This window comes from bacterium (assembly GCA_016708315.1).
GTDB lineage: Bacteria > Zixibacteria > MSB-5A5 > CAIYYT01 > CAIYYT01 > JADJGC01.
In genome coordinates this window covers 230686-288356 of record JADJGC010000003.1, presented here as the reverse complement: position 1 = coordinate 288356, position 57671 = coordinate 230686, and the positions used below count along the sequence as shown (strand labels likewise).

Sequence of the window (57671 nt, the reverse complement as noted above, 5' to 3'; positions counted from 1 at the left end):
GCAGCCGCGGTGTCGCAAACTGGCGACAAGTCTAAGCCCGCTCGCGGTGGCCGCTCAATAGCCTACTACACCAAGATCATCTCCGACATCGCCCTGTCGATTCGCGAGAATTACATGGACGAAGTAAACCTCGATGACCTTTTCAATTCGAGCTACGAGGGTATGCTTGCAAATCTTGACCCTTACAGTGTTCTGCTTCGCACCGACGACTATGAAGCTCTTCGCGAAGCCGCGACGGGACGGTACGAAGGTATTGGCATCGACATTGACTACCGCGACGGTGAAGTTACCATCATCACACCGCTGGAGGGTGCGCCTGCCTCGAAACTCGGCCTCCTTCCCGGAGATAAGATCGTAAAAATTGAGGGACGCGAAGTCTCCCGACTAACCAATTCTGAATTCAATGACTTGGCGCGGGGCAAATCCGGTACCAGCGTCCGACTAACAATCGAACGGCCCGGCGTGGTCAACCCGATGGAATATGTTGTCGAACGAGCCGTAGTAGAGCTTCACCCTGTTAAGTACTCAGGTATGCTCGACCAAAACGTAGGCTACGTGCGAATCTCAAAATTCGCCGAAAAAGCCGGTGACGAATTTGAGTCCGCGCTTCGTGAACTAAAGAGTCGAGGCTGCCGATCCCTTATCCTCGACCTTCGGTCAAATGGAGGCGGCTTGATGGACCAGGCGATTTCTGTCGTTAGCCAATTCGTTCCAAAGGATAAGCTCGTCGTCTATACCAAGGGGCAGTCGCAGTCGACACAGCGCCGCTACCTCTCGACGGGAGATCCGATCTTCCCTGACGGTGATCTGGTCGTTTTGGTTGACAGCGGAACAGCTTCTGCCGCCGAGATTGTTTCTGGCGCGGTGCAAGATTTGGACCGAGGTGTGATTATGGGCACGGTTACCTACGGCAAGGGATTGGTGCAAAATGTCTTTGAGTGGGAAGGTTCTGAATACGCGCTGAAACTGACAACTTCCAAGTATTACATTCCTTCCGGCCGATCAATTCAAAAACCTGAACGTTCCTTCAAGAACGGCAATCTCGATAAAGAACTTTCCAAGCTGGCAAAGTCCGACCCGAAAGTATTCAAGACAAACAACGGGCGTAAAGTGTTCGGAGGCGGGGGCATAACGCCCGATGTGCCCATCGTCCGAAAGGGACTCCTGCCGCTTGAACACAATTTGTCGCGCGAGAATCTGTTCTTCCAGTACGCAGTTGCACATACGGCCAAGATAAAGGCGATAGCACGTGATTTTGTTGTGACGGATGAAATGATTCGCGATTTCCGTTCCTTTGTTCGCTCCAAAGGCTTTACCTACACCAGCAGCACCGAAGAATTGCTTGCTAGTCTTGAATCGGCCGCGACAAATGAAGGTAAGTCGAAAGCTCTGACCGCAGAGATTGAGGCGCTGCGCAAAGCAATCACGCGAGAGAAAGAACTAGACTTCGACCGGGGACGCGAATTCATTCGGTCAGCGTTGCGTCGCGAGATTCTCTATATTAAGTTTGGTGATTCTGCTGTTTACGAAGAGGTTATTACCAAGGAAGATCCCGCCGTTCGCCAGGCGATGGATGTTCTCAAGGACCGCGGAAAATACAACTCAATCCTGAAGGGTTAGGACGAACCTGTACAAAAGCATCGCAAAATACTACGACCTCCTTGGCTGGAACGAATTCCATGACATTGCCCTGCCACGCCTCAAGCCGCTACTAACCCGACATCGCGTGAAAACGTATCTTGATCTTGCGTGCGGTACTGGCTCATTGGCGTTCACGGTAGCCCGTATGGGAATTGACGTAGTGGGTCTTGACCGCTCGCAGGAAATGCTCACGATGGCGGCTGAGCGCTTGCGTCACTTCAAGGGCAAGCAGACTCCCAAGTTCATTAAGCGCGATATGGCGCGCTATAACCTCCATCGTCAATTTGATGCGGTGGGGTGCTTCTTCGATGCCGCAAATCACATCGTCGATCCTGAAAAATTCGAGCAGTTTATCAAAATGGCATCTTCACATACCAAACCGGGCGGTTTCTTCATCTTCGACGTCAACACTGCCATCGGGCTCGGTCGATGGGATGCTGTCCTCTTCTCAAAACAGGATCAGCACGCGGTTTTGATGAAAGGCAAGTATGACCGCGCTGAACGGCTTGCAGAAATCACAATTCACGGCTACGTGCGTTCCGCTGGCGGTGCAGTTGACCGTTTCAAGGAAACCTTCTACGAGCGTGGTTATCCTCATAACGATATCGTTACTCTACTGCGTCGATATGGATTCTCGAAAATCACTGCAACGCCCCAAAAGGCCGATCAAACCCTGAAGACTGCGTTGCGTGTATTCTATCTGGCATACAAAGCGTAATCGGGAGGCATAGACAGATATGAAACTATTCACCGAACAGGAACTTGTCTTAAGTAGCCAAGCCGTCTTATCCCATTCTTACTCTCCCTATTCCAAGTTCAAGGTTGGTGCGGCACTCGAGACTTCACGTTTCATCTATGTTGGGACTAATATTGAGAATCGCTCTTACGGCTTGACTGTCTGCGCAGAACGTGTAGCCGTTTTCTCTGCTGTTGCCAATCGCGACCGGACCTTTCGCCGACTCGCGTTGTCGTCGAACACCAAAGACTTCATTACCCCCTGCGGAGCCTGCCTTCAAGTGTTGTCTGAATTCTGTGATGACCTGCCTATCCTCTTGGTGAACTGCGACGGCAAGGTCAAAAAGACTTCCCTCAAGAAGCTCTATCCATCTCCGTTTGTCCTAAAAAAGTGATACCATTCCGCCAATAAACGCATAGCTTTGCTCAAGGGTGGCTAATGAGGTATGCAATGTCTGAACGCGACAATAACCGTGACTTTCGCAATCGAATCCGCAATGATATTGATCTCGCCAGCTATATCGATGCCGCAGTCCTAAAGACAGAAACTTCAGCAAGTGACATCGAGAAACTCTGTGCTGAAGCAATTGAGTATCATTACAAGGCGATCTTCATCAATCCCACCTATACCGCCATGTGCGCCCAGTTACTCAGGGGTTCAGGTGTGCGACTCGGCTCTGTAGCTGGTTTCCCTCTGGGAGCAACTACGACCGAAGTGAAGATATTCGAGGGCCAGGAGAGCGAGAACCACGGTGCCGAAGAAATCGACATGGTTGCCAATGTCGGAGCCATCAAATCGGGAAATTGGGCTGTTTATGAGAAAGACATCGCCGGTGTCCGAAATGCCCTCTCTCGCCAAACCACCCTGAAAGTTATTCTGGAGTGCACACTGCTCAGTCGTGAAGAGAAGATCACAGCTGCCACGATCGCTGCCGATTGTGGCGTCGACTTCGTCAAGACGTCAACCGGCATGTTTGGCCAAGCAACTGTCGAGGATGTCGCGCTCTTATTTGAGACTGTCGGCAACCGCATTGCCGTCAAAGCATCTGGTGGCATTCGTAACCTGCCTCAAGCTTTGGCAATGATCGAAGCTGGTGCCTCTCGCATCGGTACATCTTCCGGCGTCGCAATAATCGCTGAACTTCGCAATCGTTCATGAAATCGATCTACGAGATAATCGCTACCAAGCGCGACGGTCGTGAACTTGATGCGTCAGAGATTCAATTTGTTGTCAAGCAGTACACCGCCGGCAAAATTCCTGATTATCAAATGTCATCGCTCTTAATGGCATCGTTCATCAATGGCTTGAGCACTACCGAAACATCGGCCCTTACGAAAGCCATGCTCGCATCCGGAACGACAGTCCAGGTGGAAGGTCTCGACCGCCCACTCATCGACAAACACTCTACCGGCGGAGTCGGCGATAAACTATCCTTGACGCTATCTCCCCTGCTAGCACAGTGTGGCATCGCCGTTGGGATGTTTTCGGGACGCGGCTTGGGTCATACTGGTGGCACTCTCGACAAGCTCGAGTCAATTCCCGGAATGCAGGTATTTCACTCGACAACGAACTTCGGTAAGTTGCTCAAGAAACACCATTGGGCTGTTACAGGACAGACTGCTCAAATTGCCCCAGCTGACAAGAAAATCTATGCCTTGCGCGATGCCAGCGGTACAGTTGAGTCTATTCCCCTAATCGTCGCCAGCATCATGTCCAAGAAATTGGCGCTCAAGTCAGATGGTATCGTATTCGATGTTAAATGCGGCTCCGGCGCTTTCATGAAATCGTCACGCGACGCCCAAAATCTCGCCAAATCACTGCTTGCGGTATCACTTTCCAACAGACTCCCTGCCCGGGCGCTAATCACGAACATGAATCAACCGACGGGTCGGATGATCGGCAATTTTCTTGAAATCGTCGAGACGGTGGAAGTCCTGAAAGGCGGCGGTTCGAGCGACACGATTGAACTCACTCTGGAGCTTGGCGCTTCAATGCTGTCTGTCGCCGGAGTTGAAACTAACAAGTCGGCAGGAATCCGTCAAATGAAGTCAGCACTCACCTCCGGTTCCGCTTACGAGTCATGGTGTCGTTACATAAGCTCATGTGGCGGCGACATTAAGGTCTTCGAGAGACCGGAACGAATGATGAAAACGGCGCATAAGGCAATTGTGAAATCTCCTCGTTCTGGCTATATTATCGCGATTGATACTGGAAGGCTCGGCTTCTTGGCAGTCCGAATGGGAGCTGGCCGGCAGGCAGTCGCCGACAAGATAGACTACCTTGCTGGAATCGAGTTGCTGTGCAAAATCGGCTCTAAAGTTACTGCTGGAGAACCCATGGCAATTGGCTACTCCCGGCAAAGTTCCCAATTGACCGAATTCACTTCCGGATTCCTTGACTGCATCACAATTGGTGATGATGATCCAGGTAAGGAGCGATTGATTCTAAAGCGGCTGTAATATGGAAAAGAAAGGCAACCCGCGTCCCTTCCTCGGTGTGATGTTTAAATGCTGCAAGGTATACAGCCGCATTTACATCAACAAACAGCAAACGGCATTTGTAGGTTGGTGCCCGAAATGCGCCCGCCAAATGCGCGTCAACATTTCACCCGATGGAAGTACTTCGCAGTTTTTTGAAATGACATGAAAAGATACAGAGCCAAAATTGTCATCGTCCCGCTTGGCGATGTCGACTATTTCCAGATAAACAAGCTATCGACGGCGCTTTCGAGCCGGTTCGGACACAGCGTCGATATTCTCCAGGGTATCAAGGTTCCGAACGAGGCGTACGACGTCATCAAGGGCCAATACTTCTCGACGATGATACTGCAGAAGCTGGAGCTACTCAAAGCCAGCGATAAAGAAAAGATACTTGGCATCGTCGAAGATGACATCTACAGCACACGCCATCATTCGTTGGTAAGTGATGCCGATTCTGTCGGCGGTACAGCAATAGTCTCGCTGTTTCAACTCAAACAGCAGTTTTACGGTCTTCCTGATGATGAGAAGATGATCTACCAGCGCCTTGTCAAGGAAGCGACTCGTGTCGTCGGAGCGCTTTTTTCAATCCCCTATTGTCGCAATCCCAAGTGCGTCATGTACAACTCCAGCGAGATGTTCGACATCGACCAAAAAACCGAGAAGTTCTGCGACATCTGCAAGCGCACCTACATGAAAGTAATGTAGCATGCTCAATGTAACACAGGTTCTTGACCAACTGCGAAACGACAGTTCGTTCATGGAGAACGTGACACGTTGGCATGTCCAGCCGCCTCGTGACGCACAATACGTAGACTTCCCCGATTCCGTCCCGCAAATTCTCAAGGACGCATTTGGTAAACGGCGAATTCACCGGCTATATACCCACCAAGCCGAGGTCTTCAATCATGTAGCTACCGGAAAAAATGTTACTGTCGTCACGCCAACTGCTTCCGGAAAGACGCTCTGCTATAATCTGCCGGTCCTTTCCCGCATGATTGCCGAGCCTGAAGCACGAGCTCTCTATCTCTTTCCGACCAAGGCGCTATCCCAAGACCAAATGGTCGAATTGCACGAAGTGATCAACGACCTTGGCTTAGAGATAAATACCTACACCTTCGATGGCGACACTCCGGCAGAAACACGCCGCAAGATACGCAAGGCCGGACACATCGTTGTCACCAATCCGGATATGTTGCACTCGGGAGTTCTTCCGCATCACACGAAGTGGATCAAACTTTTTGAGAATCTCAAATTCATCGTCATTGATGAAGTTCACACATACCGCGGTGTGTTCGGTTCCCATTTGGCTAATGTGCTGCGTCGATTGGAACGTATCTGCAAATTCTATGGATCGAATCCCCAGTTTATCTGCTGCTCTGCCACCATTCGCAACCCGAAAGAGCTTGCCGAGCAGTTAACGCAACAGCCGATGGAATTGGTCGACAAGAACGGTGCTCCATCTGGCGAAAAGCACTTCGTCTTTTACAATCCGCCAGTTATAAACGCGCAGTTGGGTATTCGCAAGTCTTCCCTGCTCGAAACAAGCCGCATTGCCAAGCGATTCATCAACAACAAAGTCCAGAGCATAGTTTTCGTCCCTTATCGATTAAACGTCGAATTGCTGTTAACCTATCTCAGGCGCGACAATACCGGCGCGCGTATTGAGGGCTATCGCGGCGGCTATCTTCCAAACGAACGCCGTGAAATCGAGCGCGATCTCAGATCCGGCGACATCACGGCAGTCGTTTCGACCAATGCCCTCGAACTTGGAATCGACATTGGCTCGCTCGATGTCTCAATAATCTGCGGCTATCCCGGCACTATTGCTTCAACCCGCCAACAAGCCGGCCGTGCAGGGCGCAAAAATACCGTTAGCATCTCAATCATGGTTGCATCGAGTTCAGCGATAAATCAATATGTCGTATCCCATCCTGAGTACTTTTTCGAATCGCCAGCTGAGATGGGAGTTATCGACCCGAACAATTTCGTGATCCTCACATCACACTTGAAATGCGCGGCATTCGAACTTCCCTTTCACAAGGACGAAGTCATGGGTGTTGATACGACCGCCGAAGTACTGGAGTACTTGCAGAGCCGCGGTGTCCTCCGCTTCTCCGCCGATCGCTGGCACTGGTCATCTGAAATCTATCCGGCATCGGAAGTCTCTCTTCGCTCCGCATCGCCAGACAACTTCGTCATTCTCAATACCTCAAATGGTAATCGCGTAATTGGCGAGGTTGACTATTTCTCTGCACCGATGCTGCTTCATCCCGAGGCAATCTACATCCATCTTGGGAATCAATATCAGGTGCAGGAGTTGGATTGGGAGGGCAAGAAGGCCTATGTCAAGGAAGATAAGGTCGATTACTATACTGATGCAGAAACCAAGGCGGATTTGAAAGTCCTCGAAATCAATCAGGACTCAGGGCCAATCTCTTGGGGCGAAATCTCGATTACCAACGTCACGGTTCTCTTTAAGAAGATCAAGTTCGAGACTCATGAAAATGTCGGTTCCGGCAAACTGGCAATGCCCGAAATCGAGATGCACACGACTTCCTTCTGGCAGGAGTTTCACGAAGAGATCGGCGAAGAACTCGGCTTTGGACGCGCCAACCTTGGCGCCGCACTTCGCGGAATGGCAAATGTGCTTCAGATCGTTTCGCCGATTTACCTGATGTGCGATCCACGCGATTTGCGTGCTGTTTCGCAGGTTAAGTCGGCCTTCACCGAAAAGCCGACTATTTACATTTACGAATCGGTACCAGGCGGCGTCGGCTATGCTCAGAAGCTTTTCCGAGTCGCACCGGAGATATTCGCCGCCGCCAAGCAACTCGTCCATGACTGCGACTGCGAATTCGGCTGTCCCTCTTGCGTCGGACCCGAAATCGAAGTCGGTAAATCGGGCAAGATGAATGTTCTGAGTCTCTTGGAATACTCGTTGCAGCAACTTAGGGTTGGCGTTGCTTAAGAATCATCATTAGAGGATATCTCAAGGGAGATGTCTGGCAATCAGAAGGTGGGAATTATGAAATTACGGAACATCGCACTTGCCGTCGTATTGGGGTTCGCATTGACTTTGGCATCGGCAAGCCCATTACATGCTCAGCGCTTCGAAAAGTCTGGAGTCAAGGACGTTTACTTGGGATTCGGCTTAGGCACGGGAAGCACTTCGCATGGATTTGTCAATGGAGACGATCACAAAGGTCGAGCCTCCGGATTGTTTGCTACAGTACGGCTTGGGTTTATCATCAAGCGCAATGTCTTGCTTGGAATTGAATCGAATGGTGTTCTTTTCGAAATTGACGAAACCGACTGGGAGTTTGGCACTTCCGCACTCGTCTTGACGTACTATCTCAATACCTCAATCTTCGTAAAAGGTGGACCGGCTGTTGCCCGCATGTCTTACGACTTCAAAACCGCTGCTGAGTCTTTCGAATACTACGAGGTATCGGACTATGCGATGGGGATGCAGTTCGCAATTGGCGCAGATATTCGATTGTCAAATCACTATTCGATACTCCCGACGTTCCACTACGTTTATGCCGACTTTGACCAGTTCTCGGTAAATTCTATCGGGCTGACCTTCGAATTTGCGCGCTTCTGGTAGCCCGTTCCAAAAGTCAGTTCATGGCGGACGCTCGGACGTAGCGACGTACATTCAACTTGCACATTCACATTTGAAGTCATGAAATAGCTTTGTCCAAATAGTCTTAGTGCAAAAGCCATGCTAAATTGTAAAATAGGTGGCTAACGCATTGGATGAAGCTTAGGATTTAACAGGAGGAATCAATGAAGTTGAAATTTCTTATTGCGGTACTGTTGCTAGCCTTCACAACGGCCGCTCACGCAGAACTCAAACCTGCTACCCACTCCGGTTTCTACATCGGCTTTGGCTTGGGCTGGGGCAGTCTGAAGGTCGAACTAGACGACGAGAACGATGATGTTGACTTTATCTCTGATGCCGAAAGCGGCGGCGCCGGAAATCTTCGACTCGGCGCGTCGCTCAGCAACAAGCTGCTGCTCGGTGTCGAGTCCAATGTCTGGGTCAAGGATTATGATATTGACACTGGTAGCGAAATGGCCGACGCCAAAGTCACTGTCAGCAATTTAGCACTGACACTCACCTACTACCCTGCCGAGCAATTCTTCATCAAGGGCGGCCCGGCGTTCGCAACTGCAGAACTCGAGTTCGACATTCCTGGAACGATTTTCGCCGGTTCGGTTGAAGACGAAGGCGGCGGCGTCATGCTCGGAGCCGGCGGCGAATTCCGTTTGACTCGTCGCTTTGCAATCGTCCCTTCCGCTCAGTGGATGTACCAGCAGTTTGACGACTACAAGATCAGCTTCTTCTCCGCGACTATCGGAGTAGGTTGGTTCTGGTAAAATCTGTCCTGAGAGACTGACCAAAAAGAAGCGCCTCGTCTCACGACGGGGCGCTTTCTTGTCTTCACTAAGCTGTGCTCAGTTAGTTTCCTGCTTCTTTTGAAACAGTCGGGTTACTTCAACATCATCATCTTCTTCGTCTGGCTGAATTCATTTGCATTCAGCTTGTAGAAGTAGACGCCTGATGCTACTGTGCGTCCGGTTACATCAGTACCGTCCCAAGAGACAGTCTGCTGTCCAGCGCGCATATAGTCGTCAACCAAAGTCTTCACATGCTGACCGAGTACATTGTAAATCGAGAGACTTACTTTGGAATCTTTCGGCAATGCGAACGAGATGTTGGTTGTCGGATTGAAGGGATTCGGGACGTTCTGCGACAAAGCAAAATCTGTCGGCAGAGCAGCACCCGGTGCACGGGAGCTCAGCGATACGCTGCCGCCCGAAAATTCCGGTACGAGGTCTCGTACGTGCGGAACACCGTCAACAACTTCGTTGTACACAAACATAAGTTCGTGCGTAGGAAATTCAGTCGTGAATGTGCCGATCTCCAAAACTTTGAGATTCGGATCATCCAGTCTGAAATGAAGCAACGCGATATTGTTGGCACCGGAAGCAGACGGCTTCAGGAAAGCGTCTTCCTTCGGAGCGTTAACCATATCGACGAGTCCAATAGACACGCGATTGTTCTGCTGATCGATGTTGGCGATCTGTACGTCAAAGCCAGCCACTGTGGTGTTCTCAAAAGTGACTGACACAAGTGTCACGCCATTTGAGTACGTCAGCGGAATGTCCATTGCCGCAAGATCTTCGTCATGCGAAATCAAAATCGGAACCGTAAATTCCGATTCTGAAATGAACGATGCCTCACCGACACGGAAGATGTCGCGATTGCCTAAGTCCTTGGCCAGCACCGCCGGCACAACGAGCATTAAAAGAGCGATTGCTAAAGCGATATAACGCTTCATTCAGAATCACCCCTCACAGGGATAGGGTTTAAGGGTTGCCTAAAAGTTACTTGCATATAAAAACACCTTGGCTTCAACTTATGTTAACCAGATAAAATTCCCGCTAAATCACGGTCAGACTTTGAAATGTTCTTAAGCTGCTATTTGCGAAGCGAATAGTCGGGTTGGAGAGGTAACCCTTACTATATAAATCTACGGGCGAACCCGTTTCTTGTCAAGTTGTTTTATCCGAAGCCCAATGCCTTCTTGGCGTCTTCAGACATCTTGTCCGGCGTCCAAAGAGGATCCCAGACTATGTTCACAACGGCGTCTGTGACTCCCTCGATAGCCAGAACCTTGGAATGGATGTCGTCTTTGATCGACATTGCCATTCCACAACCCGGCGCAGTCAATGTGAAATCAACTTCTACCTTATCACCGTCTATGATCCGAACCTGATAAACTAACCCGAGATCGACAATGTTAACCGGTATCTCCGGATCGTAACACTCGCGCAAAGCTTCAATGACGGTTTCTTCAGTAATCAGACAGTCTCCCAAATTGGTTAAGGTAGCAGAGTCAATGTACAAGAGCTAAACACAATACGTAGCATCACCCGATTCGATTGAAATCGAATTGATAGTTACTTGACTCTCTAAGCCTATTCCTCAATTTGAATTAAGTTGTTTCCACACTCTATACAAAGTCTGACCCGAACAAGTTCCCATCAACAAAAAAAATACAAACACGCACGGGCAAGGTGACCGTGTCTTCAATTCTTGAGAGGCCAACTTTTTTTTGGTCGCCTTATTGGCAACTCTCCCAAAAACCTTGCGACTTCATATTTGTTGCTTCCCCGCATGTCAAACCTCGTCAAAGTCAGCAATTCTACCCCGACCAGCGGAGGTTCGATAAATCCGAATTGGGTCGTAAATCCGACTTTGTAACCAGCCTCAAGTGCAAGTTGAGCAACTTTTTCATCGAAGGACCCCGCCGGATAGCAAATCGCCGACACTGTCACATCCAACCTTCTCTCCAACAACGACTTACTCTCAGATAATTCGACAGACACCTGATCGGCGGTCAGCCGTGCGAGTTTCCGATGCGAGGCGGAATGCGATTCAACTGAAATCCCCGCACTTCGAATTTGCTTAAGCTCAGGCCACGACATCGTTTTAATGCCCAACTCATACTCTCTGCCGGTAACCTTCTCCAGAGAGTCCACGAATTTCTCGATTTCTTCTTCGGCCATTCGATCCAGCGCAATATTGAATCGCCAACAAGCGGTCGCGAGATCCTCCCGTTTCTTGAAATCGAGGTTGTCGAGCCAATTCCGCTTGTCTTCGGGAAACTCCTGCGCCAAAGCTTGCACCCTCGGCCAAGTCGTCTCGTCGATTCGATGAAAGGCGTTTGAAACACGCAAATGCCAGAAGCGCTTCGTAGATTCGATAAAATCAGTCGGTGCAAAAACTACACCGCTGCAGCCGTGCTTCAGAAGCACCGGCAGTGCCTGGGTGATGAACTCCGAGTCGGCGTCGTCAAATGTTATTAGTGCCGAATTGCGTTTCAGCACTCGTTTTCCGGTTACTACTTCGGTGAACTCTTCTAACGTGATCGTCTCATAGAATCTTTGTATCTGCGCGATTTGAATATCAAAAAGCTGTTGAGGTATACCCTTGTCGTATGTGACGAGGTGGGCACCAATCGACTTATCATCCGTGATCCGATGAAACGTAAAGACTGTCAATAGCGGCCTTTTCCCCGAAAGCTTCCTAAGCGCATAAACAGCAGGCCAGATCCCCAAGTAATAGGCAACAATGGCGTAGATTCGCGACCAGAACCGCCGAAACGGTGGAGGCATATTTATGACGGGCGGCTTTAGAATCTTGAGCTCCTGCGAGACTCGCGAAATCCGTCGTGAGCCTGCATCAAGGCAGTTCCAAGGAGTGATCTTGCATGTCTCGATTATATGCCTCAAAGTAGGTGAAAGTCAATGCATTTGCGAAGCTCGAACAGATGTGAGTCCTCGCATCCCAATCGATAGGCAAATCGAACGAAGGGTGTCAGATTGAAAGTAGAATCGAAATGCAGGTGAAGAATGCAACAAAATCAACAGTCCGATGAAATGTGGCTGAAATCCTTTCTATACAAACCTTGACAAAAGCTCCATATCTCATTTCATATAGTTTCAGACCACACGAGGAGGACGCCGAATATGAAACACCAGACAACCCACACGCCGTACATCGCTCCGACGCAATCGGTGACGGAAATGACCGTCCGCGGAATTGTCCTCGGATCGATACTGGGGATATTATTTGCAGCCTCATCGGTCTATTTGGGTCTCAAGGTCGGACTAACCGTGTCGGCATCGATCCCGATCGCGGTATTGTCGGTAACGATTTTTAGGGCTTTCGGCAAAGCGACAGTACTCGAAAACAACATCGTGCAGACGGTGGGTTCTGCCGGCGAGTCGATTGCCGCCGGCGTGGCTTTCACTTTGCCGTCGTTGCTCCTCATGGGGCAGGATTTGGAGTTGTTCCGCATCTTGCTGGTTGCGCTCCTTGGCGGCACACTCGGCGTACTTATGATGATACCGCTGCGCCATGGATTGATCGTGGAAGAACACGGCAAGATCACCTATCCGGAAGGAACTGCGTGCGCGGAAGTCTTAATAGCGGGCGATAAAGGGGGACGTCGGCAAAGACTGTCTTCCTGGGAGGCGGCATCGGGTTCCTGTTCGGATTCTTAAACCTGATCGTGCGCTGGTGGAAAGAAACATCAGATTGGACAATTAGCTTCTTCAAAGGCGCATCTATTTCGGCAGAGGTCGCACCGACAATGCTCGGTGTTGGTTATATCATCGGCGCCAAAACTGCGTCCAATATGATGGCGGGCGGCTGTTTGGCATTCATTGTTATCATACCGTTGATCAAGGCCTTCGGCGAAGGGTTGACCGGCGCTGTGTTTCCGGAATCCACAACGCTAATCAAGGACATGAGTCCGGGCGCCATCAGAAACGCCTACGTGCTCTACATCGGAGCAGGAGCAGTGGCAACTGGAGGAATCATTAGCCTTGTCCGTTCAATTCCCTCGATTATCGGCGCGTTCAAGCGCGGTATGGGGGCGCTTGGGTCAAGGCAAAGGGCTGCACAATCAACAGTCATCCGCACAGAACGCGACATTCCGATGCCCTACGTCCTTGGCGGCTGCATTATTCTGGTCGCGGCGATATGGGCGGCTCCGATACTTAACATCAAGTTTGTTCCCTCAGTATTGATTGTCGTTTTTGGCTTCTTCTTTGTAACCGTCTCAAGCCGAATTACCGGTGAAATCGGTTCATCATCGAACCCGATCTCCGGCATGACTGTGGCAACCTTGCTCATAACATGTCTACTCTTCTTGGTTGTAGACTGGACAACAATCGACTACCGCGTCATGGCTTTGACCACTGCCGCCATAGTTTGCGTCGCTGCTTCTAACGGCGGAACCATTTCGCAAGACTTGAAAACCGGCTTTCTTCTCGGCGCCACGCCGTCGCGGCAGCAGATCGGCATTATCATCGGTGTCGTCACGAGTTCGTTGGCCATTGGCTGGACACTATTGTCGTTGAATCAGGCGATGACGACATACTCGGCTCGCAACTACCCTGATTTCACGGCATCAATCCCTGCGGATGCCAGACAGGTCGAGTATGATGGCAAGACTTTCAAACAAATCTCGATTTCCGAGCTGACCGGGAGTGTTCCGACTGGACGTTACTTGGTCAATGATGAAGCCAAGATCGTTTATTTGATCGATCCCGGAGTTTGCGGTTCAGATCTCTGGCGGGCAGAACGTGTAAATGATACTCCGTATCGCAGCTTCCAGAGTGGTGTCCTTCCCGACACCACTGCTACTTTCCTGACAGCGGATGGATCGCAGAAGATTCTGACCTTAGATGAAGAGCGAACAGGGGTTCCGGCGGGTACGTATCTGGTCGATTCCACTGGAGCTCTGTCGCATCGTCTTGTGCCGATTACAAAGTATGATGCTCCCAAAGCACGCTTGTTTAGTCTGATAATCGACGGAATCTTGACACACAAGTTACCTTGGGCACTGGTACTCATCGGAATTGCACTCGCCCTAATCATGGAGTTAGTCGGGGTCTCGGCGCTGCCTTTTGCAGTCGGGCTGTACTTGCCGATTTCGACGTCGACACCGATCTTTGTCGGCGGGATTGTACGTTGGTTAGCCGACCGTAAGACCAAGAGCGCTGGCGGCACCGAAGCTGAATTTTCACCGGGAGTGCTGTTGGCCAGCGGGTTGATCGCCGGTGGGGCAATTGCCGGATTAACGCAAGCGATCTTCTACATACTTGGTTGGAATACAATATTCGATAAATCGCATTGGCTCGGATCCTGGGCCGAAAGTGACCTGTGGGCGCTTGTACCGTTTGCGGCATTGGTTGTTTACCTCTTCTATGTCGCTGTTAAGAAACACAACGGCGGGACTGAAGCAAATGGAAGCGCGAGCTAAGCGCGCAAGGTTCTCGCGCCTGTACGCCTAATCGAAGCGCGAGGTAAGATTCCCAATGCCGGCTCAAATCAAGCCATCATCACGGCTCTACGAAAGCTGCAAATGGCCGGTGGGTATCTTTGCCGCAGCTCTCATAATTCGAATTGTCAATCTGACATTTTTGTCCGCTAACGATCCATCGTTCTACTACCCGCAGGTTGATTCGTTGTGGCATCACTCGTGGGCGCTCGACATCCTGAATAACAGTTTCTGGGGGAGCGAGGTATTCTTTCGAGCGCCACTCTACCCCTACTTTTTGGCGTTTATCTACGCGATTTCCGGCGGAAGCATCTTCTTCGCCAAAGTCGTTCAAGCCGTTGGCGGCGCCATTATCTGCGTTCTAATCTATCAACTTGGCAAGTCAGCTTTCACGGAAACTACCGCTCGCATTTCGGGGCTGATTGCGGTGTTTTACGGTCCGTTAATTTTCTATGAATCGGAACTGCTGCTGGAATGGTTGGCGATTCTCTTCGCACTGACAATGCTCTTGGTTCTATTGCGTTCTCGCGAGTCAGTATCTCTGCAAAGCGTGGCATTTGCCGGACTCCTTGGCGGACTTTCGGCAATCACCCGCCCGAATATTCTGATCGTGTTTCCTCTGATTGCTTTTTGGATAATCGCAACCAATGCTCGAGTTGCTCCACTGCGTCGACGACTACTCAGTGCCGCCGTATTTGCGCTTGGAGTCATCGCCTGTGTCTTGCCGGTCACAATCCGCAACTATGTCGTCGCCGGCGATTTCGTCCTAATCTCATCGCAGGGCGGCGTGAATCTCCATTTGGCCAACAATTCCGAAGCTGACGGCTTGACCATGGTGATGCCTGAGATCAACTTGAACCTTTCTATCCCCTGGTCGGAGTTTGTAGACACGACGACCGCCTATGCTGAATCAGGCGTGGGGCGTACTCTGAAACCCTCCGAGGTCTCGGAATTCTGGGGTGATCGCGCGTGGAGCTACATCCTCGAACATCCAGTCGATTTCCTTTCATTGACCGGTAAGCGCATCGTCTATCTGTTCTCGGGCTTCGAAAACCCGGATCAGGCCGACCTGTATCGCTTTAGCGAGAACTCCCCTATTCTTGCTGTTACCGTATTCGATAGATTCATCACGTTCCCTTTCGGAATAATTGCGCCGTTGGCATTGATTGGAATTGCTCTGGGATGGCGGGAGCGCCGAAGAATTTCCCTGCTTTACATTTTTCTTCTCGGCTACATTCCGACAATCGTGCTTTTCTTGGTGACTTCACGGCATCGCCTCGCCGTCGTCGTGATTCTGATTATCTTCGCTGGCTATACTTTGGAGCGGGCTTGGCAAATGTGGCAACGGAATAAGCGAGTTGCTTTGGCGATCCTCGCGATCAACTTCGTAGCCTTGGCTGCCTTACTAAATCACAATTGGTTTGATTTGGGCTATGACAATCCGGCGCAATTTCACTATCAGCGCGGACTCGTCTTTGAGAAACAAGGAGATCTGAATTCCGCAATCGCCGAGTACCGCGAAGCGACCAAATACCAGCAATTGCCAGAAGCGCTCAACAACCTCGGCTATGCTTTGTCGAAATCAGGTGACATGAACGGAGCCTATCAGACTCTGCATCAAGCTATTCAGTCACGCCCCAATTATACCGATGCGATAACCAACTTGGGGTTGTTGTTCTTGAATCGCAATGAGCTTGACAGTGCTGAATTCTACCTCAACTTCGCACGTCGAAGCGATCCTAATCTCCCACAGGTGTACCTGAATCTTGGCGATCTCCATCAACGTCGCGGAAATGCGGCCGAAGCAGAGTCAATCCTTCAAATCGGAATCGCAACAGCGCCGCGCTTCGTGCCACTCTACAATTCATTGGCAAATCTCTATCTCAAACAAGGCAGAGACAGCGAAGCCCGGCCTTTGCTCGAACAAGCAATTGCCATTGACCCTGCCTATGCGGCCGGTCATGTCAATCTTGCGAATATTCTCTTGAATGCTCAGGACTATGTCTCAGCGAAGCGCCACTATCAAGCGGCGATTGGAATCAACCCCGGGCTTAAGCCGGCGCACATGAATCTCGCACTGCTTTACTTGCGAATAAACCAGCCAGATTCCGCGAGATCGTGTTTTGAAGCTGTTGTGAAAATTGATCCGAACGATCGTCAGGCACGGGATGCTTTGCAGAAACTGCCTCGCTAAGGCAGCCTAATACTTCTTCCTACGTTCAATAACATAGTTTGAGCCGGTTAGAGATTTGATGTAGCTCTTGAGATCCGCCAGCATATGCGACATCTCACCCAAATGCGTGAAGCTGTCGTTTGCGATTAAGACTGCAATGGAGATGGTCATCAACCCGTAGATTTCTTTCTCGCCGCGGCGATTAGTTGAGATGATTTGCTTGCGGTTGCGATCGTCCTCTTCATATCGGGCGGGAATGATGCGGTCAAAGATCTTGATGATATTCGAGCACACCGGGTCGACCTGCTCTGTCGGCAGCAGAAACATGAAATCGTCTCCGCCGATATGCCCGACAAAACTACTTGGCGTCAAGTCAGAAACAACATCGCGAATGATGTGCGCGACCAGCCTGATGGTCCGATCACCGTAGACGTAACCGCGATAGTCGTTGTAAGCTTTGAAATTATCAATGTCGAGATAGCAAACCGCAAATTCTTCGCGGGCTGCCAATCGATTATTGATCTCTTGCTCAATCAAGATCGGTCCCGGAAGTTGCGAAGTCGGATTGACACCAATGTCCCTCTGCGTACGATCACGTATCATCTTCACGCGCAACTGAAACAACTCACCATCCCAATCTCCCCAAAGGTAGTCGTCGGCTGCCGATGACAACCCCAGCTTGATCTGCTCCCGAGTCGGGTTCTTGTGGTAGATGATTGTCGGTGCCGTTGCCAAGGCCATGTTCAGATCGATCTGACGGACCAACTTCATCGCCTGGTCAAGACTCTTATCAACGCTGATAAGCACGCAATCGATCTGATGGCGATGCGTGATCTTGAACAGGTCCGTCATTTCTTGAAATTTAAAGATAATCGTATCCTGCCAGCCGGGAACGCCGAGAATTAACGAAGCAGCGCTGCCAACCTCATCGTAAAGCGCGATGCAGTTCTGTGCGGGATGTCGGAGCCTTGGTTTTGGGGGATGGACAAATAAATTCTGTTTGTCAGCCGTCGTGGTCACGATTTTTCCTCTCGCGCGGATGGAATTCCAGGTGCACAGACTTTAAGTACGACCGATTTAGCTGAGTGTAAATCTGCGTAGTACTTATATCGGCATGCCCGAGCATTTCCTGTACAGCGCGCAGCGAGGCGCCGCCATCGACCAAATGGCTGGCAAAACTGTGGCGAAATGTATGTGGTGTAACGTGTTTCGTGATTCCGGCTTCGGTAACTCGCTTTTTGACAATGTTGAACATTCCCATCGCCGAAAACTTGCGACCGAACCGATTCAGAATCAGGATATCGAGCGATTTGTCGTTGGCAAGCGCCGGTCGCTCCTCCTCCATGTAGCGTCGAACGTAGTGTACGGCCTCTTCCCCAATTGGAACAATTCGCTCCTTCCCTCCTTTTCCAGATACTCTCAAATGACCAACTTCTAAGAAGAGATTTGCTGTTGTGAGTCCGATCAGCTCAGAGATCCGCAGTCCCGAACTGTACATAATCTCCATTGCCGCCCGGTCGCGTAACCCATTGCGTCCGTCAAGCTTGACAGAACTCAACACTCTCTCGACCTCGTCAACCGACATCACGACCGGCAAGTTTCTGTACAATCTGGGAGATTCAATATGAAGTGACGGATTGAGCGGGACAATTCGCTCCCGTACAAGGAATCGAAAGAAACCGCGCAAAGACGACATCCGTCTGGCGATTGACGAAGCCGATAAACCGATTCTTCCAGCATATCCGAGATAACTGATTATCGCACCCTTGTTAAACTCCCGCCATGACTTGATACCGAGCGTACTGGCAAATTCCGCAAGCTGACTGAGATCGTGCCGGTAAGAGATTACACTGTTCGGCTTAAGATTCTGTTCAAGTGCGATATGATTGAGAAACAAGTCGATTTCTTCGAGCATCTCAGAACTCTTCGCTCATGAGCGCATACAAGGCGCTCGGCTCAAGACCATCCTCCAGCGCCATCGCCAATGTCGCAGCGGCAACACTGGCTGCTCCAGAACTGAGCAGCGTTACAGACGCCGAATTGAGCGTCGCCCCTGATGTTGTTACATCATCTACAATCAAGACCCGCTTGGATTTCAGTCTGTCCAAGTGTTCGTGAGGTATCGAAAATATCCCACTGACATTTTGGTATCTGCCTTCCACAGTTAGACCGATTTGATCCTTGTTCGGCTTCGATTGTACTAACGCGCCAACCTCGAATGGAACACTTATCGCTGACGCAACCTCTCTGGCAATTATCGCAGTCTGGTCAAATCCCCGTCGGCGTTCTTTGCTCTTGTGAATCGGCACCGAGCACACCATGTCGATAGCACCGACGTGCGGAAACTGTGCCAATTGCTCTCCCAACATTCGACCCAGTAACTTTCCCAGGCCGATCTTGCCTTCATACTTGTAAGCCTTGATCAGATGTGAGAAGTGATCGTCATAAATCCCAAGCGAGTAGACCCACAACAGCGGAGTAACTCGACGGCAGTTTGTGCAGTGTACTTGCGGATCAGAAAGAAAACTGCGACAAAGCGCGCAGTGCGGCTGTGGCATTATGCTCAGGGTTACGCGGCAGGAAGGACACAGCCAGATATTGTTCTCTTCTCGCTCGAAGCTCTGACGGCACACTTGGCATACTGGTGGATAAACAAAATCAAGCAGATCGCGGAGGAGGTGCTTTGCCCGAAAATCGTGTGTGGTATTCAACGTCCTTACATAGACTGGAGTTGTTTCCGCAGTGTCTCGGCTTGCGGGCTGTTTGGCGCCAATTCCAAATACTTTCCCCACCACAATTTCGCGCCTACGGTGTCGGCAATCCCGAGCGCAACTACCCCCATGTTGAAAGTCGCGATCAAGTGGTTTGGCTCCATCGCCAATGCCCGCTTGAATTGGAGGACAGCCTCTTCGTCTTCTCCAATTCCGTGATAACACGCCCCGAGGTCGACCAAGATATCCGGGTGCAACGAGTCTAAGGCCAAGGCGCGCTCATACTGCTGAATCGCCATCGGATACTGGCCGTTGTCCATGAAACTGTGCCCGCTCTTAACTATCTCATCGAAAGTGTTTCCCACCGGTGTTGTTGTAGATTGTAGGGTCTGCGTGCCCGCGGGCGGCGTATTCACCGGTACTGTGTTCTTCTTTGCGGCTACCCAGACATTGTATACGACTGCCACGATGACAACGACGCCGATGATCGCGGCATATTCCCATCGCCTGCGCTGTATTGATTCTTTCTGCGGTCTCGCCTGTTTGACCCTCATCAGCGCATCATAATTCGCGCCACAACTCGGACAGAATTTGTGATCGCTGCTGCGTGGAGCAGAACACCGTGGACATTTGTCAGTTGGAATTTGATTCATTGGGCTCGCCTTGATCAGTTTCGCCGCCGAATACGCGATCAATCTTGATGACTCGCGAAATCTTCTTGCGAATCGCCGCGATCACGCGGTTCAAATGGCTGATGTTCTTGATTTCTATTACGAAATGCCCGGTAGCGATAGCCTCTTTCGAAGACAACTCCGCACCGCGCACTTCTGCGTCGCAATTCGCGACTACTTCCGTGATATCGTACAGTATATTCTTGCGATATTCAACAACAATCGCCAAACGCACCAGGAAACTTGCCTCGCCGCCGACATCCCAAGAAACTTCGACCTTACGTTCCGGTTCCTGGGCAGCAATGATAGCATTGACGCAGTCAGCGCGATGAATTGACAATCCTCGTCCGCGCGTGATGAATCCGACAATGCGTTCTCCCGGCACCGGCTGACAGCAATTCGCAAACCGGAACATCATATTCCCCATGCCTTCAACGCGAATCCCCTTGCCGCCTCTGGCCTTGTCGACGAACTTCTTTATGATCGAGGGCTTGCCTTGCGTCTCTTCCTCTTGCGGGAAGAGCTTGGACATCAGGCCTCCGAGCGCCAGGTCGCCCGAGCCGAGCTTCGCCAACATCTGCTCAGATGACGTATAGGACAACGCCATTGCGGCATCATCAAGTTGTTCTTCCGAAGGATACTTCAGCTTGCGCTTCTTGATCGCCCGTTCGAACATTTCTTTGCCAAGAGCATAGGACTCGTCAAAGCCCTTTTGCTTCATGTATTTTCTGATTTTTGCTCGCGCCGAAGTCGTTTTGCATACTTTTAGCCAATCGCGCGATGGCTCGGCATGAGGTGAAGTCATAACTTCAACTTCATCACCCGATTTCAGCACCGTCTCAAACGGCACCAATCGACCGTTCACCTTGGTCCCGACGCAATGCACTCCGACGTTGGTATGCACGGCAAACGCAAAATCAAGTGCCGTCGCTCCCAAAGGCAGATGCTTCAATTCGCCGTTCGGCGTGAAGACGAATACTTCGTCATGGAACAAGTCGATCTTCAGGAATTCCATGAACTCCTCGGGATTGGTCATGTCCTTTTGCCAGTCAAGCACTTCTCGCAGCCACGAAAGCTGACGATCTGATTCTTCGAGAACGTGCTTCCCTTCCTTGTAGAGCCAATGGGCTGCGATTCCGTACTCGGCGACATAATGCATGGAAGGGGTGCGAATCTGAATCTCCACCATTCGTCCGTTTGGACCGACGACTGTTGTGTGCAGAGACTGGTACATATTCTGCTTTGGTGTTGCGATGTAATCATGGAACCGATCGGCAACCGGCGTCCACATATTGTGAATCACCCCGAGAGCGTGGTAACAATCCTTCACCGTCGGCGTTACGACTCTGATGGCGATCAAATCATAAATCTCTTCAAACGGCTTCTGTCGCTTGACCATCTTGCGATAGATCGAGTCGAAGTGCTTTGCTCTTCCTGTAATCTCGACTGCAACGCCATCGTCAGTGAGTGCCTTGGTTAAAGTCTGAACAATATCCTGGATGTAGGTTTCACGCTCTGAGCGTGTCAGGTCGATGCGCTCCATCAAGTACCGATAGACATCCGCCTTAATATATTTCAGCGAAAGATCTTCAAGCTCCCACTTTATCTTCGCCATTCCGAATCGGTGCGCGAGCGGCGCATATACATCGCGCGTCTCAGTTGCTATTACTAACTGCTTCTCATGCGGCAAGTACTCAAGCGTTCGCATGTTGTGCAGACGATCAGCCAATTTTATCAGAATGACCCTAATATCATTTGCCATGGAGATGAGCATTTTGCGGAAATAGTCCGCCTGATTCTCGGCGCGGCTCTTCATCTGATAGGCGCCAAGTTTGGTCACGCCATCGACGAGCGCCGCAATTTCCGGCGAAAACTCGTGCGCAAGCTCGTTGATCCCAATGTTACAATCTTCGACGATGTCATGCAGCAATCCCGCTGCAACGGTGTCGCCATCGAGATGCTGCTCGGCCAGAATGAATGCGACATTCAAACAATGCTCAATATATGGTTCCCCGGAAGCCCGCTTTTGTCCCTTATGCGCCCAGTTGGAAAACTCGTACGCTTTGCGGACAACGGGGATACTTATATTCGCATTCATCGACTCGATATGAATGATGAATTCGGCAAGATTCATCATCCCGACCGGAAGTCGATAACGCGTTAGATTATCGGTGACATTTGGAAATATGAAGCGTTCCACTCTTACTCGCTGCTTGCTTTTGATTTGATATCGGCTGATAGATGCGATATGATGAATTCCGCTACCGGCTCAATCGCGATACTCGCCATCAGCGCATTCGCATCACCCTTACTATCATCTACACTTGGCAGGAACAGTTTGTTTGCACTTCCTCGCGGTCCCCATCGCATTGGCGAAAGCGTCGACTTTGGCGGATAAATCCCCACTGCAAATGTACCAACTGCCCCGGCGATATGGATCGGCCCGGTACTTCCGCTTACAACGAGTCGCGCTCGCCTAATGATTCCCTTGAGTTGCGGTAAGTCGGTCCGACTAGCAAGATTCACAACCTTATCGCCAAGTTTACCAAAGGAATCCTGCAATATCGCTGGATTCGAGCGCAGAGCCGGTCACGACCACTTTGTGGCCAACGCCTGCAAGTTTACTGGCAAGTTCCGCATATCGCTCAACCGGCCAGTTTGGCGCAGAACCATGAGATAGAGGATGAATCAATACATAGTGCTCGCCTTCGTCAATTCCCACCTGGGCAAGCAATCGGTTCGCATTCACTTGCTCGTCAGGAGTGACTGTTATCTGCGGTTCCAGGCGCTTCAAGTTACCGTAACAACCTTCGACCAATTCGTAGTTGAGATCCAGCTCATGTTTGCCCGAGTCTTTTCGATGCAACTTGACCCGTCGGTTTAACAAGAAGCTGTATGCGCGGCGACTGGTCCCGATTCGAATCGGAATCTTTGCCAAGTACAATGCCAACGCCAATGACAACCGCGGATAGAAGAACACCGCCTCGTCAAAATTCATCCGCTTCAGGTCTCGAGCCAATGCGTTCACTTCGTTAAGATTCTCCAGCGATCTATTGGAGATTGCAACTACGTTATCGAGATACGCTTCACCTGCCAATAGCGGCGCAGTGTACTTCGCAGCCAAAAGGGTGATCTCCAGTTCAGGTTGCACCGTCTTAAGCGACCGGGCGACCGGCAATGTCAGGATCAAGTCACCAACGGCGTCCGTCCTGCATAAAAGCACTCGCTTCATTGATTTCGCAATTCCCACAGCTTGGCATACTTGCAGAAGACGTGAAACGACGATAGCGCTGCCAAAATGAATCCTGCCATCCCATCGAGAAATCCGCGCTTGAGAATGTACATCTTCACCCAAATAGCGATCGGCTTGACTATTAGGTAGTGCCAGCGAAACTTCTTATCGGCTTCGAACAACATCTTTGCAGACAGAGCGGTGTACCTGTCGAGCTTAGTTAGGTAGTGAGAGATATTTGGATCAGTATAGTGAAGGATGTGCCCTTCTACCCTTCCCACTGACCCACTGACGTCCACTTTCTCATGTACCTCATTCGGTGTAAATCGCGCCTTGTCGCGCCGGAACAATCGTAGGATATAATCCGGATACCAACCCGAATGCGTTATCCACCGCCCCAGGAATTCCGATTTGCGATTGACCAGCCAGCCGTCGTGATCACCCTTCTCAATGCAGCTCAAAATGCCTTTGCGTAGTTCCTCGTCCACTACTTCGTCTGCATCAATCGAAAGTACCCACTCCCCGGTTGCCTGCTCCAGCGCCATCTGCTTGGCAGCGCCAAATCCTGCAAACGCCGAAGTGATCGTCCGGCAGCCAAACTCGGCTGCAATCGCCAATGTCTTGTCAGTCGACCCCGAGTCGTTGACAATGATCTCGTCAGCGAATCTCACCGACTCCAGACATCGGCGAAGATTCTGCTCTTCATTCTTTGTGATTATGATTACCGATAGCATTGCGCTACTGGACTTTCTTCAATACTGACAGCGATGACAGATCAGAAATGAAATTGTCTACCGCCGCCGAGAGCTGCTCAAAGGTAATACCATCAACACTCTTCCAGTCCGGTGAACGTACAATCCAGACGCGCTTGGAATAGGGATACCAGCGCGAGAAGTTGAAATTGTTGCCGTTGTACATCGCCAGTAACGGCACATTCAGGTTGGCCGCGATGTGACAAATCGAAGTATCAACTGAAACGACTGCCTGAAAGTAGTTCATCAGAGCGATCAACTCCATAATCGACACACCTGATGGTAGAAGCGACACATTCTCACTGCCCGCTTCAAGCGCAGTTCGCGCCAAGCGCTCCTCGTTCGGAGCATACGAAATCAGAAATTGCAGTCGCGGAAATTTGCTGGACAGCACGCCTACCAGCTTCACAAACTTATCAAAACTCAATGTCCTATCCAGTTTACCTGCGGAAACATTGAGCATGATTAGAGCATCAAATCGAAGGTCGCGAATCTGCTCAGCCAACTGCCGTCCACGCTCTTGTTGTTTCTCGCTCAGCGCGATTTTGCACTCGGTGACTCCGTTGGCCAGCTTGATTCCCAGTGGTTCCAAGGTCGCCCGAAACATCTCAGTAATATGCAACTTGTGAGCGTGGTTCATCTTTTCCAGGGTGTAGTAGTCATAATACTTCCGGAACGATTCTTTTGCGATTCCAATCCGATAAGCTCGCGGTGCGCACAACATCGCAATCACCAGCGAAGTTACCGACGTTCCTGTCATCAAATCGATTACCGCATCGTAGTTGCATTTGCGGATTTCCCGCACTGTCTTGATGATCTTGGGAAGAGACTTGCGCCAGATATGTACTCGGGCAACTGCCGCATCATGCTCGATGATCTTGTAGTTCACTGCCGATGCCAGCACCCCGATCGAGATGTCGCGGCGGTGATACCGAAGCGTGTGAATCGTCGGCAGTGTGACAACCATGTCGCCGATCTTGTCCTGGCGCAGGATCAGAACACTTTTCACGGATTGCGGATTGAGTGGCTTGTTCCGCCTCCGGCTTGGCCCTGTCAGCACTTTCAGAAACAGCCAGATGAACAGCCATTTGAACTGTATCTCAATCTCTTTTAGGAAGCGCGCCAGTCGCGGCGCCTTGCGCTCCAGCTTCTGCTGCATTGTTCCTCTCAAATTGGAGATCATACAAATGGCGGTATACTCCGTTCATCCGGAGCAACTCTTCGTGACGCCCGCGCTCAACAATGTGTCCGCCTTGCATCACTAAGATCAAATCGGCATGGAGTATCGTCGACAACCGATGGGCGATCACAATAGCCGTTCGGCCTTTCATCAAGTGATCAATAGCTTCCTGCACCAACCGCTCCGAATGTGTATCCAGCGCCGAAGTCGCTTCATCAAAGATCAGTATCTCTGGATCCTTCATCAAGGCTCTGGCGATCGCCAATCGCTGCCGTTCTCCGCCTGAGACCATCATACCACGATTGCCGATCACAGTGTCAAATCCGTTGGGCATCTCCATCACGAAATTGAATGCGTTTGCTGCCTTGGCTGCCTGCTTCAATCGCTCTTCATCCACGCTGCTTGCAGGATAGGCAATGTTGTTCTTCACGCTATCGTTGAACAGTATTGTCTCTTGTGTGACAATGCCCAGCAACCCGCGTAGTGATGCAAACGAGATATCCGAAAGTTGATGTCCGTCTATCGTAATCGAGCCGCTGTTCGGGTCGTGGAAACGGCAAAGCAAGTCCACCAGTGTCGATTTGCCGCTGCCGGATGCGCCAACCAATGCCACAATTTGCCCCTTCTTCACTTTGAAGCTAATTTCCTTTAATACCGCTTCGCCCGTATTGTATTCGAATCCAACTTTGTCGAACACAATTTCGTTTTCAAACGATTTGATCTCCACCGGCTTTGCTGCCTCGACAACCTTAGGTTCAGTATCAAGCAGATCGAAAATTCGCTGCGCAGCCGCCATTCCTTCATTGATCTTGACATGAACGCTCGACACTGATTTCGCCGGCGCGATAATCGAAAACATTGCGAGTACATAGAGCATTAGATCATTCGCTTGCAGCAAACCGTGTCCGAATACCTCGCGGCCTCCCCACCAGAGAACAACCACCACTGCCGCGACTCCCAACAACTCATTGATCGGTCCCGAAACGAGGCGCACTCGATTGATCTTCAGCATAGTCCGAAAATAGTACTGCGTCCGCTCCCTGAATCTTCCGATCTCCCTATTCTCCGCAGCATAGGCACGCACAATTCGAATTGCGTTGATTGTCTCTTCCAATGTGCTGGAAACGTCCGAAATCGCCTCCTGCGCCCGTTTGCTGTAGCGTCGAATCAGCTTTCCCACCTGATAAATTGAAAGAAATATCAATGTCAGCACCACAATCGTGACCAGCGTCAATTTCCAACTGACGGCCACCATAATGCTCAGAAACACCAGTATCTGCAGCGGGTCGCGGAATAGGTTATTGATCGTGTTATTCAGTGTCTCATGAATCTTCGAGACATCATTGATAGTCACCGAGATCAAGTTACCGGTGCGGCTGCGGTGAAAGTACGACAGTGATAGTTTCTGAAGATGTTCGTAAATCTGGTCGCGAAATCGCTTGGTTATTCCCTGCTCGACGTACGCTGTAAAGAAACCCTGCAGGAACAAGAACAGGTTTTTGGCCAGCGTAATAATCACCAACGCAAAGCACAAATTGCGCAAGTTGGCTTCGTGGTCGTCGCTCATCAGTAATTCTGCCGTGATTCGATTCAATTCCGCTCGCCATTCGTCCAATAGACTCAGGCTAACGGCTGGATCTGCTGCTGGTGTCGCGATTCCCGAACCGAATAGGAGTCCCGGCAGTGCGCTTGCCAGATACACCAGCGCTCCCGACGTTAGGCTATACAGTAGAATGCACGCCAACGACACCGCCAGATGCTTGCGGTATGGTAGAAAATATGAATAAAGGCGACGAATCATCCGGTCATTATACTCAATTTAGTCTTAAGAATGCAAGTTAAGGCGACGGGCGAACGATGTCAACTTCCGGCGGTAGGCTATTGGCTAAGTCCGGTCAGCAAATTGGCGAGGTCTTCGCGAGTCAGCACGACTGACGATTCCGGTATCTCCAAAGCAAACTTTTCATCAGGAATCTCGCGATTGAAACTGCTGTTCTGAATCTCGATATTGGCTACAAACGACCGGTCGCGTGACTCCAGTTTGATGTTCTGAGCACGCAAATTTGGAAATCCTGCCTGAGCGCGCAACTTCGAATCGAACCGAAAAGCATGCAGCGAGTCAACCATTCTAACCTGGAAATTCTTACCGCCCTTCTTGAACTGCGTAATCCACATTCCACTGTCGGAGATTTCGTATCTTCCCCGATAGAACGATAGCAACAAGTTGATGATATGTTTCGATTCGCTCAATTCTCCCGATTCCAAATCGTCGACGAGTCCTCGAAAATATCGCTTTTCTCTCGGGAAGTAGCATTCAAGTTCATTGCCCCTGACAACCGCTTTGAAAACGGCCGAACCCAGAAATCCCCGGACATACAGCGATAGCTCGTCCTGCTTGCGGCTGAAAATCTCAACGCGAAAATCATCGATTCGCCGATCGCGCTTGAGCTTGACTCGCAAAAGTGCCGCATATGTTCTCAACTCGCTCGCATGTCGCGTCGAAATCTCGCGATATTGATCGATCGCAGTTCGACCTGTCGGTAACGTACTCTGTGCCGCACAACCGCCGACCGCAATTGCAAGACCAACGATCAACGTGATGAGTCGTCGCCAATTCAATTTCTATGCCAGTGGATAGCCGGTGTAAAGCCACACCGCTGTTTTGACAAAGGGACCAATGATCGTCCAGATCGGCGATATCGGCATGATGAACCCAAGGAATATTACCCCCAGAAGTACCATTGGGCCGTAGCGTTCAAGGCTTATGGCAAAATTCTCATACTGCGGCGGCAGAAGCGCAATCAACACTTTCGATCCGTCGAGTGGCGGAAGCGGGATCATATTGAAGAACGCCAACGCACAATTGATGAAGATCATCATGTAGACCATTTGATACGCAAGCGCTGTATCCTGCTCGCCCATGCCTACAAACGGCAAGAGGCGAAAAAGCACGGCGGCACCAGTCGCGAGTATGATATTCGAAATCGGTCCTGCCAGACTAACCCAAAGCATCCCTTGACGCCAATTGCGGAAGTTGGCAGGGTTAACCGGCACCGGCTTCGCCCAGCCGAATCGAAATCCCGAAGCCACCATCATTACTAATCCCATCAGATCAATGTGGACAATCGGATTCAAGCTCATCCGGCCGAGCAATCGCGCCGTCGGATCCCCCAGTTTGTTAGCCGCCCATGCGTGTGCAAATTCATGAACCGTCAATGATAGAAAAAGTATCGGCAGCCCAATTAGCGCCTGCTGCCAGTCAATCAAGTTATCTCCTCCATTTCGCTCTATATAATACGAACTCCGACCCTTTCGTTCCCCATAAAAAATGACGGCCAACTACTTGGTCAGCCGTCAAGATTAACGCTATCAACGCGCTCATGTTACGAATTATGCGTAAACTCCGCGCAGTAGTATCACATCCACTACCCGCTTGATTCCTAACATGAATGCCGCCACGCGCATGTTAACTTTGTACTGCTCGGAAACTGAATAAACATCATTAAAGGCCGCCACCATCGCGATTTCAAGGCGACGATTGACCTCATCCTCCGTCCAGTAGTATCCAATTCGATTCTGCACCCACTCAAAGTATGACACAGTCACGCCGCCGGCATTACAGAGAATATCCGGAATGATGAAAACACCCTTCTTTTCGAGAATCTTGTCTGCTTCCGGCATTGTCGGTCCATTCGCACCCTCGGCGACGATCCGAGCCTTGACACTATCCGCGTTTTCTCCCGTAATCAGATTCTCCAGAGCCGCCGGCACCAGGATTTCGACATCCAATGCTACCGCTTCTTCATTGCTAATCGGTGTCGTGCCAGGAAAGCCGACAACCGAGCCTGTCGCTTTTGCGTGCTCAATCAAACGCGGTATATCGAGTCCTGCCCTGTTCATCACTCCGCCAAGGACATCCGTAACAGCCAGCACCTTCACGCCCATACCATGCAAGAGCTCCGCCGCAATCGACCCAACATTACCGAAGCCAACAACTGCAGCAGTCGCTTTCTTGATATCCATCCCTAGCGCTTTGTACGCTTCTCGCACCGTCAGCATCAGACCTCGGCCGGTCGCTTCGCGGCGTCCATGTGATCCGCCGATCAAGAACGGTTTGCCGGTCACAACGGCGGCTTCAGTGTGCCGAACGTGCATCGAATACGTATCCATGATCCAAGCCATGGTCTGTTCATTGGTATTAACATCAGGCGCCGGAACATCCGAATTGGGACCGAAAACGTCCAGCAGGTCCGCTGTATAGCGACGCGTCAGGCGCTCCAGTTCACCTTTCGAGAGCTTCTTGGGATCGACGGTGATTCCGCCCTTGCCTCCTCCGAACGGAATGTTCACCACAGCGCACTTCCAAGTCATCCAACTCGCAAGCGCCTGAACTTCATCGAGGGTAACATTGGGATGAAATCGAATTCCACCCTTTGCGGGCCCGCGTACAATAGAATGTTGAACGCGATATCCCGTGAAGACCTGGAATGTCCCGTCATCCATCTGAATCGGCAATTTGACTATCACACTCCGCCGAGGTTGCTTCATGATCTCAACCAGGGCAGGATCGATCTTCAACAACGCAGCAGCCGTGTCGATCTGATTGAGCACATTCTCAAAGACAGAGAGCGGCACGTCTTTGGACTTGATCTGACCTTGCATTATTCCTCCTACTTGCGGGAGACGAATTTACTTTCACTATCATAAAATCGCCACAACAAATCGCGTCCCTGCCTTATGCCAATTCGCGTTCTGGCGACTATTTGCCCAGGTTGAATGCCATCATCGACTACGGAAAACTCCGCGCCAGTTAGGCTCTTTCCTGTATCTGATACCTTAACCCCGAATGCCTGACACAACTTCCCCGGACCTGAACAGAGTTGTCGCTCGTCAATACACGCTCGATTAGCCTGCATCTCAGAGATCCCCTCCAGTGGCTCAATTGCCCGTATCAGTACAGCAGCGGGTACGCCCTCGTCTTCGGTAACAAAATTCAGCATATTGTACATACCGTATATGAAGTAGACATAGAGATGTCCGCCGTCACCGTACATCACGCTGTTTCGCCCCGTCATTCCAAATCGGGCATGGCACGCAGGATCATCTTCGCCAATGTACGCTTCAACTTCGACAATTCTGCCGGATAGTTTCCCCTTGCTGTTTCGGTGTACGAACTTCTTCCCGATTAGTGTCTTGGCAACATCAAGAGTCGGCTGCCGATAGAAGTCACACGACAGTTTAGACGCCATACCCTTCTTCAAGATCACACGGCAGGATTTCTGGGACCAGCGCCACCGCCGACTCGAAATCCAAAGCCAGTTGATCGGGAGCATGAGCATCCGAACCAAGACCGCTCACAAATACCTCAGCGCGACGCGCTTCATTTAATATCGCAATCGATGGATAATACTCGTTGATTCCGTGCCGCATGCCCGACGTGTTGACCTCAAGCGCGAGATCGTTCGCCTTCATTTTGGTAAACAGGCTCTCAAGATACGGCTCATGTGCATTTCGCAAGGCGTCACCGTATACTGCGAGTCCATAGCGCTTATAGACATCAAGATGGGCTATAACATTAAATAGTCCGGACTCGGCAATCTCCTCGGCCTTTTTGAAGTACTTCCCGATCCAGTCTTCGATCTTCCGGCTTTGAAAAAACTGCGGCGCATAGGCTCGCTCCAGAATCGGTTCGTCATCAATATCGTGAACCGAACCAATAATGAAATCCAGATCAAACTCCCGTAGCTCTTTGGCCAGCCTATCGTAAAGGCTAACATCCCAACCTACTTCAAGCCCGACTCGGACTTTCAGTCCTGCGGGAAAGAAGTGCTCTCCTGCCTCCCGCAATTCCTCGATCATTCTCTTGACAGCATCCGGTCCAGCAGGGACCTTCTCACCACCAATCATGAAGTATCCCATTCGGTCTTTTCGCGAAGGCATTATTTCATAATGGTTTGTAAACGTAATCTCGTGGAGCCCCATCTCGAACGCCTTCTGGCAGAACTCGTACACCGTCCCCTTGGCATCGACCGAATGATCGGTGTGAACATGGCTGTCACCTATTGGAAATCTCATCAATTCGACCTCACGTACGGGTTAAATTTCTTCTCAAACCCGACCGTAGTCGGCTCGCCATGTCCTGAATAGATGACCGTTTCGTCATCCAGGACATAAATCTTCCTGATTATCGATCTCTCAATATCGTCAAACGACCCGCCCGGTAAGTCGGTCCGGCCAATACTTCCATTAAACAAGAGGTCTCCCCCAAACACAATCTTCTCCCACCGGAAACAAATCCCTCCCGGTGTATGTCCCGGCGTGTGGAGAACTTCGAGTTGCAGCTTCCCCACGGTGATTTTGTCACCATCCTCCAAAATCTGATCTGCTGCAGCGCATTTGACATTGCCCCCAGTAAGTGCGCTAAGATTTACCATCGGATTGGTCAGTGCGTCCTCGTCTGCAACGTGAATGAGAACAGGACAACCATACTTCGCTCTGACTTCATTCAATCCGCCGATGTGGTCGTAATGGCCGTGCGTGAGCAGGATCATCTTCACCTTCGCACCAATCTCCTCAACCGCCTCGATAATCTGCGGCGCGTCGCCGCCCGGATCGATTATCACCGCTTCGCGAGTATCCGCACAGCCGAAGATGTAGCAGTTCATCTGCAGCTCGCCCACAACGATGTTCTCAAGGAAATATGTTGACTGACTATCGTTCATCGTGCATTTGCCGCGAATAGGGTGAGAAATTGCCGTACATCCGCATCAAGGTTGGGGGTATTCTCTTACTACAGTTGTCTGAATTCCGCCACGGTTGTTGAATCGCCCTTCAAGACGTAGCCGTCTGGGTTTGATTGCCGCGACCAGATCATCAGTTATTCGGTTCACCACGTTCTCGTGGAAAATTCCCTGATTCCGGTAGGCCAGCAAATACTCTTTGAAGCTCTTTAGCTCAATGCAGTACTCTGCCGGCACAAACGTCAGTATCAACGTCGCGAAATCCGGAAGTCCTGTCTTGGGGCAGACACAGCTGAATTCGTTCGTCTCCATTTTGATTTCGTAGTCGCGGTCGCTGTAGATATTGCGAAACGTCTCGATCTCCGGAGTCTTCCACTCGCGAATCTGGTCCTGGCGTCCTTCGTAAGATGATTCTGTCATGACCGGAGTATAAGAAATACTCTCGCCAATTGCAACAGCGACTCATTAAGGCTTTATTTGACATGACCGGGCAATTGCCTATATTCTCCACACTATGAACAAACCGAACATAAATCCGAATTCCGCCGTGGTATTGCTCTCCGGCGGTATTGATTCAACAACTACCCTCGCCATGGCAAAGGCGAACGGCTATCAAGTCCGCACTATCTCCTTCGACTATCACCAACGCCACTTCCAGGAGCTTGCTGCAGCACGAACATTGGCTCAGAAATTTGGCGTCGAGGACCATCTGGTCTTCCCAATCGATCTTGGCCCTATCGGCGGCTCCGCTCTTACGGCCAACATCAAGGTGCCGAAGAATCGCATCGAGACGGAAATGAGCACTCACATCCCGATTACCTACGTTCCTGCTCGAAATACAATTTTTCTCGCGATAGCCTTGGCATGGGCGGAATCGTTGGGAGCTGGCTCAATCTTCATTGGCGCCAATGCCATTGATTACTCTGGCTACCCCGACTGTCGGCCCGAGTTCATCGAAGCATTCCAGAACATGGCCAACCTCGGCACGCGCTCTGGAATTGAAGGTGCTCGCATCATTGTCAATGCCCCGCTGATTCACATGACTAAAGCTCAGATCATCCAGGAAGGCATTCGCCTTGGCGTTGATTATTCTCTTACGCTCAGTTGTTACGATCCCGACAATCAAGGCCGCGCCTGCGGCGAATGCGATAGTTGTTTAATCCGGCGTCGCGGATTCGAAGATGCCCGCGTAGCCGATCCGACAATCTATACCCCAGCTTATCGTGAGTTGAAATCCAAATGAGCTACAAACCGAAGATCGTTTCTTGGCCGACCGAGTTTGACGGGAAACTACCCATTAGCGAAATGTTCCTCTCCATTCAGGGAGAAGGACGTTTCGCCGGGATTCCTGCCCTTTTCGTTCGCTTGAAATACTGCAATCTCGGTTGTGCTTGGTGCGATACCCGTTTCACTTGGGATGAAGATAAGATCGAAGAAGGCTCGCTGCTCACAGTCTCGGAAATCACCAATCATGCTCTCGAAATCATGTCCAAATCATCCAGCCCGAAACACGAGACTCATGTCGTCATTACCGGCGGCGAGCCGATGCTTCATCAGGACAGGATTCCAGCCATGATCGATGCCCTCATCGAGGCAGGATTCTCGTTCTTTGAAATCGAAACCAACGGCATGTACGTCCCTTCGCCTGCAATGATCGCCCGCATCAACTGGTGGAACTGTTCGCCCAAGCTTTCCAATAGCGGCCTGTACACGATGAAAACCCGCGTCGCAGCGGCTCTGGCGACTATCATCGCGACCCACAAATGCGATTTCAAGTTTGTCATTCAAGCGCCCAAAGATATCGACGAAATGGAAAAGATCTTCATGCCGCCAATTCCAGCCGACCGAATCATCTTGATGCCCGAAGGCGTCACCTCTGAAGTCCAGACCCGGATCATGCCGTGGCTTTCCGAAGAATGCATCCGTCGCGGCTACCGCTTCTCGCCCCGCCTTCATATCCTAGCCTGGGGAAACGAGCGCGCCCGATGAATATTTCTCGGTCTTATTCCCTCTTAGCAAAGGGGACCCGATGAATATTTGTTGGTCTGATTCCCCCTTAGCAAAGGGGGACACAGGGGGTTGTATTTAAATGATCGTCACCCTCACCCACCAATTCAACTTCGACGCCTCCCATCGGCTCGACCATCTCCCCTCTCATCACCCCTGCCATAACCTTCACGGCCACGGCTATGTCGTCTTCGTTGAGGTTACCGGCGAAGTCGACCCTGCAACCGGCTTCCTAATCGACTACCGCGAGATCTACGACGCCGTCAAGCCGCTCATCGACCAACTTGACCACCACCATCTCAACGATATCGAAGGCTTAACCATCGCTTCTACCGAATACATCGCCCGCTGGCTCTGGGAGCGCATCAAACCAAAGCTCTCCGGCCTCAGCAAGATCACCATCAGCGAAACCCCACTCACCCGCTGCGAATACCGCGGCGAGTAGTCTTCAAATCACCAATTGCAGGGTGCCGGTCCTCCCGAGAATATGTAAGTGATTAAGTACACTGCGTCCGAAATCGTCACTGTTTCAGAGCAATCTGCGTCTCCCGACAAAATCGGTGACGGAGTTGGTCCCCCATTAAATATGTAATTTATTAGGTAGACTGCATCCGAAACTGTGATGTTCCCGTTGCCATCGGCGTCACCTGCGAGGAAGTCACAAGCGTCGCCGACCTGATCGCCGTCAGTGTCCGTTTGCGTCACATTTGGAGTATTCGGACAATTGTCGCACGGATCGTTGATACCGTCAGAATCGGCATCCGATGTCCCGCATTCATAGATATCCAGAAGCACGTCGACTGAGACATTGGTAAGAATCGTACTCCTGCCAGAAGGCCACTGGACCAAGACCGAATCCGCCATCGCCGCGTCTCCCATCCCGAAGTGCGCCTCAGGTCCATTTTGTCCAAATCCGGACGCGCTTGTCGTCTCACGGAACTGCCAACGCGGTTGACCATCGATAGTTGCAAAAACTGCTATCTTGGCTCCTATTCCTGAACGATTGCTGACGTTGCCGCTGAATCTCACCTCGAGCCAGTGATTTGTATTCCCGTCGTTGAAGTACACTGCATTGTTTTCGGTCTCGCCGAAACCCTTTGCTAGCACTAAGTCGAGATCGCCATCCCGATCCAGATCCCCAAACGAACTGGAAATGGACCACCCGGAATCCGTTACGATCGCATCGCCGGCGAAAGCACTGAAGTTGCCGCTGCCGTCATTCATATACAGTTTGTTCCGGTCCCCCGCTGTATTGAATGCTTGGGTGACATACAAATCGATATCCCCATCATTATCAACGTCGCCTGATGTTGTCGAGAACCAGTAGCCGGGATCATTTGGCACGATTCCGGAAACAACCCGGGTGAATGTTGTGTCACCGACATTAAGGTAAAGGAAGTTCGATTGATTCTGGTAGTTCGTCACGAATAAATCGAGATCGCGATCGTTATCGAAATCCGACCAGAGTGATCTTTCTGAAAACCCTACACCAATACCCGGATCGCTCCCTGTCACTTTCACAAAATTCCCGCCGCCCAAATTCTTGAAAAGCGAATTGTCTTGGAGGATGTTTGCTACGAAGAGATCAGGATCACCATCGCGATCGTAATCTCCCCAGGCCGCCCCATGGGCGCGCAGGCCATCGTTTACTATAGGACCGGTCAAGATCCGTGTAAACGCCCCTGCACCTTCATTTCGATAGAGAAGATTCTTGAAATCGCCGAACCCTACGCTCACAAAGAGGTCAACATCTCCGTCAATGTCATAGTCCGCCCACGAACAATAGTCCGTGTATGCAGGTGTGCTCACCAGCGGCCCTGTCAACTGTTTGGAGAAACTCCCGTTGCCGTTGTTCAGATATAGATAGTCGTTCTGATTTGACCACGTGGCGACGAAACAGTCCAGATCTCCATCATTGTCAATGTCTGCCCAGCTCGAACCGTCGCCTGCATACGAATCCGCGACAATCGGATCACCCTGGACTTTCGTGAAAATTGCCCCTCCATCGTTCCGATACAGAAACGCGGACGCGTTACCGCCCGTCTGATTTACGAAGAATACGTCCAAGTCTGAATCATTGTCGTAGTCGACAAGATTGACACTTCGACTATACCCGCCGTCGTTTACGATTTCACCAGTCGTCAACTTCGTAAAACTCAGTCCTGAAGCTTGTCCGCCGGAGAGAATGATCACTAACGCGACGATTGCGCTTAGAGATTTTTGAAAGTGCTGAGTCAATTGCATGCGTTCTGTCCTTTCTGGAGTTGTGAAGCTCGTTTCATCAGACTGATAACGCATTGACTTGACTTAAGTATACAGCGATGCAGTAAACGGTCAGATTTGACGGTCGAACGGAATTGCCCTGAATGCAAGTTTCGGATTAGTATGATTGTTCAGCAATCTCTAAACACTTTTGGCGAGCATACGTATACTCACCGAACCCAATTTTAAGGACTACGATCAAGTGTCTCTCACAGCCCGCAATATGATGCTATTGGCCGCCGCCTTCGTAACTTGGGCACTTCTTGGGAGTATTTTCTATGGGATTCAATGGTCTTCGACTCAAGAACCGCGTTGGGCTGAGTTGATTCTGGGCGGGCAAATTCGCTGGCTTTCTTGGATTGCTTACGCCGCCCTGATAATTCGCCTGTCGAGAAAGATCGAGAACTCGAAATTAGAGATAGCCCCTAAGATTTTATCCCACACCATAATGGCAATTGCTGTCGTTCTCGCTCAAGCCCTCTATCTGCGCCTTATCCGTCCTGTGCCTCCGATGCTCCTCTATGGAAGAACCTATGCTGAGGTCTTCAATCGCTTTAGGTTTACCGACTACTTGACTTATCAAGCGGTTTTCATCGATTTGGCCGTTTACTTGGCAATTGCCATCCCGACGACCTTGCTTGTACGTCAGACTCCGATTCGCACCGATTCGCCTAGCATTCCGGACACCGAAGCACCTAATCCTGATATCGCAACCATCTCCCAAGACAGCGTACCTACATTCCCGAATTCGATGCCGCTTGAGCAACTTCAGATTCGGCTCGCTGATAAGACGATTTTTCTGCCCGTGTCCGAAATTGAATGGGTCGAGTCTGCCGATTACTATGTAAACATCCGTGCTCGCGGCTCGAAGTTGCTCCACCGTGAATCCATTCAGAATTTGGAAGCCCAACTTCCGCAGGGCCAATTCCTCAGAGTCCACCGGCGCGCCTTGGTAAATTCCAGCATGATCAAGGAACTCGTGTCAATTGCGGAATCGAGGTGGGCTGTCCGAATGAAATCAGGCGACCTTGTAGAGGTCAGCCGTCGGCGCCGTCGACAAGTCGAGTCCGCACTTTCTTCACCGCGCTTATAATCTACTGTCACACACCCACAAAAAAACAGGAGCGGGCTGTTCGACCCGCTCCTGTTGAACGATGTATTAGTGAAGTAGGATTAAATTACTTCATCAACACCATTTTCTTGGTTTCGGTGAAGCTACCGGCGGTCAACTTATAGAAGTAGATACCGCTGGCGGTGTTCGCCGCATTCCAAGAAACGTCTACATGGCCTATGTTCGTTCCGTTATAGCTCTGAACCAGCTGACCATTTACGTTGTAAATGTCAAGCTTCCAGTCGGCAGAGACTGGCAGGTCGAATCCGATCTTGGTGAGCGGATTGAACGGGTTCGGGGTATTCTGAGACAGCGCAAATTCGGTCGGAAGCGCGGACTTCTCAACACGAACGTTCATGAGGTTGCCATAATAGTCGGCAACTTCAACACTGCTCAGCTCAGCTCCAGTGACAGTCAGAAGCTCATTCGCGCCGTATGAGATCGAGTTGGACATATCATCCAAACCGGACCATACGAGCATATGAAGCTTGCCATCTCTCTCGGCATAATCAACCTTCATCGAGGTGTTGCTCGTTACCGAGACAGCGCCTTGAATGTCGAAGGTCAAGTACATAGCGCCGATTGCATCGGAGCTATTTGTCGAAAGGGTGCCGTTCTGTACCGTGACTTCAGCAGTCGCGGAGAAGGCAGCAAGTTTCGCAAACGGAAGAGCGTCACCGACAACTACTCTCAGCAAGTAAACAAGGTCACCGACCGAAAGTATTGTTCCGTCTTGGTTGGCGTCCGAAGCAGCAATCTGGGCTTCGCGGAACTGCGGGTTCGGATCGAGAGCGGCCAGTCCATACAGGAAGTAGTTCGTGTACAGAACGGCGTCCGCGATTTCGTACGGAATTCCGTTAAGGTTCAGATCGCCAGGAGCGTCAATCGAGTCGGCGCAAACGATGTCAATTCCACCGTTAAAGAAGTTAACGACGGAATCAGGATGGTATTTGGCGCCTAATGTGACCATACAGTTCACATCAGGAAGGATACCCTGCCAACCACCATAGTACTGTTGACCAGTGATTTCACCAACGCCATCGAAACCATATACATGGTTAGCGATATAGAGGGTGTCACCAGTGATCGACGAGAAGGTGTTGTCGCCGCAGTCAAACCACCAGAACTGGATCGGAAGGTACTGGCATTCGTAGGTACGATCATTAGTTACAAGGAACTTCAGTTCGGCAAGCGCGCCAATAGCGTTCTCACCATAGCATGAAGGATGGTTTGCACCATTGTTCATGTCGGCTACAGCCACGATGCGAAGAAGACCGGACGGGCAGGAACCCGAGCAGTTTCCAACGGCGCCATGACGATAGGTGAAGTATTCAAAACCGCAATTGGTAAGAATACTACCCGGCGTAGCACTAATGAACGACAATGCGCTCGCATCGTACTTGATTAACAAGTCGTAACCGCCGAATCCTTCAGTGAAGTGATTCAAGCTGATCGATACGAACTCATAGTTACCCTGAAGCGTGTTGTGGGTCTTTTCGATCACAACTTCGAAGGTCGGGGCAACATGAATCGTAAAGTTGCAAGACACTGTCTGGCAACCGTCGGTTACGTCGATGGTGACATCATGGTCGCCAAGGTACGCATTGTTACCGAATTCGGTCGGCCAGCTCCAGGCACCCGTTGCCGGGTTAACGGTAAATGCACCAGCAGTAACCGGACCTGAGAAGCTGTTAAGCGAATAGGTCAGGGCCACCGGGCAGTTATCCAAATCAACAGCGGTCACATCGCCGTCAGCCGTCCATCCCCAGTATACGAACAATTCGGAACCCGGGGTCGGGCATTCGGTGAATGACGGAGCATCGGTAACCAGCGAAACTTCAAATTGACAGTTCGCGCTGCCGCCGTACTCGTCCGTGACCTTTACAGTGATTTCATAGAGACCGCAAACGCCGGCGACTGCCGGAGGATCCCATACAAAATTACCTGTATTGTCGATTGATCCTGGACCGGAAACAATTGACCAGCTCTGATCTGGATTCGGATTGCAATTGAGGTCCGGGTCAGTGAAGTTAAAGTCATATTGAACGACGGCACAGGCATTAAATACCAATGCGCCTGGAGGACAATTCGAAACCGTCGGAGGTGTGTTGTACACACGATAGGTTCCAGCATTGCTCGTCAGGGTGGCAAGCGTCGCATCAGTCTTTACAAACTGAGTCGAAGCAATAACCGGGTCGATATCGACAACCCAATCGCCGCCATCTTCTACAACAAATAAACCGGTATCACAGGAAGTGGTTACCGTAAACGTGAAATCATATGAACCCGCCGGCATAATGATCGGCGTGGCGCAGCCAAAACCGTAGATTCTGGTCGAATCTTCGCTGCTGCCGTTTACCTTGGAGGTATTAGCAACGGCGCCGGCTACTGCAGCCACGTTCACAGACGTGATGGTACCGAAAGCGTTGGTAACCGTCGAACGTACATTTGACATAAGGTCAAAAGCAGCGATCGGCTCGGTCGCAACGACACGCGCGGTAATCACGTTGCCAGTGGTATTATACGGAAAACTACCCGGTTGGTAGGTCACCGTTACTGCCGCGTAAATCGAGCTAAACGAGAACAGAAGCATTAATGTCAGTAGCAAATAAAAGAACGAACAGTTTCTTTGCTTCATTCTATGCTCCTTATTGCTCCACAAAAAAGTGTTTCAAAGGTTCGAAGTGCTCTCCGAGGATTTATCTGTTCCACCCTCGCTTACGATCTCGGAAAGATCTTCATGATAATCTCATTTCGTCACCGCCCATGTGGGAGGACAAAACGAAGAAAAAGTCAGTAGATATATAATTTTACGGTGGGCTGATGGATAGCGTGACCTAATAAAAGGATGCTAAATCCAAACTTGGTTACAGTTGAGATTAAGAGAGACTATGACTAATTGTGTACGATAAATGACCCTAGACGCACACAAGGTAACGCATAGCTCAAAAATGTCAACCACTTTTTGACAAATGTCCCGAAATTTCCTGATCTTGTCATCCACAACTGCACCACTCTCCTTACACAATACCACAATACCATCTAGTTGTGGCCAGCAACCGTTCCGACCTTTCGCCGAATCTAAGCTACCGGATCGAAGGTCTATTCCCTACTCGCACTTCACCTGTGATATTGAGAAAGCTGTTTTCCGTTCACAAAACATGGGTAACACATATTAATGCGCATATTCGCATATGCCTATTTATGATATCTCTATCCGACGCCCACAAAAAAGCCCCGCTGCCTTTCGGCAGCAGGGCTGATTCTCGACAATCCAATTGCTTACATCTGCGTCGAACAATAGACGTCAAAACGAAGCTTAACTTTGTCGTCCATACGAAGAAGAGCTTCCTGCGGAATCTCGATTCCGAACGAAGACAACCGGAAATTAATCGCCCCGTTCAAATGGAGCAGATCCCCAGGCAGACGACCCAGAGTAACATCATTAGCGGCAAGGTAGCGGATTGATACATCCACACCGACCGTGTCGATAATCGAACCGATGGTCAGAACCCCGCGACCGGTAGCTGGAACAGCCTTTTCGTTCTCCAGCGCATAATTTCGGCTGACCGTGAAATCCAGTAACCGGAAGTTGGCCGTGCTTGCGCCCTTCCAATCGATAAACCGCGAAGAAAAGACTTCCATATCATAACTCGAATTGCCGGTCGACAACGTGCCAAGTTGCACATTTAATTCTAACGAAGCGCCATCCTGTATCGAATCAAGCCGAATGTCCGCAGAAATGTCGAACGAGGATGTCTTCGCTAAGGTAGACTGCAATTGAGCGTTATTCTCCATCACGACGAAATTTCGGTTATTGTCGCCATTACCGCGAAACATCTTGCGCATTCCCGTTTGCGATACGGCAGCCGCCGCAACCATGACGATTAATGCAACTACCGCGATCAGGGTGATATTCCTTTTCATTACTCTATCTCCTCCAAAACCTAATGTTCAAGTCAGCGCCGAATATAGTCGATGTGATTAGGACGAAGCAAGCGATAAACTGCCGAAAACTTTCTTAGGTTCATTTTGCCGCGCCTGCACTCACACCATCACCCAAGAAGATCCCAATCGGATATACCATGTCGCCCATATTGTTTTTATGCACATATGTCGATTTCTGTATTTAATGGTGGAATTCCCGCTCCAGCGGCAGAAGGGCTGCACCCAACATCCCTGCGTCATTGCCCAACTTGGCAGGCACTATCCTCACCCGGGCTACCGAGGCTTTCGACGCATACTTCCTCAAGCACTTGCGAATCGTCCCAAAGTAGATCGCTCCACCTGCTGCAACTCCCCCGCCGATGACGACAATCTCGGGATTCAGTATTTCTAGTGCCGAGCCGATTCCGATCGCCAGATACTCTGCCGAAGTCTTGATCGCAGCGATTGCTTCCTTGTCGCCTTTTTTGGCCAGCTCGAAAATGAACTTGCTTCCGCTCCCTGCCGGAACTTCGCGGCCATAGTACTTGGCGAACGAAGCGGCGTTGACATACATTTCCAGACAACCGCGCTTTCCGCATTGGCAAGGGACTCCATCGAAGTTGATGATACTGTGCCCCATCTCAGCCCCGGCATACCAAGCGCCGCGCCATATCGAGTTGTTGAGAATTATTCCGGAACCGAGCCCCGTGCCAACCGTGATATAAAGTCCTGATGCTTTGCCCTTTCCTGCTCCGAATCGGTGCTCCGCCAATGCCATGACATTGGCATCATTGTCAACGCAGACCTCAAGGCCGCTTGCCTTCTCAAGACTCCTTTTGATATCCGTCCCACGCCAACCAACGACGTTGGGAGAACCACCGACTACCTTGCCCTTTTGAATATCAACTATCCCGGGACTGCCGACACCGATCGTGAAGACTTCCGCCTTGTGTTCTACCGCGAATGATTCGAGTTCCGAAGCAATCATTCCAAACTGCTTCAAGATTGCCGCGCGGCTTGAGCCGGTTGGTGTCGAATTGGTGTAGACGATCTTGGCGTGACGATCGACCAAACCGTACTTGATGTTTGTGCCCCCGAGATCAATGCCTGCGAAAAGTTGCTTTGCCATGATCATAAACTAACCGGCAGCAACTCAGATTCAACTAAAACCGGGAATGAACTGGGGATGTTATTCTTGGAACGGTTGGTCGTCGGAAAATTGTGGTCGATAGTGGTCCGGCGATTCCAATTCCTGTACCCACCCGCGATAGAAACCGAGTGAGTGGAATTCAGCGATCACCTCTTCGTATTCCTCCGCCGTCACTTTCCTACCCAATTTGGGATGGTCTGCAACTGCTGGCGTCGGCCAATATTGTGACATCAGCGAGATGTGCACCCCGACAGATAACTCCTCGGCAATGAACCGCAACACGCCCTTGGAATTCTCGACTTCGCCCGGAAGAACCAAATGCCTGATTATTAGTCCCGACTCAACAACACCGTCGTCATCCAGCCACAAGTTGCTTCCCTTTTGCCGGAACATCTCCTTAAGTGACAGCTTAGCTACTTCGGGATAATGCGGTGCCTGCGAGTATCTTCGGGCTAACAGATCATCAGAGTACTTGAAGTCAGGAAGATACACTGCGACTCGCCCCTCCAAGTCTCGAATCGTCTCAAATCGATCGTATCCGCCGTTGTTGAAAACGAATCTCAACCCTGGCCTGACCTCGTTCAAGACATTCATCAGTACCTTCATCTGCGGGATGAAATGCGAAGGCGACACGAAGCCTACCAGCTTGATACCTTGGTCCAGCACCGCCTCAATGCTCTGAAGTATTACTTCAACTGATCTCGATTCCTGCGCCACAGTCTCGCGATTACGTGAGATTTCATAATTCTGACAGTAAACGCATTGCATGTTACAGTGATTGAAGAAGATGTTGCAGATACCGTTCTTTCCAGAGATCACCGGCTCCTCGCCTCGATGTGGAAAAACCGAAGCTACCGAAAATCCGACCCCGCTTTGACAAAACCCTAGCTTGGAGCCGGCGCGATCAGCATGACACTCATGCGGACAGATCGAGCAGCCGCGCAGTTCTTCAAGCGGCTCCAAAAGCCGCTTCCAGTCGAGATGGGAGTACGGGGAGGACATTGTATCTCGGTCGTTCCCCGCTCAGAAGGGGTTACTTGTTGTAGACTTCTACAGCACGAACTAGCGCCTGCAGAGCTTGGCGCAAGTCGGCTTCCTTGAGCACGTAGGCAATTCGTACTTCCTGCTTCCCTTTATCGGTCGAAGCATAGAACCCATCACCCGGAGCAACCATCACTGTCGAACCGTTGTGGGAGAAATCCGTCAGTAGCCACTGCGCGAATTTATCGGCGTTATCGACAGGCAGTTTCGGCATAATATAGAATGCACCCGCCGGTTTGGTGAATACCGCACCCGGAATCTTGGCGAGCTCTTCGCAGACAATGTCGCGCCGAGTTTGGTATTCCGAAATCATGGTATCCAAGAACTTGTCAATAACCTGATAACCCGCTATCGCGCCCATCTGCTCTATTGTCGGGGGACACAGCCTTGCTTGCCCCAATTTCAACGCGCTCGCAATGATATCAGTGTTCTTACTTATTAGACAGCCGATCCTCGCCCCGCAGGCCGAAAACCGCTTTGAAATCGAATCAAGGCAGATCGCCCGGTCGGCAATTTCGGGAAAGCTGAGAATGCTGGTGTGTATCCGACCGTCGTAGGTAAACTCGCGATAAACTTCATCGGCCAGCACCCACAAATTCCGCTCAACAGCCAATTCCGTTAACATCTTCAAATCATCGCGGCTGAATATCGCACCGGTCGGATTATTCGGTGAGCAATACATGATGGCACGTGTCCGCGGTGTAATCCGTTTCTCGAACTCTTCCCGCGTCGGCATTGAAAAACCATCTTCAATGTTGGTCGGCACCGGAACAAGCTTCATCGCTGCCATCGTCGCAAAGCCGTTATAGTTGGTGTAGAACGGCTCCGGCACAAGGATTTCATCGCCGGCATCGCCAATCGCCATCAAAGCAAATAGAATCGCTTCCGACCCGCCCGTCGTTACGACGATATCATCTACATTGACACTGATATCAAACCTGTGGAAGTATTTGCGAATCTCTTCGCGCAGAGCCAACAGCCCCTGCGAAGGTCCATAGGCCAGCACTTTTTCATCAAAATTACGCACCGCCTTCATGATCTCATCAGGCGTGACAATGTCCGGTTGGCCGATGTTTAGATGATAAACCTTCGTTCCGCGCTTCTTTGCCGCATCAGCAAGTGGCACCAATCTGCGAATTGGCGATGCTTGCATTTCCATGGCGCGTTGCGAAAGCTCCGCAATTCGTGCCGCCTTATTGACCATCTGTGTGCTCATTGTATGCCATTCCCGGATGATTCATTGTGTTTTCTTGCCCATCCATAAAGAATTGTAACTGTCAAGCTCCAGAGTGTCAATCGAATTCTCTCTGCTCATTCAGAAGGGCTTGACACTGCCGCAATCATAGTACATACTCCGACAACACACTTAACACGATTACAGAAGATGGCAGATACAACCGAAGTCGTTCAAATTTTCAGAGCTCTTTCCGACGAAACGCGCGTTAAGATAATCCTCATGCTGAATACTCGCGCCCGTTCGGTCGGTGAGATAGTCGATCTCTTCAGTGTTTCCCAGCCGACGATTTCGCGCCACTTGCTTGTCTTGAAGCAAAGCGGTTTGGTGGTTTGCAAGCGCCGCGGACAGCAAGTGATTTACGCTATCAATGAAGATGGCTTTCGCGACGACCTGCTTGGTTTCTTGAGAAGTATCGAATGTGTTAAGCCGATGATCGGCCCTGCCCCCGCCAAGAAGAAATAGCCCGCTCTTGCTCTGCTAAGCCTCGGTAATCACCGTATCGTCGTGCTCATATGGCGGCACGCACATACATAAGAACACCAAATCTGCATCTCCGCGATTCCAAATCTTATGCTTCTCGCCCGGAAGAAGAGCTATAGCATCTCCCATGTGCACCGTAAATGACTCCCCTTCGACTTGCATTTCACCGACACCACTTATGATGTAGTAGATTTCTTCCGAGGTCGCATGGAAATGCTCCTCCGTCGCTCCGCCAGCCGGAACAACGGCTTCCGCCAGTGATTGCATCTTCAGAATTGAATTTCGTGGAGCTAGAATCTCGCGAATTTTCGAAGTGTCCTTCGTTACAAATTGCGGACACTCATTTATGTTCACTTTGCGCTGTTTACTCGTCATTCGTTGATATTGTCGACTATGAGGTTCACCGCTGCCAGAATATCCGCCACAATGTGATGCGGTCCACCCCCGGAAGGCAACTGTTTCTCTTCAATTGAACCGTAACCGGTGCGTACGAGAATCCCCGTCGCTCCAATGTTGTGTGCCAACCCCATATCCAACATCCTATCTCCGACGACATACGAATTAGCCAAATCGATGTCGAAGGTCTCAAGAGCGCGATCAACCATTCCTCGTCCCGGCTTGCGACACGTACACCGCCCCGAGATCGTCGGCAAGTGCGGACAGAAATAAATCCCGTCAAACCTGATTCCTGCGATGGCAACCAATTCCTCGAGTCGCTCATTAACCCGACTCACCTGCGTTTCCGTCGCAATCCCGCGCGCAATTCCCGATTGGTTGCTCACGATGAAGACCCGAAATCCCCTCTTCTTCGCCATCTTCAATGCTTCGAGTGCCCCGGGAATCAGTTCTACCTGATCCGGACTTACGATATAGTCCTTCTCAACATTCACCGTTCCATCTCTATCGAAAAAAATCGCCCGCTCGCTCATTGTACATCAACATCCTTGCTGATCAATTCCTTGATCTGCTCTACTATTTTCCTCGCCTCCATTTTGGTGAAACAATATCTCTGCTCGCGATGACAGTGTCGTTTCCCATGCAAACTGCACGGCGAACAATATTCATTCACTGAATAGAATCCTGCCCTCGCTCCACGCGGTGCAAATCCGAGTATCGGATGCGTTGGCCCAAACAACGCGAGTGTCGGTTTCCCTAACGCTGCCGCAAGATGCGCAGAACCTGAGTCATTCGAAAGAACAAATCGCGCCCTTTCGAGCGCCGCTGCGGACAATCCGATGCTTTCTTCGCAAAGAACTCCAGCGCAGTTCTGGCCGAGCTTGGCTTTCAGTTCTTCCATTGACGCCTTCTCGTTCGGCGCCCCGACCAGAAGTGCCCTCAAACCATTTTCATCAGCTATCAACCTGGCGACTTGGTCCCATAGTTCACCGGGCGCTTGTTTCGTGTCATGTGCCGCGCCAGCAGCGATGACGAAGTAGTCCTCGGGGATGTTACCTGCCACTTTGAATTCAGCCCATTTCATTCGGAATTCTGCCCCAACAATGAGCCTCGGTAAATCAAGGTTCGTGCTTATCCCAAGCGACTCCAGCGCTCTACCATATCGTTCTATCGCATGGTTCGGTTTGGTATGCAACCACTTTATCCGTACACTCGCGAATCGCTTGAGCCACTCCTTGCGCGTCGAAACCCACTTTGCACCGAGCGACGAACGAATCTTCGCACTCCGAATGTTGTTGTGAAGGTCGATAGTCCGATCAAAACCAACTTTACGCAATTCAGAGACAAGTTTGGACTCTGTTGCTTCCGAATCCCAAAGGTGAACTCGATCAACGCCGTCAAACATCGACAGTAATTCACCAAATCGCGATTTAGTTAGGTAGTGTATCTGAGAATCCGGGAAGGCCTTGCGCAGTTGTCGAACTATCGGCTCCGTTAGTACAATGTCGCCTAAGGAGCCAAAACGGATGATCAGGATATGCCGCATTTACAGGAATATTATAGTCAATACCCCGACAATTGCGCAGTAGAATCCAAACATATAGAACTTGCTGCCTGCCAGCGATTTCAGCAGCCAGTAAATTGCCAAAAGTCCGACTATAAACGAGACTGCGATTCCCACCCCGAAACTTGCCAAGTCAGTTACGACTGTGGGTTCCTTCAAAAGATCGACAGCCTTTAACAACACCGCTCCACCAACTGCCGGCAACGACAACAGAAATGAGAATCTCGCGGCTTGTGCCGGTTCAATCCCCTGATAAAGCGCAGCCGAGATTGTTGAACCTGATCGCGAAATACCGGGCAACAGAGCACACGCTTGAGCAATCCCCACGACAAACGAATTGGTCATCTTTATTGGCTGGCGCTTCCTCTTTATGAAATGTGTCGAGATCAGCACCGCTGCCGTCACCAAAAGTAGGTAACCGCCAAGTGTTGTCGAATCGAATTGCATTTCAATCCAATCCTTGAACAATAACCCCGCAATCGCCGCTGGAATCGACCCGATTATGATGTACAGCCCCAGTCGGAAACTCGTTTCATTCGCCTGTCGCTTGTGCCCGAAAATATACCCAAAGAATGATGACAACAACTTGATGACATCTTTTCGATAATAGATTAGCACCGAAAGCAGTGTACCTATATGCAAAGCGACTTCAAGAAAAATGCTCGGCTCATCAATGCCGAGCAATTTCTGCCCAATAATCAGATGTGTTTTGGAAGAAACCGGCAGGAACTCGGTGGCGCCTTGCACAGCTCCAAGGATGATGGCGTCTATCATATTCATTCGTTAGTTGTCTGGTCTACCACATGAAAAACGTAATGCCGCCGAGAAATCCGACTTCATCATCAATCTGGACTTCACCGGTCAAACTGATCTTGCTGGAGATCGGAAACACCGAACCCAAATTCACTCCGATATTGAAATCCGATTCATCACTCGATACTGTCGCTTGTGAGTTAAGCAACTTCGACAGTCTCGAAGTCGTTCCCGGAACACCCAATTCAACTACCTCGGTCTCAGCACTGTAATTATCGGAACGAACATTTAATCGTCCGTAAGGCGTAAACGCAAACCCGTTTTCGAGTTTAACCGGCTTACTCACGATGTAATTCAATCCAATCGTCCACGTCGAAGCATCGACATTTCCGTAGCCCATCGAGAAGTACTCAAACACCGCTCCAGCAGCCATATCAAACGAATATCCCAACTTAGACTGCATAAATTGATACTGTACATCCGCGTTCAATAACAGCGATGCGTCGTCGTTAGCCTCATGGTCAAGCAAAGCCAACGATCCAGAAATATCCACTTGTGAAGCTATCCCGTAGCGTACGGTCCCGAATATGTGTTTTACATTGTCAAAGATGCCGATACCGGTCGTCAGATTAAGACTTCCCCATCCTGACGTCTCGGCGCTGCGCATTTGACCGATCATCAATGCTTGCGAAGGAGCCGCGCTGAGTAGCACAACGGCGAAGATGGCGGCTATCATCTTTCTCATGGTCAGATTCCTTTCAACAGATTCACAAAACACCTGCCTGCAAACATACAGGCGCCAACCCGAATTCTTGTCTCCAATATACTCTCGGTATGCTCGCAAAGTTTACTACACGAGCATAAAACTTTGTGAAGTCTTGTCAACGACTTCAATTCATTCCATATCGGGTCGGGTCGAACGGGGATTGAATTTCATGCGCAGCGCATTGCCTACAAAGCCAAAACGCTCTCGCAGTCGATTCTCCAAATAGCGGATATATGTGATATCGATTTGCTCCGGATAATTGGCAAAAAACACAAATGTCGGCGGCGAAATCTCAGTCTGTGTCACATAATAGAACTTTATGTGAACTCCGCGATGCGCAGGTGGATGTCTTTCTTCCACGGCGGCCTCAAGGAAATTGTTCAACTCCGCTGTCGGAATCCGCTTCTGCCGATCATTATATACTTCGATTACCTTATCAAGCACTTTCGTGACTCGTTGCCCGGTCAATGCCGAAACAAAGACCAACGGGATATAACTCATCGTTCGTGCCTTCTCGTGGAAGGTGCGGGTAAAATGATCGACCGTATAGGTATCCTTCTCGACCAAATCCCATTTATTGACAACGATCACTATCGCCTTGCGTGCTTCTTCAGCCTGCTCGATTATCTTGATATCCTGGCCAGTGATTCCATTCGGTGCTTCAACCAATACCAGCGCCACATCTGCCCTCTGAAGCGTACGTATTGACCGCAGCGCGGTATACATCTCCAGATTATCCTTGACTCTCGCTTGTCGGCGCAGTCCGGCGGTGTCGATCATGACAAAATCCTGCCCGCTGTACTCAAGAAACGTATCAACCGAATCGCGCGTAGTCCCCGCGATATCGGTCACGATGAGCCGAGCATCTCCGAGCATCTTATTCACGAGCGACGACTTGCCGACATTGGGCCGCCCGATTACCGCCACACGAATCGCGTCGGGTCGAAACTCTTTCTCCTCGCTGACATCGGGCAATCTCGCCACAATCTCGTCAAGGACATTGCCCACATTAAATCCATCGGTCGAAGAAACGGGAAACGGCTCGCCCAATCCCAATGAGTAGAATGCATTCGCTTCCAATTGAAGCGTCTCATTGTCTGATTTGTTGGCTATCAGCAAAGTCGGCTGCTTCATCTTCAGCAACATCTTCGCAATCTCTTTGTCGATTTCCATTGGGCCTACCTTGCTGTCCACCATGAACAACACAAGATCGGCCTCCTGAATAGCAATCTCAGCCTGTTCGCGTACTCGTTGATCAAAAAGTTCGTGCGAACGCGGTAAGAAACCGCCGGTGTCCACGGCGACAAAGAATCTGCCGGTCCACTCCATTGTTCGATAGAGCCGGTCTCTTGTTACACCAGGCTGATCATCCGTGATGGCTAGACGATCTTTTATGATGCGATTGAAGAATGTCGATTTGCCGACATTCGGACGTCCGATAATTGCGACTACTGGTAGCGCCATAACTCAATTCGTTAAAGACATAGAAAATAGCGGGTGAAGGGAGTTGAACCCTCGACATTCAGCTTGGGAAGCTGACGTTCTACCGCTGAACTACACCCGCAGCGAATAAAGCAAAACCTACGCCCAATATCGCCCCATTGCAAGGGATTTCTTGGTCGTGGCCGCATACGCAACTCTCAAGCCGTCTTAAATCGCAACGGAATCAGTAGATAGGAGGTTAAATGAACTGTTAAGTGGGACTAAACTTTGACTGCCACTGCAGGCTGTTCTTGGACCTGTTGACCTTCGGGAGATTCGCTTTCCTGCGGTTGTTCGCGCTTGCGTTTCTTCTTTTCCTCTTCAAGAACACGCTCATAATTGCCGTCTAAAGGCACCTTAATAATTGTGTCGCCCGCTTTTTCGAACACGATCGGACCCTTTTCGTCATCCATCAGCTCTTTGTAGATGCCGCCAAAATGCAGAACGCTACCCGCGTAAGCCTTGCCCTCAACAACAATTCGCGCTTCAGTCATCAACTGAAGTTTCGCGCGTAGTTGCTCCTGCTCTTGTTTCAGCTCGCCAATGAGATTCGGCATATCCTTGATAAACACCTTGAACTGATCCAGCGCTTCTTTCTTGTCCGCTGGAAGCTTACCATTCATCTCAAGCTTGTACAGGAATACCATCGCATCTTTGATCCGTTTCTCATCCGCGTGAAGTCGCTCAAGTTCATGACCAACTTCGCGGAGGCGGTCTACAGTCTTCATATCATATGCGACATGAATATGCGTCGGCACCGATGCTTCATTGCCGATCTGAACAGCGCGAACCAGATTCTTTGCGGCAACACTTCCGCCGATGATACTTCCCGGTTTGCCCTGCACATATACCGCATCATCGGCATATATGTCAGCGTTGAGCGCCTCGCCGCCGATCATCACACTGCCGCCGGCACGAATCTTCTGATTTTCCACATACTTGGCCGTGACATCCGCACCTGCGATTAGTTTGCCTTTTCCTGCTCCGAAATAACCGCCGTGGATCATAACACTGCCGCCAGCTTGTACTATAGCGTCAGCGACGTTTCCACTCACTTCAATATTGTGACCTGCGATCACAGTGAAGTCCGAGGAGATGTCCTTGCCGATTTTCAAAGAGCCCACGCAGTCGATATTGCCGGTCTTAGTATCTACCGAAGCTGGAATATTCTCATTAGGGTGAATTGCCACAGTATTGAACTTGTAGGCAATCGTTCCGTCGATGGTTGCAGACAACTCAAGTCCATCACTGCTGATTTCGGTGTTTGTGCCTTTGCCCAGTTGGCGATCACGTCCTGGCTTGGCCGCAACCGGAGTCCCAAAGACCGATTTTCCCGGCGTCCCTGCAGTTGCCGGTGTCTTTCTTGCTAAGATTTGCCCTGCACGTGCATTCTGTATGAAATGGAGATTCTTGTAGTCAATTCTTCCGCGGTCATCAACGCTCGGCTCTGCCGAAGACTGTACCTCAAACAGTAACTCAATTGTCGCATCATTACCGGCCTGCACTGGAATTCCCTGTGCGATGACCGTCGGCTCAGTATTCTCGGTATTGCTCAGAGCATTGGTAATGGAATCTTCGTTAACTCCGAAAACGACATCATTCTCTTTCAGCAATTGCTTGATTTTGTCTAGATCAGGAGTTGCCTCTTCAAGCTCAGCCGCCACAATCTGAAGGTTCGCCACGGTACCTTCATTCGTGACAGTTAACAAAATCCCTTTCGGTGTCTTGAGATGCTTGATATCGCTGGCCACTGTTGCTCCTATTAAGGACTCTGCTTTGGTGCCTGGCTGCGCCCTGCTTGACTGCGCCAGTATGCACGTTCCATTACGACGGTTACTTCATAGTGCTTGAAGGGTTTGGTGATATACTCGTCTGCTCCGTAAATAAGCGCGTCCTTAATCGTGTAAGAATCCGCGTAAGCTGTCATCATTATGACTGCAATGTGGGGATAATTTGCCTTGATCTCTTTAAGCAATTCGAATCCGTTCATGTCCGGCATCTTCACGTCAGAAAGCACAAGATCAATCGGCTGCTCTGCCAGTATCTCACGAGCGCCGAAACCGCCGCTTGCAGTAATGACTTTGTAGCCCGCCTTCTCCAAAATCTTCGTCATGAGACTTCTCATGACTTCTTCATCATCTACAACCAGAACTTTTATCGGATCGAAGTCTTCCATTATGGTACTCTCCCTATACTGACATCTTTATAACTTATCGGCAGGTTAAGAAACCTATCCACTATTCCGAGGTACTTTTGGTCGCATTTCGTTGAGTTGGTAGAATCGAAGTTCCCGCCGATATTGTCGCGACGATCTTGGCGCCGGTCATTTCATGAGCCGAAGGTGCGAACTTGAGCGCACATCGCCCTAACTCGTCGACAACGCTTTCTTTCTTATCCAATACCAACACCCGGCATCCACACTGTTCCAGAGCGGAACATACATGCTTGATAACTTTGCTATCTCCGCGACCTGATAGAAACACCACCGTCATTTCTGAGCCCAAAAGCCGGGCCAACGCACTCAGCATATTGGATGCTTGGCTATGCCCGTCTTTCGACGCGGAGACAAGCTTCAACAGACTCCGGTCGGAATCCGGCATATATGATTGCCCTGACTCGACAAAATAGACAGATCCCGCCTTTAGCTCTTCCCCATCATGAATCTTGGAGATTCGCAATTCAGTCGTGTGCCGAAGCGCAGCTGTTGCGGATTCCGCCAGCACCTGACCTGCAGGTTGGATCACCAATATTGGCGTACCAAAATCTCGAGGCAGTTCCGAAAGAATATTGTGCAGAGCAACCGGTCCGCCGATGTCAGTCAAAATGGTGATTAGTCGCACTGAATCCCACGTCCTTTCCTATTGTCATCCCTCACGATTAACTCGTTGCCCCTTCTTGATTGCCACAACTGTCTGGATGATGTTTTCAGCAGCGCGCTGTATCTTTTCGAGATTCTGATCCAACTCGCGTTTCATGAATTCCCGCTCTTCGTCGTTGAGATCTTCGCCTCGGGCTCGCTTTAGCACAATCTCTGCCGCCTCTTGAGTCTCTGTTGTCGTATCAATCAATTGCCGGAAACTCCCGCCGACTGCCTGAAAAGCATTATCTGTCAGTCGAAGTCTTGCATTGGCAATGGTGAGATTCAAATTGACCAGCTTGATCTCGTCAACCAACAGAGTGACGTGCTCTATTAGTTGCGAGAAACTGACGGCCGACTCGGTCTTATTCATCCAGAAGTTTTCCAATCTTGGTCTTGAGTTCGCCGAAATCGCTGTTCTTAACAAGATATTCGTTCGCCAGCCAGCTCTTGAAATCTGACTTGTAGGTACTGAAAGCCGAATTGAGAATTACCGGCACTTCCGGGCGGCTCCGTTTGATCTCTTCGAGCAGGTCCAGACCGTTTTCCTTCTCCATCTTGATGTCCCAAACCACCAGATCGATCGGGAAAGATCCCATTAGTTCCCTTGCTTCCTTGATTGTGCGAGCGGCCCAGACCTGATATCCCTCATCCGTCAATACCTGCTCGTATAACTTGAGAAGATTGATTTCGTCATCGACGCACATTACTGTCTTAGACATGAAGTACCTCCAGTACCGGATAGGCGATAAAGACACAAGCGTGCCCATCGTCGCCGATCTCAATTCCCGGCTCGCCGCCGTTATATCGAATCGTTTCAAAAGCCAAAGTCATTCGCAGTGACGACCCCTGCAATTCCGAGTCAAATGCCTCCGAGAGAGCGTTGCGAGTCTCTTCCTCTTCACACTTCTCGCACTCAATCCATATTACCAATCGGTGTCTGCTTTCCACTGCGTCGGGTCGAATACTCAGGCGTGCCGATGCAGGTAGCGCCGAATCGATGTGCTCGAGAATGTCGTAAAGCGACTGGACCGCCTGATCCTTGTTCACACAGACAAAGTGTCGCGAATCCGAAACTTGGGCCAGGCTCAATGCTCGCGATTCATGTTGACGGACAAAGACCTCAACTGCGATTCGACCTATCTCGTTCAAATCCACCGTCTCTTTCTCCAATGCGAATGATTTGGAGAAATTGAGGACTTCAGTCATCGCATTTTCAAGTCGTGCTGTTTCCTCAACGATGATTTGAGCGTGCTCACTTAGTTTATCGGCAGGATCAAGCTTGCTTTTTAGCAGTGCGGCAAATCCACCAATGATTGTCAGCGGGTTTCGTAGTTCGTGCGATATTTTGTGCGAAATCTCTGATGCCAGCGAAATTCGTTCGATTGCGTTAATCTGCTGTTGCACCCGTTCAATCGTCTTCTGTGCTTCTTCCAGCGAATGAGCCTTACGCTCAACTTCCTCAAAGAGCTGGGCATGCTCGATTGCTGTCGATGCGTGTGAGGCAAACACTTGAAGCAACCTTACCGCGCTGTCCTCAATTGGTCTTCCTGTGATCAAATTGTCTGCGACAATCACACCGATGCTTTGCCCTTTTGACAGTACCGGCACAATCGAACACCACGAAATATGTAGCCGCCTTAATGCCCCTGATTCGCTTGCCTCTCGAAATCGCTTTTCGCTGTCAATATTGATCCAATGGCCGGTCTCAATGACCTCATTAATCAGTGGTTCATTGGCAGGATCAAACTTCATCGATCTGACAATGTGATTTACCTCGATGTCGTATTGGTCGACATTGCTGAGATAGCACTGCAATACATCGGAAAGCGACCTGTGGCCCGCATTCATACCTGCCCAGATTCGTCCCGCCTCATCCGGAGTCGAGGGACCAATCGCCATCTTTCCTGCCATGAGATTGCTTTTCTGATCGCGTAGGAACAAGAACGCCCGATTAAACCCGAGCCCTTCCTTACAGGTTGCAGCGGCAAGAATGATTCGCAGAATCTCTTCAGAACGCATCGTCGAATGAAGCGCGCGGGAGATCTCCTCGATAATTTTCAGCTCTCGCAAATGTCGTTCTACTTTAGCGGTCGCCTCGCTGGATTCAGTCAGATCATAAATAATGCCGGTCACTTCCTCGACTCGAGACCGTGACAACGACATTGACAAATAGTAGATGCGTCCGCGACGGTTCGTAAAAGTAAAAGGCTCGATCTGCGTTACATTGCACCCCGCGAAGATCTCCTGCCAATGCCGCTTCAAGTTGGTGTCAAACAGCGATTCCAGATCTTCAAGTTTCGTGCACAGGTCGTGGGAGTAATGTTCCGGGTCAATTAGCCGGTGAAAAGCCGGATTGGTGTAAACGATTTGCCCCTTTGCGTCCCCGGCAAATGCCGCCAGGGGGAGATTGTCGAACACCAGATGCGAAGGCTCAAGTACGGCGCTTCGAATTGTGTCCGACAGTTGCTCCTCCATATCAACTATCTTTGCCGCGCCAACTCGCCAATAACTTCCGTCAATTTGTCGGCTGCTTCTTGTTCAAGCTTGTCGAATATCTCCTTGCGTTCAGCGTAGGACAGGTACAGGCTCGGATCAGCGTCGGTGTAATCGAGATACTGCATTGATGAAGGCCCGTGTTCCTTCACTTTTAGCTTCTCGCTCACCATGAGTCGGCCGCGCTGGCAATCGACGATTCGATATTCGATATCCATATATGCGGTCACTCGTCGCTGTTTGGCAAAGAACGGTAAGGTGAATCCCTTCTCGATACGCATTTCTTCGCGCCTGACATCGCACCACAAGACATATCGATGTTCGCCGGCAACACCATGGTCTATTGCCTGCTGTTTGTTGAACAAGCCGTTGCTTGCTCTCTTCAATTCATCGGAGTCTTCTGGCTCGGCAAGCTCCACGCCACTTTGCTCTGCCATTAACGTATTCAGACGCTTGGCAAAACTTTGGTCGGGCCAACTCGATTCAGCAGTATTGACAACCACGATAACCGACTTCTCAGCCTGTGCAAAACAAACCGCCGAAGTTGCCAGGATCGCTAAACTGAACAGCAGCGCTATGAATCGACTATTCTTCATCCGGGGTCTGCTCCATGCGCTCTTGCACCTTGCGGGCAAAGATGTACTTGAGCAAGAACCGCTTTACCTTATTGTCAAAGCTCGAAATCACGCTGCCGATGTTGGCGTTGCCGAACACTGAGTTCAGCTCTGTCTCGGAACAGAATTCGATTCCAACCAGATATCCGCCTTCACCATCGTCATCGATTCGCTTTACTTTGCCGGCGATTCCAGTAATCAGGTCGCTTCCGGCCAGTTCGAAGCTCATCGTTAGGTACGTGCCTTCAGTAATGTTCTGGTCGACCACCATCAGTACTCCGCCGCCGGAAAGATTCAGCATCGTGCCGTTGTGTTGGTTTTGCAGAGCTTCATCCAGCGGGCGATCGATGTTCAATACACCGTATGTTACCGGCGCCGCGATTTCCAACCGCACGAAACGGCGCTTGCGCTCTTTGTAGAGTTGTAGTGGCTGCTTGATGACGAAATTCTCGTCCTTTGTGTGTGACTCTTGTCTGCTCATTGTCTTCTCCTGTCTGATTAAATCAGCCCTCGTTTTTTGAGGGCTACTTGTTGTGCAAAAATGTAGTTTAGGATTGCTGTGCGTTGAATTTCTGTAAACGATTGAAATCGTTTCGGTACCCGCTGAAGCTGGCTGTTGGACAACAACATTTGCTGTTCCTCAAGCGTGAAAATCTCCACGCCATATCTGTACCAGCCTTCTTCCGCGACTTCGCTTCGGCGAACCACGCCGAGCACACTGATCTCGCGGCCCAATTCGGCGACTCGCATCTTCACGAAGAGCTTGGTGGAGATCTCCGTTTCGAATCGAGTGTGAAATAGCGCGCCATTGCCTGAAAGATTGAGGCACTGTGCCTCGAATTCCTTCAACTCCTGGTCCGGTATCTTGCCCGCGAGCAATTCGTCTGCTGGAATAAGAACCGCCGGTAGTTCAACTGCGATTCGATAGTAGCGCCGCCTCTGGTTGCGTTCGATTGTGCGTGGTTTCGGAATCAAGTAAGTATCGTGACCGTCAGGATTCTTGCCGATTATGTTCCCGCTGAATGTGTAAGCCGAATCCGGTTTGTAGAAGAATGCCGTAAAGTCGGCACCTTCGGTAAACAAAGCATCCCCCGAAATCAAATTCGGACGATTGATAACCAGGTGCTTATCGGTGACATCCTCCAAACGGGTACGGTACTTTCCCGTCTTCCCCCGCTCTTCAAACACCAGTTCCAGCTTGTCCCACAGTTCGAGCATTCCCCCGACTGTCACAACGTGTTCTCTCGTACGTTCCACGATCAATTGCCTTTGCTGGCCTCAAGGTTACTCTTGCCCTGCGCCACGGCGAGATCAATGATCTTGCGCGCCAGCGCAGTACGTGTTTGATC

Annotated in this window: 60 protein-coding genes and 1 tRNA gene (2 of these 61 only partly in view); 18 read left to right on the top strand and 43 right to left on the bottom strand. The window is 50.5% G+C overall.

Annotation, left to right across the window (positions count from 1 at the left end):
• The 10 genes from IPH59_04260 to IPH59_04215 form a co-directional block, all read left to right on the top strand.
• Window positions 1–1620, top strand: partial view of a S41 family peptidase gene (locus IPH59_04260; GenBank protein ID MBK7090926.1) — the 3' portion only. The gene continues 63 nt to the left of window position 1, outside the view; only the last 1620 of its 1683 coding nucleotides appear in the window; its start codon lies beyond the left edge, outside the window; the stop codon is at window positions 1618–1620.
• 106 nt (window positions 1621–1726) lie between these two features.
• On the top strand, window positions 1727–2359 hold the full coding sequence (locus IPH59_04255; GenBank protein MBK7090925.1) for a class I SAM-dependent methyltransferase: 633 nt from the start codon (window positions 1727–1729) through the stop codon (window positions 2357–2359).
• Between the two features lie 19 nt (window positions 2360–2378).
• Complete coding sequence (cdd, locus tag IPH59_04250) at window positions 2379–2771, top strand: cytidine deaminase (GenBank protein MBK7090924.1); 393 nt, start codon at window positions 2379–2381, stop codon at window positions 2769–2771.
• Between the two features lie 56 nt (window positions 2772–2827).
• Window positions 2828–3535 (top strand): deoxyribose-phosphate aldolase, encoded by a 708-nt coding sequence (deoC, locus tag IPH59_04245; protein ID MBK7090923.1) that lies wholly within the window; start codon window positions 2828–2830, stop codon window positions 3533–3535.
• Window positions 3532–4836 carry a thymidine phosphorylase gene (locus tag IPH59_04240; protein MBK7090922.1) on the top strand — a complete coding sequence of 435 codons (1305 nt, stop codon included), beginning with the start codon at window positions 3532–3534 and terminating at the stop codon, window positions 4834–4836. The genes deoC and IPH59_04240 overlap by 4 nt, the downstream gene beginning before the upstream one ends.
• 1 nt (window position 4837) lies before the next feature.
• Window positions 4838–5023, top strand: coding sequence for a hypothetical protein (locus tag IPH59_04235; protein MBK7090921.1), 186 nt, complete (start codon window positions 4838–4840; stop codon window positions 5021–5023).
• Window positions 5020–5562, top strand: a complete 543-nt coding sequence (locus IPH59_04230; protein MBK7090920.1) for a hypothetical protein — start codon at window positions 5020–5022, stop codon at window positions 5560–5562. Before IPH59_04235 ends, IPH59_04230 begins: the two co-directional genes overlap by 4 nt.
• 1 nt (window position 5563) lies before the next feature.
• Window positions 5564–7825 (top strand): DEAD/DEAH box helicase, encoded by a 2262-nt coding sequence (locus IPH59_04225; GenBank protein MBK7090919.1) that lies wholly within the window; start codon window positions 5564–5566, stop codon window positions 7823–7825.
• A gap of 57 nt (window positions 7826–7882) precedes the next feature.
• Entirely contained in the window at window positions 7883–8464 is a 582-nt protein-coding gene (locus IPH59_04220) for an outer membrane beta-barrel protein (protein ID MBK7090918.1), read from the top strand.
• Window positions 8465–8646: 182 nt separating this feature from the next.
• Window positions 8647–9240, top strand: a complete 594-nt coding sequence (locus IPH59_04215; GenBank protein ID MBK7090917.1) for an outer membrane beta-barrel protein — start codon at window positions 8647–8649, stop codon at window positions 9238–9240.
• A 113-nt stretch (window positions 9241–9353) separates the two neighbouring features.
• On the opposite strand, the gene IPH59_04210 is transcribed toward IPH59_04215, so the two are convergent.
• The 3 genes from IPH59_04210 to IPH59_04200 form a co-directional block, all read right to left on the bottom strand.
• On the bottom strand, window positions 9354–10205 hold the full coding sequence (locus IPH59_04210) for a T9SS type A sorting domain-containing protein (protein MBK7090916.1): 852 nt from the start codon (window positions 10203–10205) through the stop codon (window positions 9354–9356).
• Window positions 10206–10429: 224 nt separating this feature from the next.
• On the bottom strand, window positions 10430–10732 hold the full coding sequence (locus tag IPH59_04205) for a metal-sulfur cluster assembly factor (protein MBK7090915.1): 303 nt from the start codon (window positions 10730–10732) through the stop codon (window positions 10430–10432).
• 224 nt (window positions 10733–10956) lie between these two features.
• Window positions 10957–11931: a polysaccharide deacetylase family protein gene (locus tag IPH59_04200; protein ID MBK7090914.1), complete on the bottom strand. Its 975-nt coding sequence runs from the start codon at window positions 11929–11931 to the stop codon at window positions 10957–10959.
• Between the two features lie 468 nt (window positions 11932–12399).
• Here IPH59_04200 and IPH59_04195 point away from each other — a divergent pair, with 468 nt between their 5' ends.
• The 3 genes from IPH59_04195 (at window position 12400) to IPH59_04185 (ending at window position 16914) form a co-directional block, all read left to right on the top strand.
• The gene (locus tag IPH59_04195; GenBank protein ID MBK7090913.1) at window positions 12400–12936 is read left to right on the top strand and encodes an OPT/YSL family transporter; all 537 of its coding nucleotides are present in this window, start codon (window positions 12400–12402) and stop codon (window positions 12934–12936) included.
• Between the two features lie 89 nt (window positions 12937–13025).
• Window positions 13026–14702 carry an OPT/YSL family transporter gene (locus IPH59_04190; GenBank protein ID MBK7090912.1) on the top strand — a complete coding sequence of 559 codons (1677 nt, stop codon included), beginning with the start codon at window positions 13026–13028 and terminating at the stop codon, window positions 14700–14702.
• A 55-nt stretch (window positions 14703–14757) separates the two neighbouring features.
• Window positions 14758–16914 (top strand): tetratricopeptide repeat protein, encoded by a 2157-nt coding sequence (locus IPH59_04185; protein ID MBK7090911.1) that lies wholly within the window; start codon window positions 14758–14760, stop codon window positions 16912–16914.
• A gap of 6 nt (window positions 16915–16920) precedes the next feature.
• Here the strand turns inward: IPH59_04185 and IPH59_04180 are convergent, their stop codons facing one another.
• From IPH59_04180 to queF, 17 genes are all read right to left on the bottom strand, one after another.
• Window positions 16921–17913 carry a GGDEF domain-containing protein gene (locus tag IPH59_04180; GenBank protein ID MBK7090910.1) on the bottom strand — a complete coding sequence of 331 codons (993 nt, stop codon included), beginning with the start codon at window positions 17911–17913 and terminating at the stop codon, window positions 16921–16923.
• Window positions 17897–18808, bottom strand: a complete 912-nt coding sequence (locus IPH59_04175) for a tyrosine recombinase XerD (GenBank protein ID MBK7090909.1) — start codon at window positions 18806–18808, stop codon at window positions 17897–17899. The genes IPH59_04180 and IPH59_04175 overlap by 17 nt, the downstream gene beginning before the upstream one ends.
• A 1-nt stretch (window position 18809) precedes the next feature.
• The gene (locus IPH59_04170) at window positions 18810–19451 is read right to left on the bottom strand and encodes a ComF family protein (GenBank protein MBK7090908.1); all 642 of its coding nucleotides are present in this window, start codon (window positions 19449–19451) and stop codon (window positions 18810–18812) included.
• Window positions 19452–19609: 158 nt separating this feature from the next.
• Window positions 19610–20158 carry a tetratricopeptide repeat protein gene (locus tag IPH59_04165; GenBank protein MBK7090907.1) on the bottom strand — a complete coding sequence of 183 codons (549 nt, stop codon included), beginning with the start codon at window positions 20156–20158 and terminating at the stop codon, window positions 19610–19612.
• Between the two features lie 79 nt (window positions 20159–20237).
• Window positions 20238–22475: a bifunctional (p)ppGpp synthetase/guanosine-3',5'-bis(diphosphate) 3'-pyrophosphohydrolase gene (locus IPH59_04160; protein MBK7090906.1), complete on the bottom strand. Its 2238-nt coding sequence runs from the start codon at window positions 22473–22475 to the stop codon at window positions 20238–20240.
• A gap of 2 nt (window positions 22476–22477) precedes the next feature.
• Entirely contained in the window at window positions 22478–22801 is a 324-nt protein-coding gene (locus IPH59_04155; protein MBK7090905.1) for a hypothetical protein, read from the bottom strand.
• Window positions 22802–22817: 16 nt separating this feature from the next.
• Window positions 22818–23507 carry a glycosyltransferase family 9 protein gene (locus IPH59_04150; GenBank protein ID MBK7090904.1) on the bottom strand — a complete coding sequence of 230 codons (690 nt, stop codon included), beginning with the start codon at window positions 23505–23507 and terminating at the stop codon, window positions 22818–22820.
• Complete coding sequence (locus IPH59_04145) at window positions 23504–24241, bottom strand: glycosyltransferase family 2 protein (protein MBK7090903.1); 738 nt, start codon at window positions 24239–24241, stop codon at window positions 23504–23506. The genes IPH59_04150 and IPH59_04145 overlap by 4 nt, the downstream gene beginning before the upstream one ends.
• Before the next feature lie 4 nt (window positions 24242–24245).
• Window positions 24246–25418 carry a glycosyltransferase family 9 protein gene (locus tag IPH59_04140; protein ID MBK7090902.1) on the bottom strand — a complete coding sequence of 391 codons (1173 nt, stop codon included), beginning with the start codon at window positions 25416–25418 and terminating at the stop codon, window positions 24246–24248.
• A complete protein-coding gene (locus tag IPH59_04135) occupies window positions 25360–27240 on the bottom strand; it encodes an ABC transporter ATP-binding protein (protein MBK7090901.1) in 1881 nt (626 codons plus the stop codon). The genes IPH59_04140 and IPH59_04135 overlap by 59 nt, the downstream gene beginning before the upstream one ends.
• A gap of 77 nt (window positions 27241–27317) precedes the next feature.
• A complete protein-coding gene (locus tag IPH59_04130; protein ID MBK7090900.1) occupies window positions 27318–28058 on the bottom strand; it encodes a hypothetical protein in 741 nt (246 codons plus the stop codon).
• Between the two features lie 3 nt (window positions 28059–28061).
• Complete coding sequence (locus IPH59_04125; protein MBK7090899.1) at window positions 28062–28706, bottom strand: site-2 protease family protein; 645 nt, start codon at window positions 28704–28706, stop codon at window positions 28062–28064.
• Between the two features lie 123 nt (window positions 28707–28829).
• Window positions 28830–30101: a Glu/Leu/Phe/Val dehydrogenase gene (locus IPH59_04120; GenBank protein MBK7090898.1), complete on the bottom strand. Its 1272-nt coding sequence runs from the start codon at window positions 30099–30101 to the stop codon at window positions 28830–28832.
• A gap of 8 nt (window positions 30102–30109) precedes the next feature.
• Window positions 30110–30688, bottom strand: a complete 579-nt coding sequence (locus IPH59_04115; GenBank protein ID MBK7090897.1) for a DNA-3-methyladenine glycosylase — start codon at window positions 30686–30688, stop codon at window positions 30110–30112.
• Window positions 30678–31514, bottom strand: coding sequence for a histidinol-phosphatase HisJ family protein (locus IPH59_04110; protein MBK7090896.1), 837 nt, complete (start codon window positions 31512–31514; stop codon window positions 30678–30680). The genes IPH59_04115 and IPH59_04110 overlap by 11 nt, the downstream gene beginning before the upstream one ends.
• Entirely contained in the window at window positions 31514–32161 is a 648-nt protein-coding gene (locus IPH59_04105; protein MBK7090895.1) for an MBL fold metallo-hydrolase, read from the bottom strand. The genes IPH59_04110 and IPH59_04105 overlap by 1 nt, the downstream gene beginning before the upstream one ends.
• 45 nt (window positions 32162–32206) lie before the next feature.
• Window positions 32207–32599, bottom strand: a complete 393-nt coding sequence (queF, locus tag IPH59_04100) for an NADPH-dependent 7-cyano-7-deazaguanine reductase QueF (protein ID MBK7090894.1) — start codon at window positions 32597–32599, stop codon at window positions 32207–32209.
• Between the two features lie 94 nt (window positions 32600–32693).
• Here queF and queC point away from each other — a divergent pair, with 94 nt between their 5' ends.
• From queC to queD, 3 genes are all read left to right on the top strand, one after another.
• Window positions 32694–33422 carry a 7-cyano-7-deazaguanine synthase QueC gene (queC, locus tag IPH59_04095; GenBank protein ID MBK7090893.1) on the top strand — a complete coding sequence of 243 codons (729 nt, stop codon included), beginning with the start codon at window positions 32694–32696 and terminating at the stop codon, window positions 33420–33422.
• On the top strand, window positions 33419–34168 hold the full coding sequence (locus IPH59_04090; protein ID MBK7090892.1) for a 7-carboxy-7-deazaguanine synthase QueE: 750 nt from the start codon (window positions 33419–33421) through the stop codon (window positions 34166–34168). Before queC ends, IPH59_04090 begins: the two co-directional genes overlap by 4 nt.
• A 100-nt stretch (window positions 34169–34268) precedes the next feature.
• Window positions 34269–34631, top strand: a complete 363-nt coding sequence (gene queD / locus IPH59_04085; protein ID MBK7090891.1) for a 6-carboxytetrahydropterin synthase QueD — start codon at window positions 34269–34271, stop codon at window positions 34629–34631.
• An 8-nt stretch (window positions 34632–34639) separates the two neighbouring features.
• Here the strand turns inward: queD and IPH59_04080 are convergent, their stop codons facing one another.
• Window positions 34640–36430, bottom strand: coding sequence for a VCBS repeat-containing protein (locus IPH59_04080; GenBank protein MBK7090890.1), 1791 nt, complete (start codon window positions 36428–36430; stop codon window positions 34640–34642).
• Between the two features lie 220 nt (window positions 36431–36650).
• Here IPH59_04080 and IPH59_04075 point away from each other — a divergent pair, with 220 nt between their 5' ends.
• Window positions 36651–37541: a LytTR family transcriptional regulator gene (locus IPH59_04075; protein MBK7090889.1), complete on the top strand. Its 891-nt coding sequence runs from the start codon at window positions 36651–36653 to the stop codon at window positions 37539–37541.
• Window positions 37542–37626: 85 nt separating this feature from the next.
• Here IPH59_04075 and IPH59_04070 read toward each other — a convergent pair whose 3' ends face one another.
• The 5 genes from IPH59_04070 to IPH59_04050 form a co-directional block, all read right to left on the bottom strand.
• Window positions 37627–40197: a T9SS type A sorting domain-containing protein gene (locus IPH59_04070; GenBank protein MBK7090888.1), complete on the bottom strand. Its 2571-nt coding sequence runs from the start codon at window positions 40195–40197 to the stop codon at window positions 37627–37629.
• 644 nt (window positions 40198–40841) lie between these two features.
• The gene (locus IPH59_04065) at window positions 40842–41486 is read right to left on the bottom strand and encodes a YceI family protein (GenBank protein MBK7090887.1); all 645 of its coding nucleotides are present in this window, start codon (window positions 41484–41486) and stop codon (window positions 40842–40844) included.
• A gap of 202 nt (window positions 41487–41688) precedes the next feature.
• Window positions 41689–42615, bottom strand: coding sequence for an ROK family protein (locus tag IPH59_04060; protein ID MBK7090886.1), 927 nt, complete (start codon window positions 42613–42615; stop codon window positions 41689–41691).
• Window positions 42616–42675: 60 nt separating this feature from the next.
• Window positions 42676–43638, bottom strand: a complete 963-nt coding sequence (locus IPH59_04055) for a radical SAM protein (GenBank protein MBK7090885.1) — start codon at window positions 43636–43638, stop codon at window positions 42676–42678.
• 31 nt (window positions 43639–43669) lie between these two features.
• Complete coding sequence (locus tag IPH59_04050; protein ID MBK7090884.1) at window positions 43670–44881, bottom strand: pyridoxal phosphate-dependent aminotransferase; 1212 nt, start codon at window positions 44879–44881, stop codon at window positions 43670–43672.
• Between the two features lie 180 nt (window positions 44882–45061).
• Between IPH59_04050 and IPH59_04045 the strand changes: the two genes are divergently transcribed.
• Window positions 45062–45376, top strand: a complete 315-nt coding sequence (locus IPH59_04045; GenBank protein MBK7090883.1) for a winged helix-turn-helix transcriptional regulator — start codon at window positions 45062–45064, stop codon at window positions 45374–45376.
• 15 nt (window positions 45377–45391) lie between these two features.
• Here IPH59_04045 and IPH59_04040 read toward each other — a convergent pair whose 3' ends face one another.
• From IPH59_04040 to IPH59_03960, 17 genes are all read right to left on the bottom strand, one after another.
• The gene (locus IPH59_04040) at window positions 45392–45769 is read right to left on the bottom strand and encodes a cupin domain-containing protein (protein MBK7090882.1); all 378 of its coding nucleotides are present in this window, start codon (window positions 45767–45769) and stop codon (window positions 45392–45394) included.
• On the bottom strand, window positions 45766–46284 hold the full coding sequence (locus tag IPH59_04035; protein MBK7090881.1) for an HAD family hydrolase: 519 nt from the start codon (window positions 46282–46284) through the stop codon (window positions 45766–45768). The genes IPH59_04040 and IPH59_04035 overlap by 4 nt, the downstream gene beginning before the upstream one ends.
• Window positions 46285–46319: 35 nt before the next feature.
• On the bottom strand, window positions 46320–47195 hold the full coding sequence (locus IPH59_04030) for a glycosyltransferase family 9 protein (GenBank protein MBK7090880.1): 876 nt from the start codon (window positions 47193–47195) through the stop codon (window positions 46320–46322).
• A 141-nt stretch (window positions 47196–47336) separates the two neighbouring features.
• Window positions 47337–48134 (bottom strand): undecaprenyl-diphosphate phosphatase, encoded by a 798-nt coding sequence (locus IPH59_04025; GenBank protein ID MBK7090879.1) that lies wholly within the window; start codon window positions 48132–48134, stop codon window positions 47337–47339.
• A gap of 16 nt (window positions 48135–48150) precedes the next feature.
• Window positions 48151–48852 (bottom strand): hypothetical protein, encoded by a 702-nt coding sequence (locus IPH59_04020; protein MBK7090878.1) that lies wholly within the window; start codon window positions 48850–48852, stop codon window positions 48151–48153.
• 150 nt (window positions 48853–49002) lie between these two features.
• Complete coding sequence (der, locus tag IPH59_04015) at window positions 49003–50337, bottom strand: ribosome biogenesis GTPase Der (GenBank protein MBK7090877.1); 1335 nt, start codon at window positions 50335–50337, stop codon at window positions 49003–49005.
• Between the two features lie 28 nt (window positions 50338–50365).
• Window positions 50366–50437 (bottom strand) — tRNA-Gly (locus IPH59_04010).
• A 139-nt stretch (window positions 50438–50576) separates the two neighbouring features.
• Window positions 50577–52106: a DUF342 domain-containing protein gene (locus IPH59_04005; protein MBK7090876.1), complete on the bottom strand. Its 1530-nt coding sequence runs from the start codon at window positions 52104–52106 to the stop codon at window positions 50577–50579.
• Window positions 52107–52117: 11 nt separating this feature from the next.
• Window positions 52118–52531: a response regulator gene (locus tag IPH59_04000; GenBank protein MBK7090875.1), complete on the bottom strand. Its 414-nt coding sequence runs from the start codon at window positions 52529–52531 to the stop codon at window positions 52118–52120.
• Between the two features lie 61 nt (window positions 52532–52592).
• Window positions 52593–53195: a hypothetical protein gene (locus IPH59_03995; protein MBK7090874.1), complete on the bottom strand. Its 603-nt coding sequence runs from the start codon at window positions 53193–53195 to the stop codon at window positions 52593–52595.
• A gap of 24 nt (window positions 53196–53219) precedes the next feature.
• A complete protein-coding gene (locus IPH59_03990) occupies window positions 53220–53585 on the bottom strand; it encodes a hypothetical protein (GenBank protein MBK7090873.1) in 366 nt (121 codons plus the stop codon).
• Window positions 53578–53934 carry a response regulator gene (locus IPH59_03985; protein ID MBK7090872.1) on the bottom strand — a complete coding sequence of 119 codons (357 nt, stop codon included), beginning with the start codon at window positions 53932–53934 and terminating at the stop codon, window positions 53578–53580. Before IPH59_03985 ends, IPH59_03990 begins: the two co-directional genes overlap by 8 nt.
• Window positions 53927–55690 (bottom strand): GAF domain-containing protein, encoded by a 1764-nt coding sequence (locus tag IPH59_03980; protein ID MBK7090871.1) that lies wholly within the window; start codon window positions 55688–55690, stop codon window positions 53927–53929. Before IPH59_03980 ends, IPH59_03985 begins: the two co-directional genes overlap by 8 nt.
• A 5-nt stretch (window positions 55691–55695) precedes the next feature.
• A complete protein-coding gene (locus tag IPH59_03975; GenBank protein MBK7090870.1) occupies window positions 55696–56304 on the bottom strand; it encodes a hypothetical protein in 609 nt (202 codons plus the stop codon).
• A complete protein-coding gene (locus tag IPH59_03970) occupies window positions 56294–56803 on the bottom strand; it encodes a PilZ domain-containing protein (GenBank protein MBK7090869.1) in 510 nt (169 codons plus the stop codon). Before IPH59_03970 ends, IPH59_03975 begins: the two co-directional genes overlap by 11 nt.
• Window positions 56804–56820: 17 nt before the next feature.
• Window positions 56821–57579: a PilZ domain-containing protein gene (locus IPH59_03965; GenBank protein ID MBK7090868.1), complete on the bottom strand. Its 759-nt coding sequence runs from the start codon at window positions 57577–57579 to the stop codon at window positions 56821–56823.
• A gap of 2 nt (window positions 57580–57581) precedes the next feature.
• Window positions 57582–57671: the 3' portion of a DUF2225 domain-containing protein gene (locus IPH59_03960; GenBank protein MBK7090867.1), read on the bottom strand. Its footprint extends 1104 nt past the window's final position; 90 of the gene's 1194 nt are visible here — the last part of the coding sequence; the start codon falls outside the window, past its right edge; the stop codon is at window positions 57582–57584.

Coding starts and splice junctions, on each gene's coding strand:
- IPH59_04190 (MBK7090912.1), top strand. CDS start 13,026: ATGCTCGGTGTTGGTTATATCATCGGCGCCAAAACTGCGTCCAATATG.
- deoC (MBK7090923.1), top strand. CDS start 2,828: ATGTCTGAACGCGACAATAACCGTGACTTTCGCAATCGAATCCGCAAT.
- IPH59_03980 (MBK7090871.1), bottom strand. CDS start 55,690: ATGGAGGAGCAACTGTCGGACACAATTCGAAGCGCCGTACTTGAGCCT.
- IPH59_04110 (MBK7090896.1), bottom strand. CDS start 31,514: ATGAGATTTCCAATAGGTGACAGCCATGTTCACACCGATCATTCGGTC.
- IPH59_03975 (MBK7090870.1), bottom strand. CDS start 56,304: ATGAAGAATAGTCGATTCATAGCGCTGCTGTTCAGTTTAGCGATCCTG.
- IPH59_04145 (MBK7090903.1), bottom strand. CDS start 24,241: ATGCTATCGGTAATCATAATCACAAAGAATGAAGAGCAGAATCTTCGC.
- IPH59_04060 (MBK7090886.1), bottom strand. CDS start 42,615: ATGGCAAAGCAACTTTTCGCAGGCATTGATCTCGGGGGCACAAACATC.
- IPH59_03985 (MBK7090872.1), bottom strand. CDS start 53,934: ATGTCTAAGACAGTAATGTGCGTCGATGACGAAATCAATCTTCTCAAG.
- IPH59_04235 (MBK7090921.1), top strand. CDS start 4,838: ATGGAAAAGAAAGGCAACCCGCGTCCCTTCCTCGGTGTGATGTTTAAA.
- IPH59_04080 (MBK7090890.1), bottom strand. CDS start 36,430: ATGCAATTGACTCAGCACTTTCAAAAATCTCTAAGCGCAATCGTCGCG.
- IPH59_04225 (MBK7090919.1), top strand. CDS start 5,564: ATGCTCAATGTAACACAGGTTCTTGACCAACTGCGAAACGACAGTTCG.
- IPH59_04185 (MBK7090911.1), top strand. CDS start 14,758: ATGCCGGCTCAAATCAAGCCATCATCACGGCTCTACGAAAGCTGCAAA.
- IPH59_04220 (MBK7090918.1), top strand. CDS start 7,883: ATGAAATTACGGAACATCGCACTTGCCGTCGTATTGGGGTTCGCATTG.
- queD (MBK7090891.1), top strand. CDS start 34,269: ATGATCGTCACCCTCACCCACCAATTCAACTTCGACGCCTCCCATCGG.
- IPH59_04210 (MBK7090916.1), bottom strand. CDS start 10,205: ATGAAGCGTTATATCGCTTTAGCAATCGCTCTTTTAATGCTCGTTGTG.
- IPH59_04230 (MBK7090920.1), top strand. CDS start 5,020: ATGAAAAGATACAGAGCCAAAATTGTCATCGTCCCGCTTGGCGATGTC.
- IPH59_04195 (MBK7090913.1), top strand. CDS start 12,400: ATGAAACACCAGACAACCCACACGCCGTACATCGCTCCGACGCAATCG.
- IPH59_04105 (MBK7090895.1), bottom strand. CDS start 32,161: ATGAACGATAGTCAGTCAACATATTTCCTTGAGAACATCGTTGTGGGC.
- IPH59_03970 (MBK7090869.1), bottom strand. CDS start 56,803: ATGAGCAGACAAGAGTCACACACAAAGGACGAGAATTTCGTCATCAAG.
- IPH59_04135 (MBK7090901.1), bottom strand. CDS start 27,240: ATGATTCGTCGCCTTTATTCATATTTTCTACCATACCGCAAGCATCTG.
- der (MBK7090877.1), bottom strand. CDS start 50,337: ATGGCGCTACCAGTAGTCGCAATTATCGGACGTCCGAATGTCGGCAAA.
- IPH59_04170 (MBK7090908.1), bottom strand. CDS start 19,451: ATGCCACAGCCGCACTGCGCGCTTTGTCGCAGTTTTCTTTCTGATCCG.
- IPH59_04165 (MBK7090907.1), bottom strand. CDS start 20,158: ATGAGGGTCAAACAGGCGAGACCGCAGAAAGAATCAATACAGCGCAGG.
- IPH59_04140 (MBK7090902.1), bottom strand. CDS start 25,418: ATGCAGCAGAAGCTGGAGCGCAAGGCGCCGCGACTGGCGCGCTTCCTA.
- IPH59_04120 (MBK7090898.1), bottom strand. CDS start 30,101: ATGCAAGGTCAGATCAAGTCCAAAGACGTGCCGCTCTCTGTCTTTGAG.
- IPH59_04020 (MBK7090878.1), bottom strand. CDS start 48,852: ATGAGAAAGATGATAGCCGCCATCTTCGCCGTTGTGCTACTCAGCGCG.
- IPH59_04050 (MBK7090884.1), bottom strand. CDS start 44,881: ATGGTCAATAAGGCGGCACGAATTGCGGAGCTTTCGCAACGCGCCATG.
- IPH59_04090 (MBK7090892.1), top strand. CDS start 33,419: ATGAGCTACAAACCGAAGATCGTTTCTTGGCCGACCGAGTTTGACGGG.
- IPH59_04175 (MBK7090909.1), bottom strand. CDS start 18,808: ATGCTCGAAGAAATCGACTTGTTTCTCAATCATATCGCACTTGAACAG.
- IPH59_04065 (MBK7090887.1), bottom strand. CDS start 41,486: ATGAAAAGGAATATCACCCTGATCGCGGTAGTTGCATTAATCGTCATG.
- IPH59_04040 (MBK7090882.1), bottom strand. CDS start 45,769: ATGACGAGTAAACAGCGCAAAGTGAACATAAATGAGTGTCCGCAATTT.
- IPH59_04070 (MBK7090888.1), bottom strand. CDS start 40,197: ATGAAGCAAAGAAACTGTTCGTTCTTTTATTTGCTACTGACATTAATG.
- IPH59_04025 (MBK7090879.1), bottom strand. CDS start 48,134: ATGAATATGATAGACGCCATCATCCTTGGAGCTGTGCAAGGCGCCACC.
- IPH59_04045 (MBK7090883.1), top strand. CDS start 45,062: ATGGCAGATACAACCGAAGTCGTTCAAATTTTCAGAGCTCTTTCCGAC.
- queC (MBK7090893.1), top strand. CDS start 32,694: ATGAACAAACCGAACATAAATCCGAATTCCGCCGTGGTATTGCTCTCC.
- IPH59_03990 (MBK7090873.1), bottom strand. CDS start 53,585: ATGAATAAGACCGAGTCGGCCGTCAGTTTCTCGCAACTAATAGAGCAC.
- IPH59_04000 (MBK7090875.1), bottom strand. CDS start 52,531: ATGGAAGACTTCGATCCGATAAAAGTTCTGGTTGTAGATGATGAAGAA.
- IPH59_04030 (MBK7090880.1), bottom strand. CDS start 47,195: ATGTTTGACGGCGTTGATCGAGTTCACCTTTGGGATTCGGAAGCAACA.
- IPH59_04150 (MBK7090904.1), bottom strand. CDS start 23,507: ATGAAGCGAGTGCTTTTATGCAGGACGGACGCCGTTGGTGACTTGATC.
- cdd (MBK7090924.1), top strand. CDS start 2,379: ATGAAACTATTCACCGAACAGGAACTTGTCTTAAGTAGCCAAGCCGTC.
- queF (MBK7090894.1), bottom strand. CDS start 32,599: ATGACAGAATCATCTTACGAAGGACGCCAGGACCAGATTCGCGAGTGG.
- IPH59_04215 (MBK7090917.1), top strand. CDS start 8,647: ATGAAGTTGAAATTTCTTATTGCGGTACTGTTGCTAGCCTTCACAACG.
- IPH59_04240 (MBK7090922.1), top strand. CDS start 3,532: ATGAAATCGATCTACGAGATAATCGCTACCAAGCGCGACGGTCGTGAA.
- IPH59_04115 (MBK7090897.1), bottom strand. CDS start 30,688: ATGGCGTCTAAACTGTCGTGTGACTTCTATCGGCAGCCGACTCTTGAT.
- IPH59_04055 (MBK7090885.1), bottom strand. CDS start 43,638: ATGTCCTCCCCGTACTCCCATCTCGACTGGAAGCGGCTTTTGGAGCCG.